This window comes from Burkholderia sp. AW33-5 (assembly GCF_053427615.1).
Genome location: NZ_JBSAXA010000021.1, coordinates 1 through 57,671 on the forward strand (window position 1 = coordinate 1; position 57,671 = coordinate 57,671).

General features: G+C 65.8%; 48 protein-coding genes and 1 pseudogene (1 of these 49 running past the window's edge). 23 read left to right on the plus strand and 26 right to left on the minus strand.

Going from position 1 to position 57,671, the window contains the following annotated elements:
* The 3 genes from ACV22V_RS25680 to shiA all read right to left on the minus strand — a co-directional run.
* Positions 1-769: IclR family transcriptional regulator domain-containing protein (locus ACV22V_RS25680; protein WP_059525428.1), on the minus strand; the 769-nt coding region annotated here is incomplete at its 3' end.
* 250 nt (positions 770-1,019) lie between these two features.
* Complete coding sequence (locus ACV22V_RS25685) at positions 1,020-2,321, minus strand: UDP-N-acetylglucosamine 1-carboxyvinyltransferase (RefSeq protein WP_059525430.1); 1,302 nt, start codon at positions 2,319-2,321, stop codon at positions 1,020-1,022.
* 210 nt (positions 2,322-2,531) lie between these two features.
* A complete protein-coding gene (gene shiA / locus ACV22V_RS25690) occupies positions 2,532-3,839 on the minus strand; it encodes a shikimate transporter (RefSeq protein ID WP_059525432.1) in 1,308 nt (435 codons plus the stop codon).
* Positions 3,840-4,196: 357 nt separating this feature from the next.
* Here shiA and ACV22V_RS25695 point away from each other — a divergent pair, with 357 nt between their 5' ends.
* A complete protein-coding gene (locus ACV22V_RS25695; RefSeq protein WP_059525434.1) occupies positions 4,197-5,324 on the plus strand; it encodes a 4-hydroxyphenylpyruvate dioxygenase family protein in 1,128 nt (375 codons plus the stop codon).
* A gap of 46 nt (positions 5,325-5,370) precedes the next feature.
* Here ACV22V_RS25695 and ACV22V_RS25700 read toward each other — a convergent pair whose 3' ends face one another.
* The 5 genes from ACV22V_RS25700 to ACV22V_RS25720 all read right to left on the minus strand — a co-directional run bounded on the left by ACV22V_RS25700 (position 5,371) and on the right by ACV22V_RS25720 (position 10,695).
* Positions 5,371-6,606, minus strand: a complete 1,236-nt coding sequence (locus ACV22V_RS25700) for an NADH:flavin oxidoreductase (RefSeq protein WP_448015877.1) — start codon at positions 6,604-6,606, stop codon at positions 5,371-5,373.
* Positions 6,607-6,710: 104 nt separating this feature from the next.
* Positions 6,711-8,045, minus strand: coding sequence for a type II toxin-antitoxin system HipA family toxin (locus tag ACV22V_RS25705; protein ID WP_059525723.1), 1,335 nt, complete (start codon positions 8,043-8,045; stop codon positions 6,711-6,713).
* Between the two features lie 2 nt (positions 8,046-8,047).
* On the minus strand, positions 8,048-8,470 hold the full coding sequence (locus tag ACV22V_RS25710; RefSeq protein ID WP_448015878.1) for a helix-turn-helix domain-containing protein: 423 nt from the start codon (positions 8,468-8,470) through the stop codon (positions 8,048-8,050).
* Positions 8,471-8,635: 165 nt separating this feature from the next.
* Complete coding sequence (gene ribBA, locus ACV22V_RS25715; RefSeq protein WP_448015879.1) at positions 8,636-9,760, minus strand: bifunctional 3,4-dihydroxy-2-butanone-4-phosphate synthase/GTP cyclohydrolase II; 1,125 nt, start codon at positions 9,758-9,760, stop codon at positions 8,636-8,638.
* Entirely contained in the window at positions 9,757-10,695 is a 939-nt protein-coding gene (locus ACV22V_RS25720; RefSeq protein ID WP_448015880.1) for an alpha/beta hydrolase, read from the minus strand. The genes ribBA and ACV22V_RS25720 overlap by 4 nt, the downstream gene beginning before the upstream one ends.
* A gap of 281 nt (positions 10,696-10,976) precedes the next feature.
* Here ACV22V_RS25720 and ACV22V_RS25725 point away from each other — a divergent pair, with 281 nt between their 5' ends.
* Positions 10,977-12,167 (plus strand): helix-turn-helix transcriptional regulator, encoded by a 1,191-nt coding sequence (locus tag ACV22V_RS25725; RefSeq protein WP_059525725.1) that lies wholly within the window; start codon positions 10,977-10,979, stop codon positions 12,165-12,167.
* A gap of 170 nt (positions 12,168-12,337) precedes the next feature.
* On the opposite strand, the gene ACV22V_RS25730 is transcribed toward ACV22V_RS25725, so the two are convergent.
* The 7 genes from ACV22V_RS25730 to ACV22V_RS25760 all read right to left on the minus strand — a co-directional run bounded on the left by ACV22V_RS25730 (position 12,338) and on the right by ACV22V_RS25760 (position 21,557).
* Entirely contained in the window at positions 12,338-13,207 is an 870-nt protein-coding gene (locus ACV22V_RS25730) for a 4Fe-4S dicluster domain-containing protein (RefSeq protein ID WP_448015881.1), read from the minus strand.
* Between the two features lie 10 nt (positions 13,208-13,217).
* On the minus strand, positions 13,218-16,196 hold the full coding sequence (locus ACV22V_RS25735) for a molybdopterin-dependent oxidoreductase (protein WP_448015882.1): 2,979 nt from the start codon (positions 16,194-16,196) through the stop codon (positions 13,218-13,220).
* 54 nt (positions 16,197-16,250) lie between these two features.
* A complete protein-coding gene (locus ACV22V_RS25740) occupies positions 16,251-16,988 on the minus strand; it encodes an OmpW/AlkL family protein (RefSeq protein ID WP_448015943.1) in 738 nt (245 codons plus the stop codon).
* Positions 16,989-17,103: 115 nt separating this feature from the next.
* Complete coding sequence (locus ACV22V_RS25745; RefSeq protein ID WP_448015883.1) at positions 17,104-19,098, minus strand: acyl-CoA synthetase; 1,995 nt, start codon at positions 19,096-19,098, stop codon at positions 17,104-17,106.
* Positions 19,095-20,051, minus strand: a complete 957-nt coding sequence (locus ACV22V_RS25750; RefSeq protein ID WP_448015884.1) for a fumarylacetoacetate hydrolase family protein — start codon at positions 20,049-20,051, stop codon at positions 19,095-19,097. Before ACV22V_RS25750 ends, ACV22V_RS25745 begins: the two co-directional genes overlap by 4 nt.
* 36 nt (positions 20,052-20,087) lie before the next feature.
* Entirely contained in the window at positions 20,088-21,158 is a 1,071-nt protein-coding gene (locus ACV22V_RS25755; protein WP_448015885.1) for a VOC family protein, read from the minus strand.
* Positions 21,159-21,170: 12 nt separating this feature from the next.
* Positions 21,171-21,557 carry a hypothetical protein gene (locus ACV22V_RS25760; protein WP_448015886.1) on the minus strand — a complete coding sequence of 129 codons (387 nt, stop codon included), beginning with the start codon at positions 21,555-21,557 and terminating at the stop codon, positions 21,171-21,173.
* 136 nt (positions 21,558-21,693) lie between these two features.
* Between ACV22V_RS25760 and ACV22V_RS25765 the strand changes: the two genes are divergently transcribed.
* On the plus strand, positions 21,694-22,443 hold the full coding sequence (locus ACV22V_RS25765; RefSeq protein ID WP_448015887.1) for a TetR/AcrR family transcriptional regulator: 750 nt from the start codon (positions 21,694-21,696) through the stop codon (positions 22,441-22,443).
* A 144-nt stretch (positions 22,444-22,587) separates the two neighbouring features.
* Here the strand turns inward: ACV22V_RS25765 and ACV22V_RS25770 are convergent, their stop codons facing one another.
* From ACV22V_RS25770 to ACV22V_RS25800, 7 genes are all read right to left on the minus strand, one after another.
* Entirely contained in the window at positions 22,588-23,106 is a 519-nt protein-coding gene (locus ACV22V_RS25770; RefSeq protein WP_448015888.1) for a TetR/AcrR family transcriptional regulator, read from the minus strand.
* 34 nt (positions 23,107-23,140) lie between these two features.
* Positions 23,141-23,746 (minus strand): PqiC family protein, encoded by a 606-nt coding sequence (locus ACV22V_RS25775; protein WP_448015889.1) that lies wholly within the window; start codon positions 23,744-23,746, stop codon positions 23,141-23,143.
* Between the two features lie 26 nt (positions 23,747-23,772).
* Positions 23,773-25,368, minus strand: a complete 1,596-nt coding sequence (locus ACV22V_RS25780) for a PqiB family protein (protein WP_448015890.1) — start codon at positions 25,366-25,368, stop codon at positions 23,773-23,775.
* A 39-nt stretch (positions 25,369-25,407) separates the two neighbouring features.
* Entirely contained in the window at positions 25,408-26,742 is a 1,335-nt protein-coding gene (locus tag ACV22V_RS25785) for a paraquat-inducible protein A (protein WP_448015891.1), read from the minus strand.
* Positions 26,743-26,869: 127 nt separating this feature from the next.
* Positions 26,870-28,336 carry an efflux transporter outer membrane subunit gene (locus ACV22V_RS25790; protein ID WP_448015892.1) on the minus strand — a complete coding sequence of 489 codons (1,467 nt, stop codon included), beginning with the start codon at positions 28,334-28,336 and terminating at the stop codon, positions 26,870-26,872.
* A complete protein-coding gene (locus tag ACV22V_RS25795; RefSeq protein WP_448015893.1) occupies positions 28,336-31,500 on the minus strand; it encodes an efflux RND transporter permease subunit in 3,165 nt (1,054 codons plus the stop codon). Before ACV22V_RS25795 ends, ACV22V_RS25790 begins: the two co-directional genes overlap by 1 nt.
* A complete protein-coding gene (locus ACV22V_RS25800; protein ID WP_448015894.1) occupies positions 31,497-32,663 on the minus strand; it encodes an efflux RND transporter periplasmic adaptor subunit in 1,167 nt (388 codons plus the stop codon). The genes ACV22V_RS25795 and ACV22V_RS25800 overlap by 4 nt, the downstream gene beginning before the upstream one ends.
* Before the next feature lie 370 nt (positions 32,664-33,033).
* Between ACV22V_RS25800 and ACV22V_RS25805 the strand changes: the two genes are divergently transcribed.
* Positions 33,034-33,804, plus strand: a complete 771-nt coding sequence (locus tag ACV22V_RS25805; protein ID WP_448015944.1) for a TetR/AcrR family transcriptional regulator — start codon at positions 33,034-33,036, stop codon at positions 33,802-33,804.
* Between the two features lie 1,074 nt (positions 33,805-34,878).
* Here the strand turns inward: ACV22V_RS25805 and ACV22V_RS25810 are convergent.
* Both ACV22V_RS25810 and ACV22V_RS25815 read right to left on the minus strand, forming a co-directional pair.
* Positions 34,879-35,109: pseudogene (locus tag ACV22V_RS25810) on the minus strand (DUF4148 domain-containing protein); the annotation flags it as partial.
* A gap of 248 nt (positions 35,110-35,357) precedes the next feature.
* Positions 35,358-36,266, minus strand: coding sequence for a LysR family transcriptional regulator (locus ACV22V_RS25815; protein ID WP_448015895.1), 909 nt, complete (start codon positions 36,264-36,266; stop codon positions 35,358-35,360).
* Between the two features lie 327 nt (positions 36,267-36,593).
* Between ACV22V_RS25815 and ACV22V_RS25820 the strand changes: the two genes are divergently transcribed.
* From ACV22V_RS25820 to ACV22V_RS25845, 6 genes are all read left to right on the plus strand, one after another.
* Positions 36,594-36,914 (plus strand): hypothetical protein, encoded by a 321-nt coding sequence (locus ACV22V_RS25820; RefSeq protein ID WP_448015896.1) that lies wholly within the window; start codon positions 36,594-36,596, stop codon positions 36,912-36,914.
* A 258-nt stretch (positions 36,915-37,172) separates the two neighbouring features.
* Positions 37,173-38,087, plus strand: coding sequence for a dioxygenase family protein (locus ACV22V_RS25825; protein ID WP_448015897.1), 915 nt, complete (start codon positions 37,173-37,175; stop codon positions 38,085-38,087).
* A 13-nt stretch (positions 38,088-38,100) separates the two neighbouring features.
* Positions 38,101-38,850: an SDR family NAD(P)-dependent oxidoreductase gene (locus tag ACV22V_RS25830; protein WP_448015898.1), complete on the plus strand. Its 750-nt coding sequence runs from the start codon at positions 38,101-38,103 to the stop codon at positions 38,848-38,850.
* Between the two features lie 18 nt (positions 38,851-38,868).
* A complete protein-coding gene (locus ACV22V_RS25835) occupies positions 38,869-39,750 on the plus strand; it encodes a 3-keto-5-aminohexanoate cleavage protein (protein ID WP_448015899.1) in 882 nt (293 codons plus the stop codon).
* A 105-nt stretch (positions 39,751-39,855) separates the two neighbouring features.
* Complete coding sequence (locus ACV22V_RS25840; RefSeq protein WP_448015900.1) at positions 39,856-40,833, plus strand: quinone oxidoreductase family protein; 978 nt, start codon at positions 39,856-39,858, stop codon at positions 40,831-40,833.
* Positions 40,830-41,180, plus strand: coding sequence for a cupin domain-containing protein (locus ACV22V_RS25845; protein WP_448015901.1), 351 nt, complete (start codon positions 40,830-40,832; stop codon positions 41,178-41,180). Before ACV22V_RS25840 ends, ACV22V_RS25845 begins: the two co-directional genes overlap by 4 nt.
* A 217-nt stretch (positions 41,181-41,397) precedes the next feature.
* Here ACV22V_RS25845 and ACV22V_RS25850 read toward each other — a convergent pair whose 3' ends face one another.
* Positions 41,398-42,462 carry a LacI family DNA-binding transcriptional regulator gene (locus ACV22V_RS25850; RefSeq protein ID WP_448015902.1) on the minus strand — a complete coding sequence of 355 codons (1,065 nt, stop codon included), beginning with the start codon at positions 42,460-42,462 and terminating at the stop codon, positions 41,398-41,400.
* 380 nt (positions 42,463-42,842) lie between these two features.
* On the opposite strand from ACV22V_RS25850, the gene ACV22V_RS25855 reads away from it, so the two are divergent.
* From ACV22V_RS25855 to ACV22V_RS25900, 10 genes are all read left to right on the plus strand, one after another.
* Positions 42,843-43,853, plus strand: a complete 1,011-nt coding sequence (locus ACV22V_RS25855) for a sugar ABC transporter substrate-binding protein (RefSeq protein ID WP_448015903.1) — start codon at positions 42,843-42,845, stop codon at positions 43,851-43,853.
* 91 nt (positions 43,854-43,944) lie between these two features.
* A complete protein-coding gene (locus ACV22V_RS25860; RefSeq protein ID WP_448015904.1) occupies positions 43,945-45,450 on the plus strand; it encodes a sugar ABC transporter ATP-binding protein in 1,506 nt (501 codons plus the stop codon).
* 41 nt (positions 45,451-45,491) lie between these two features.
* Positions 45,492-46,433 (plus strand): ABC transporter permease, encoded by a 942-nt coding sequence (locus ACV22V_RS25865; RefSeq protein ID WP_448015905.1) that lies wholly within the window; start codon positions 45,492-45,494, stop codon positions 46,431-46,433.
* Positions 46,430-47,437 carry an ABC transporter permease gene (locus ACV22V_RS25870; RefSeq protein ID WP_448015906.1) on the plus strand — a complete coding sequence of 336 codons (1,008 nt, stop codon included), beginning with the start codon at positions 46,430-46,432 and terminating at the stop codon, positions 47,435-47,437. Before ACV22V_RS25865 ends, ACV22V_RS25870 begins: the two co-directional genes overlap by 4 nt.
* A gap of 274 nt (positions 47,438-47,711) precedes the next feature.
* Positions 47,712-48,815: a porin gene (locus ACV22V_RS25875; protein ID WP_448015907.1), complete on the plus strand. Its 1,104-nt coding sequence runs from the start codon at positions 47,712-47,714 to the stop codon at positions 48,813-48,815.
* Positions 48,816-48,917: 102 nt separating this feature from the next.
* Positions 48,918-50,042: a YncE family protein gene (locus tag ACV22V_RS25880; protein ID WP_448015908.1), complete on the plus strand. Its 1,125-nt coding sequence runs from the start codon at positions 48,918-48,920 to the stop codon at positions 50,040-50,042.
* A 187-nt stretch (positions 50,043-50,229) separates the two neighbouring features.
* Positions 50,230-50,781, plus strand: a complete 552-nt coding sequence (locus tag ACV22V_RS25885) for a GlcG/HbpS family heme-binding protein (protein ID WP_448015909.1) — start codon at positions 50,230-50,232, stop codon at positions 50,779-50,781.
* 48 nt (positions 50,782-50,829) lie between these two features.
* Complete coding sequence (locus tag ACV22V_RS25890; RefSeq protein ID WP_448015910.1) at positions 50,830-52,017, plus strand: acetamidase/formamidase family protein; 1,188 nt, start codon at positions 50,830-50,832, stop codon at positions 52,015-52,017.
* Between the two features lie 95 nt (positions 52,018-52,112).
* Positions 52,113-53,414 carry an MFS transporter gene (locus tag ACV22V_RS25895; protein WP_448015911.1) on the plus strand — a complete coding sequence of 434 codons (1,302 nt, stop codon included), beginning with the start codon at positions 52,113-52,115 and terminating at the stop codon, positions 53,412-53,414.
* 48 nt (positions 53,415-53,462) lie between these two features.
* On the plus strand, positions 53,463-54,395 hold the full coding sequence (locus ACV22V_RS25900; protein WP_448015912.1) for a fumarylacetoacetate hydrolase family protein: 933 nt from the start codon (positions 53,463-53,465) through the stop codon (positions 54,393-54,395).
* A 51-nt stretch (positions 54,396-54,446) separates the two neighbouring features.
* On the opposite strand, the gene ACV22V_RS25905 is transcribed toward ACV22V_RS25900, so the two are convergent.
* Positions 54,447-55,316: a helix-turn-helix domain-containing protein gene (locus ACV22V_RS25905; RefSeq protein WP_448015913.1), complete on the minus strand. Its 870-nt coding sequence runs from the start codon at positions 55,314-55,316 to the stop codon at positions 54,447-54,449.
* Positions 55,317-55,653: 337 nt separating this feature from the next.
* On the opposite strand from ACV22V_RS25905, the gene ACV22V_RS25910 reads away from it, so the two are divergent.
* The 3 genes from ACV22V_RS25910 to ACV22V_RS25920 all read left to right on the plus strand — a co-directional run.
* Positions 55,654-56,445, plus strand: coding sequence for an alpha/beta fold hydrolase (locus ACV22V_RS25910; RefSeq protein ID WP_448015914.1), 792 nt, complete (start codon positions 55,654-55,656; stop codon positions 56,443-56,445).
* Positions 56,446-56,558: 113 nt separating this feature from the next.
* Entirely contained in the window at positions 56,559-56,840 is a 282-nt protein-coding gene (locus ACV22V_RS25915) for a YciI family protein (protein ID WP_448015915.1), read from the plus strand.
* Positions 56,841-57,131: 291 nt separating this feature from the next.
* On the plus strand, positions 57,132-57,671 hold the 5' portion of the coding sequence (locus ACV22V_RS25920) for an SDR family NAD(P)-dependent oxidoreductase (protein ID WP_448015916.1). 255 nt of this gene lie beyond the right edge of the window; 540 of the gene's 795 nt are visible here — the first part of the coding sequence; the start codon lies at positions 57,132-57,134; its stop codon lies beyond the right edge, outside the window.

Below are 57,671 nucleotides of genomic sequence, written 5' to 3' on the forward strand. Positions count from 1 at the left end.
AAAGCACGTTCAGCATCGCGAGCGCGGCTTCCTGCAGATGCGGCAGCACGCGCCGCACGGCCGCGTCGGTCGACTCCGCACCGATCGGCATGTTCGTGCTCAGCGCGGCGACGACTTCGCCGTGACGGTTCTTCAGCGGCACCGCGATGCCGCGCACGCCGACCTGCAGTTGCTGCTCGATCACCGCGAAGCCCGCGTCGCGCGCGTGGTCGACCTGTTCGAGCAGGCGTGCCTTGTTGGTGATGGTGTGCGGCGTGAACGGCGCGAGCTCGGTGGCGTCGAGCCACGCGCGGACGGCCTCGCGATCCGGATGATGCGCGAGCAGCACGACGCCCGGCGACGTCAGCGGGGCGGGCACGCGCGCGCCGAGCACGAAGCCGGTCGTCATCACGCGCGACACGCCGTTGCGGGCGATGAACACGAGTTCCCAGCCATCGAGCACGCTCACGTACGCCGATTCGTTCAGCGACGCGCTCAGCTGCTGCAGATAGGGCTGGACCGTGCGAGGCAGGCGCGCCGAGTCGAAGTACGACCAGCCGACCCGCAGCACGCGCGGCGTGAGGCCGTACAGCTTGCCGTCGGTGTACACGTAGCCGAGCGATTCGAGCGTCAGCAGGTAGCGTCGCGCGGCCGTGCGCGTGAGACCGGTGCGGGCGGCCGCCTGGGTGGGCGTCATCCGCGCGTGCTGGCTGTCGAATGCTTCGAGGATCATCAGGCCCTTTTCGAGGCCGGCAATCCAGTCGCGTCGGTCGAGGTCGGGCTTTTTCATCGTCGGTGGCGCACGGGTGGGTGCGCGGTGTTCGCGCGGGAATGCGCGATTATCGCGCAGTCCAAAAGCGTGCGAAAGCGATCGACGGACGTGCGACGGGCGACGAAGAGGGGGAATGTGCCGGGCGGCGACGGTACGGCCGGTCAGAACCGGTGGCCGCTGTCCTTGTTGGATTGTCGGGGCGTCCGGTGAATGCGGGGGAGGCAGGAAACGCGGCGCGGACATCGTCCACGCCGCATCCGGATCGACGTTACTCGCTGCTCGTCCACTCGACGTTCGCCCCGACCGAACGCAGGTTTTCGACGAAATGCGGGTGCGCGCGGCGGATCGGCAGCGCGTTCATGATTTCGGAGCGCCCTTCGATGCTGGCGGCCACCATCAGCAGCGCGATCGCGACGCGGATGATGTACGGGCTCTCGACGCGCGCCGGCGTCAGCTGCAGCCCGCCGAACGTGATCAGCCGGTGCGGGTCGGACAGCAGCACGTGCGCGCCGAACTTCGACAGTTCGCCGGACCAGCCGAGCGCGCCGTCGTAGACCTTGTTCCAGAACATCGCGCTGCCTTCCGCGCGCACGCCGAGCGCGATGAAGATCGGCAGCAGGTCGACCGGCAGGTACGGCCACGGCGCGGCTTCGACCTTGGTCAGGATGTTCTGCGTGAACGGCCGCCGCACGCGGAGCGGGCCGTCGCGTTCTGCGCGCGACCAGCCGTCGCGGTGCGTGACGGTCACGCCGAACTTCGCGAATGTGCGGTCGATCAGCGGGAAATGCTCCGGCGACGAGTTGCGCACGGTGATGTCGCCGCCCGTGATCGCGCCGAGCGCGAGGAACGTCGCGATTTCGTGGAAATCCTCGGCGAAGCGGAATTCGCCGCCGCCGAGCTTGCCGCCGCCCGTCACGCACAGGCGCGACGTGCCGATGCCTTCGATCGCGACGCCGATCATCGCGAGGAACTGGCAGAACTCCTGCACGTGCGGCTCGGACGCCGCATTCATCAGCGTGGACGTGCCGCCTGCCGCCGTCGCGCACAGCGCGAAGTTTTCGGTGGTGGTCACCGATGCGTAGTCGAGCCAGTGATCGTTGGCGGTCAGCGGGCCGTCGGCACGGACGATCAGCGAATCGGGCGTGCGCTGGATGTGCGCGCCGAAGCGCTCGAACACTTCGACGTGCGGATCGATTTCGCGCACGCCGAGCGTGCAGCCCTTCACGTCGTTCTCGAGGCGCGCGACGCCGAAGCGCGCGAGCAACGGCGGAATCAGCATGATCGACGAGCGCATCGCCTCGGGCAGGCGGTGCACGGCCGGGTCGAACGTCGTGTTGCGATGGTGGAGATCGAGAATGCCTGTCGCGAAGTCGACCGACACGTCGCTGCCGAGCGTGCGGAAGATGTCGAGGATCTTGCGCACGTCGGTGATGTCAGGCACGCCGACGAGGCGCAGCGGCTGATCGGTCAACAGGGTGGCGCACAGAATCGGCAGGACGGCGTTCTTGTTCGCGGAAGGCTTGATGTCCCCGCGCAGCGGAGTGCCGCCGTGGACGATGAGATTCGACATGATATGGGGGCGTATCTGTGACTGACGTAGGCCCATATGATGCCATTGGTCGGCGGCTGGCGTGGAATGTTCAGAGGGGAAAAGGGGCTTCTGCCCGCGGGATTGACCGTGTTTGACGTTGGGCGAGGCGCGATCCCCTTGCTCGGCCGGGGACGGCAGCCGGTGCGGAAACGGCCGGCGCGTATCGCGGCCGGCCATCCGGTCATGGCCTCACTGCGCCGCCCGCATCCGCGCGGCGACCACCAGCGAGATCAGGCAGCCCACCGCGAGATAGCCGGCGACGAGGTGCCACGATCCTCCGGCCATGCTGACCAGCGCCACCGCGATGAACGGCGTGAACCCGCCGCCGACGACGCTCGCGAACTGATAGCCGACGCCCGCGCCGCTGTAGCGGTATTCCGCGCCGAACAGCTCGGTGAAGAGCGGCTGCTGGACGCTCACGACCATGTCGTGCGCGGCGTTCGCCAGCAGGATCGAGAAGACCACGATCCACGCGATCGAGCGCGATTCCAGCGCGACGAAGAACGGCACCGCCGACGCGAGACCGATCAGCGCGCCGATCAGGTAGATGCGGCGCAGGCCGAAGCGGTCGGCGAGCCACGCGAAGCACGGGATCGTCACGCAGCTCACCGCGCCGACCAGCAGGCCGATGTTCAGGAACAGGTCGCGTGACATCCCGAGGTTCGACGTCGAATAGCTGAGTGCGAACGCGGTGACGATATACATCGTGAACAGCTCGGCGAGCCGCAGCGCGACGATCAGCAGGAACGCCTTCGGATGGCGCGTCAGCGCTTCCAGCACCGGCAGGCGGAGCTTGCGGTTGCCGTGCTCGACCTTCTCGACGAACTCCTGCGACTCGTCCATGCTCTTGCGGACCCACAGCCCGATCAGCACCAGCACGATGCTGAACACGAACGGCAGGCGCCAGCCCCACGACTTGAACGCGGCCTCGCCGAGCGTATGGCTCAGGATCGACACGATCCCCGTCGCCAGCACGAGGCCGACTCCGTAGCCGACCTGCACGCCGCTGCTGTAGAACGCCTTCTTCTGCTTCGGCGCGCTCTCGACGGCCATCAGCGCCGCGCCGCCCCATTCGCCGCCGACGGCGAAGCCCTGGATCGCACGCATCAGCACCAGCAACACGGGCGCCCACCAGCCGATCGTCGCGAAGCTCGGCAGCAGGCCGATCGCGACGGTCGACAGCCCCATCAGCATGACGGTCAGCACGAGCATCCGCTTGCGGCCGAGCCGGTCGCCGTAATGGCCGAACACGACGCCGCCGAGCGGGCGGAACAGGAAGCCGACGCCGAAGGTCGCGAACGCCGCGAGCGTGCCCATGGTCGGACTGACCTTCGGGAAGAATTCGGAATTGAAGACGAGTGCGGCGACGATCCCGTACAGCAGGAAGTCGTACCAGTCGACGACGGCGCCGACAAAGCTGCCGATCGCGGCCTTGCGCGCCTGGCTGCGCGCGCGGGCGCCGGCAGCGGCGTCGAGGGTGTCGAAGGTTGGGGTCATGGCAATGTCTCCTGGCACGGCGCATCGTGGAATCGTGGCGGCGCCGCGTCCGATGCTGCATTGAAGTCGATGAGTGAACGGAGAATAGGGCGCACGCCGCACGGCGGCAATTGGCCGATCGGCCAAAATGCGCGATTATCGTTCAGTCGTGTGCGATTATCGAACGCTTTCCGGGTTTGCACTAGGCGCGACACCCATATCCCGTTCAGCCAGGGTGTGCCGCCGTGAACGATCTGGTTAAAATCGGGACCATCAAAACCTCGCTCGAATCGGGTGGATGTCCGGCCGTCACATCGGCCGGGCGTGCCGCGCGAGCCGGGCGTCATCCCCATCGACCGCATGCCTCCGGAGACTGGAATGCCCGGCAATTCCCACCCCCTGTCCAGCGATACGCCGCCCGTTGCCGATCCGGCCGCCAATCCGCTCGGGATGGCCGGACTCGAATTCGTCGAGTTCGCGGCGCCGGTGCCGGACGCGCTCGCGCAACGTTTCGAGCAGCTCGGGTTCAAGGCGATCGCGCGCCATGTGAGCAAGAACGTCACGCTGTACCGGCAGGGACAGATGCAGTTCCTGATCAATGCCGAACCCGATTCGTTCGCCGCGCGCTATGCGGAGGAATACGGGATGGGCGTCTGCGCGATCGGGCTGCGCGTGGCGAGCGCGCGCCGCGCGTTCGAGCGTGCGATCGAGCTCGGCGCGTGGGCGTTCGAGGGCGAGCGGATCGGGGTCGGCGAGCTGAAGATTCCCGCGATCCAGGGGATCGGCGATTCGCACCTTTATTTCGTCGACCGCTGGCGCGGGCGGGACGGCCAGCGCGGCGGCGTCGGCGATATCTCGATCTTCGACATCGATTTCCGGCCGATCGACATCGCGACGGCCCATACCGATGTCGAGTGCGTCGGCACGGGCCTGCAGCAGGTCGATCATTTCACGCAGACGGTCGGCGCGGGGCGCATGCGCGAGTGGCTGGACTTCTATCACGACCTGCTGCACTTCCGCGAAATCCATGAAATCGACGCGCACTGGCATGTGTCGGAAGAATCGCGCGTGATGGTGTCGCCGTGCGGCGCGGTGCGGATTCCGGTCTACGAGGAAGGCACGCGGCGCACCGAGCTGATGCACGCGTATCTGCCCGACCACCCGGGCGAAGGCGTCCAGCACGTTGCGCTCGCGACCGACGACATCCTGGCGAGCGTCGATGCGCTGCGCGCGAACGGCGTCGAATTCATCGAGCCGCCTGCGCGCTATTACGACGAAGTCGATGCGCGGCTGCCGGGGCACGGCGTCGATCTCGATGCGCTGCGCCGCCGCGCGGTGCTGGTCGACGGCGAGATCGGCAGCGACGGCGTGCCGCGCCTGTTCTTCCAGACTTTCGTGAAGCGCCGGCCCGGCGAGATATTCTTCGAGATCGTGCAGCGGCAGGGGCATCACGGATTCGGGGAAGGGAACCTCGCGGCGCTGGCCCGCGCCCGCGACGCCGGCTGAGCGGCAGGCGCACGATCGTGACTGCGGAATCAACCGCCGCGTAACCTCAAGCGCCCACGGCCGGCACGCGGTTCGGCGCCGGGTCGTTCGGCGCCTTGAGCGCGCACGCGGTGCCGCCCGGCGTGTACATCGACACGACGCAGCGGTTGCATGACGTGCAGCCCGACTGCGCGAGCCGGCCGTCGTGCAGGCCGTTCACGAAATCCGGCTCGAACACGAGCGCGCGGGCAAGCGCCACCGCGTCGAATCCTTCGCGCATCGCCAGCGCGACGTTCTCGCGGGAACGCACGCCGCCGAGATACGCGAGCGGCATCCGGACGGCCGCGCGCACCTGCTTCGAATGCTCGAGGAAATACATCTCCCGAAACGCGCCCATCTTCGGCTCGGTGAGCTTCTGCAGCGCCATCGCGGCGCGCACGATCGCGTTGTCGGCGTTCGCGCGCGCATCGCCGGGCAGCGGGCTGCCGAACAGTTGCCATACCGACTCGACGTTCATCCCGCCGCTCAGCACGAGCAGATGCGCGCCCTCGGCCTCGAGCCGCCGCGCGATCTCGCACGCGTCGTCGGCGGTTCCGCCGCCGCGCACGCCTTCGGTCACGCCGATCTTGCAGACCACGGCAAGATCGCGGCCGACCGCGTCGAGCACGCGGCCCAGCACCTCGACGGGAAACGCCGCGCGGCGCGCCGCATCGCCGCCGTACGCGTCGCGACGACGGTTGTACAGCGGAGACAGGAACTGGCTCAGCAGATAACCGTGCCCCATGTGGATCTCGACCGCGTCGAAGCCCGCGTCGCGCGCATGTCGCGCCGCCCGGGCGAATTCGTCGGCGATCGCGGTCATCTGGTCGCGCGTCATCGCCTGCTTCAGGAAACGGCCGCTCATCACGCCGACCTTGTTGAAGCCGCCCGATGCGCTCAACGGCCGTTTCGTCGACAGCGACGGCAGGAACGTGAAGCAGCCGCCATGCGTGATCTGCGCGGACGCCGCCGCGCCGTGACGATGGACCGCGTCGGTCAGCGCGCGGAATTGCCGGACCGTCGGCGCATCGAGCCGCGCCTGGTCGACGAACGTGCGGCCGTCGTCGCTGACCGCACAGTACGCGACGGTCGTCAGCGCGGCGCCGCCTGCGGCGATGCGCTCGTGAAACCCGACGAGCGCGCGCGACGGCACGCCGTTCGGCGTCATCCCTTCGTTGGTCGCGGATTTGATCAGGCGGTTGCGCAGCGTCAGCGGGCCGATCTGCAGCGGGCTGAATGCGGTATCGAGCGTGACGGGTTCCATGTCGGGCGGGCGTCGGGAATGGGCACGGCGACCATTGTGCTGAGTCGGTGCGGGGCTGCATCGTCCACGTGGACGACCCGCCGCCGGGGCCGTGCCCGCACCGCCTATTCGGCCGTACCCAGCTTGCGCGCCTGACGACGCATCCCGTCGAAGATCGCATCGGCCACGTCCGCCGGGAAATCCGCCGGAATCCGCGACGCGACGGCGGCGATCGCCGGTTCGGTGCGCGCGGCCACGTCGGCCATGGCCGCGCGTACGTCGTGTTCGGTCAGACCGACGCGCGCGCCTTGCGCGATCCAGTGACGCGGCTGGATGTCGCCGATCACGTAATGGCGATTCTTCCCGCACACGGCCATCGCGAGCCGTGCGCGTCGCGGCGGCAGCTGGTTGCGTCGCGTGCCGATGATCGGATGCGCGGACAGCACGTCGTACAGCGGCGTGCTGCGATACGTATTGCCCGGCAGGTGCGCGATGCTGAAATTCTTCGCGTGGCCGTCGATGGCCGCGAGCACCCAGAACACGAGCTGCGTGACGAAGAAATTCCTCCTGTCCTGCGCGGCATCGGCGGAATTCGCAAGGATGCCCATGATCGTCGCGATGCCCGGGCCGCCGTCGGATTCGTATTTGGCGCCCGACGGCGTGCCGGTCGCCTGGCACATGTCCTCCTGCGGCAGTCGCAAGATCCACGTGCCGTCGCGGGACGGGCGGCGGTCGAAGCGCTCGACGATCAGCGCCTTCTGGTCGTCGAACCGGCCGATGTCGCACGCGGCGACGGGCAGGCCGTACGCGGCGACGATCTTCGAGCACAGCCATTCGTTTTCGACCGACGTGCGCATGTCGGCCTGCATGTTTCCGACACGCCCCAGCGGCAGCTTGAAGATATGCGTGGTCGGCGTGCTGCCCGCCGGCAGCAGCCAGCGCTTGCCGTCGCGCAAGAGCGCGGTCTTTTCCTGCGCGCCGGCGATCGAGAGGCGCAGCTCGCCGTCCGGCTCCGCGTGGCCGGGCAGCGGCGCGGCGGTCGCGTGGCGCAGCACGTCGGCCACGGCCGCGTCGTCGAGCGCGGTGCCGTCGATCGATTCGAGGTCGACCGGGGTTTCGTCGGGTGGCAGCAACTGCAGCGCCCCGACGCAATCGCGGCCGATCGACGCGAGCAGTTCGAACGGCGCCGTCGACCCGAGCCGGTAACGCTGCGCGATGCGACGGCGGATCGGCTGGCTGTCCGGCAGCAGGTTGTCGAAGTAATCGGCGACGATCGCGCCCTGATGCGGCTGGTTGCCCGGCGTGAACGGCAACGAGAGCGACAGCGGACGCCCTTGCGGATCGTCGACCCACGCCGGCAGATAGACGAGGCGCTCGACGCCGCGCCGGACTTCCCAGTATCCGACCGGGATGCCGTTCATCCAGAGGTCGAGGCGGTCATGGCGGGGGCGGCGGGCCATCGTCACCAGTCCTCCCGCGTGGGGTTCCGGGACTTGCCCGGTGTCGCCGCGGCAGGCCGTTTCCGCGCGGCGGCGGATGGAGCCTTCGCGGCAGCTGGCGGGCGGGCCGGCACATCCGACGAACCGGACGAGCCGGACGACCGGCCGCGCGCGGCCGGTGCGCGCTTGAGCGCAGGCTTGGTGTCGTCGGGCGCCGCTGTGTCGTCCGGCGTGCCCGGCACGAGCGTCAGGCGAACGCCGAGCACGTTCAGCACCTTGAAAAGCCGTTCGATGCTGACCGCGGACGGATTGGCTTCGAGCTGCGCGTACGACTGTTGCGTCACGCCGAGGCGGGCGGCGAGTTGCGCCTGCGTGAGCCCCGCCGACTTCCGGAAGCCGACGAGGATCGGGCGCAACTGGCTCAAGGTCTGGACTGGGAATGCCATGGGCTCTCCGCGAAATGACAGGCGATCGCTTGTAATCGAAAAATACAGTCTATGGTATGTATCGTCAAAATACAAACTTGAGACTGTAATTCATAAAAACAAACGATAGCCTGTCAGGCGGAAACCCGGGGTCGATGAAAGGCCAGCGCGCTCGTCCGCCCGGTATCACGCCGCTCGCAGCGGGCTGGCGTGGGCGGCGCGCGCGCTTTCCGGATCGTCGTCGCCGAGCGGGATGAACGCCATGATTTCCAGGTCGTGCCCCGACAGCGCCGGCAGCCGGAACGGGCTCGACAGCACGTTCAACCGCCGTACGCCGAGGTCGCGCAGGATCTGCGATCCGATCCCCGTCACGCGGCCGTCGCGGCGTGCGTGGCCGGCGGGCGTTCGCATCGCGTCGCCGCGCATGTCGCAGTCGAGCAGCACCGCGACGCCGCAGCCAGCCGCATCGATCCGCTGCAGCGCCGCGTGCAGCGGCCACGAATGCGCGGACGGCTCCGCGTCGAGCAGGTCGAGCAACGAGTGGCATTCGTGCACGCGCGTCAGCACGGGCGTCGACGGATCGGGCTCGCCTCGCACCAGCGCGAGATGCGGCGCGCCGTGCACGGTGTCGCGATATTCGATCGCGCGGAATCGGCCCCACGGCGTATGCAGCGGCCGTTCGCCGACACGCTCGACGAGCGACTCGTGCTCGCGGCGGTAATGGATCAGGTCCGCGATCGTGCCGATCTTCAGCCCGTGATGCGCGGCGAACGTCTTCAGCTCGGGCAGCCGCGCCATCGTGCCGTCGTCGTTCATCACCTCGCAGATCACCGACGCGGGCGTGAGCCCGGCAAGCGCCGCGAGATCGCAGCCGGCCTCGGTGTGCCCCGCGCGCACCAGCACGCCGCCCGGGCGCGCGGCGATCGGAAACACGTGGCCGGGCTGCACGAGATCGTCGGGGCGCGCGCCTGCGCGGACCGCCGCGCGGATCGTCCGCGCGCGATCGGCCGCGGAAATCCCGGTCGTCACGCCTTCGGCCGCCTCGATGCTGACGGTGAACGCGGTGCCGAACGGCGTGCCGTTGTGATCGGCCATCGGCGGCAGGCGCAGTTGCTCGCAGCGCTCGGCGGTCAGCGTCAGGCAGATCAGCCCGCGCCCGAAGCGCGCCATGAAGTTGATCGCGTCGGGCGTCACGTGATCGGCAGCGATCACGAGGTCGCCTTCGTTTTCGCGATCCTCTTCGTCGACGAGCAGGACCATCCGTCCCGCGCGCAGCTCGTCGACGATTTCCAACGTGCTGGCGAGCGTCATTGCACCTCCGTCGCGTCGAATGCGCGGCGCAGCGCATCGGCGCCGAAGGTCAGCGCGCGATCGGCCGCGTCGACCGCGCCGAGCATGCTCGCGAAGCCGTGCAGCTGGCCCGGCCAGCGCACGAGCGAGACCGGCGTGCCGGCCTGCGCGAGACGCAATGCGTACGCTTCGGCCTCGTCGCGCAACGGATCGAATTCCGCGCTCACGATCGTGGCCGGCGCCGCGCCCGACAGATCCGCCACGACGAGCGGGCTCGCGAGCGGCGATGCGCGGTCGGCGCCGTCGTCGAAATACTGGCGCTTGAACCAGCGCATCGCGTCCGCCGTCAGGAAATAGCCTTCGCCGAGCGATTCGTATGACGGATGCTCGGTCGTGCAATCGACGACCGGATACAGCAGCAACTGGTGCGCGATCGCGATGCCCGAGCCGCGCAGCTGCAATGCGGCGACCGCGGCGAGGTTGCCGCCGGCGCTATCGCCGGCCACGGCGATCGCCCCGGCGCGCGCACCGAGATCGCGCGCACTGGCGGCGGCCCAGCGCACGGCATCGCATGCGTCCTGCGCGGCCGCCGGGAAGCGCGCTTCGGGCGCGAGCCGGTAATCGACCGACAGCACGAGCGTGCGCGCCCGTGCGGCAAGACTGCGGCACAGGTTCGCGTGCGAGTCGATACCGCACGCGACGAAGCCGCCGCCGTGGAAAAACACGGTCAGCGGCAACGGCCCGTCGGCATCGGGCCGATACAGCCGAGCGGACAACTGACGACCCGGTGCCGGGATCTGCCAGTCCTCTTCGGCGGCAATCGCGTCGCCGGGCGCGAACGCGCTGCCGCCAGCGAGGCTCGCGCGGTACGCGGGCACGGTCAGTTGATCGAAATCGATCGCGGGCGCTTGGGCGAGCGCGGCGAGCAGCGCCTGCGCCTGAGGGTCGAGCGGCATTGGAACTCCTGTCTGAATCGGATGCGGTCTGAATCAGGTAAACCCGCATCGCGGTTTTCCCTGAGCCCGCGCCGGACGCTTGTCGGCACGGCCTGACGGGCATTCCAGCGCAGCGGGCAGGGCGCCACATCATCCGATCGGACGATGGTTCGCGCGTCCGATTGGCCAAAGCTCACCATTCAGTGAATGTCCCGATGACGCCGGAATTAAGACGCGTCTTAATCATGGCGGCGCGGATGAATCGCACCGACCACAAGTTGCATGGAGGATGGAGCGTGCTGATGGAGACGAGATGGGCTCCGCAAGAGAGCCAGTCAACAAGCGAGGAGGCCGACATCGGCGTCGCGGATTTCAGCGAGCTGATGGCGCGCATCTACCAGGGACCGTTGGAAACGCCGCCGTGGGCGGGGGCGCTCGAGCTGGTTCGCCGGTTGCTGCAGGCCAACTACGTGACGCTGATCCTGCGCGCGGCCGCGAGCGACCGCCGCGCGCCGCTGTCCGTGCACGCTTCGGAATACGGCCCGGTCGTGCCGGGTGACGGCGAGGCGTCGTACAACAACTACTACTATTCGCTCGACCCGTTCGTCGGCCTGCCGGCCGATCGCGTGGTCACGGTCGACGACGTGTTCGGCGACACGGGCTGGCTGTCGAGCGAGCTGTACAAGCAGTTCCTGAAGCCGCAGGACGTGCGCTACATCCTCGGCGCGGACCTGCGCACGCCGTCGGGCGTCGAGTGCCGGTTCCGCGTGTGCCGCAACCATGCGTCGAAGCAGTTCTCAGCGCGCGACAAGGCGATCTGCGCGCTGCTGCTGCCGCATCTGAAGCGCGCGGTCGAGCTCCATTCGCGGCTCGACACGGCCGAGGTCGAGCGGTCGATCTACGCGAACGCGATCAACCGGATGCAGATCGGCACGATCACGCTCGACGAGAACGGCACGATCATCGACATGAACAGCGTCGCCGATGAGATCCTGAAGCAGAACAACGGTCTGACGATTGCGCGCGGCACGATCGAGGCGACCGATGCGCAGGAGAACCGCACGCTCAAGCGGCTGATCCGCCACGCGGTGATGGGACATCACGGCACGGCGGCGGCGACCGTCGAGGCGATGCCGATCACGCGCAGTTTCGACAAGCCGCGTCTCGGGCTGCTGGTGCGCACCGTGCTGCTGTCCGACTGGTCGGAGGACAACAAGCGCCGGCCGGCCGTCACGCTGTTCCTGCGCGACCCCGACCGCAAGCCGCAGGGCGCGCAGGAAATCATCCGCAAGCTGTTCGACCTGACGCCGGCCGAGACGTCGCTCGCGCTACTGCTGACGAACGGGCTGACGCTCGAGGAGGCGGCGGAGGAGTCGGGGATCAGCAAGAACACGGCACGCACGCACCTGCGCGCGATCTTCTCGAAGACGGGCGTGACGCGCCAGGCGACGCTCGTGCGGATCCTGCTCGGGAGCGTGGTGCCGCTCGGTTGATCGGAGCGGTACTTCGTCCACGCCGGATGCATCCGACACCCGTCCGGCTCACGATCGCACCGATCGCGAGCGCGGCCGGCCGCGCGCATGCCAGCCGCGCGCTTCGAGCCGTGTCGAGCCGGTTTCGCGCGCCATGTGCGGCACGATGACGGCGGCCAGCCTTGGTCGGCTCATGAGCACTCGACCGCCACGGCGTTTGTCGATTGACTGAGCCTGATCTCGCCCAGGTAGGCGCTTTCGCCCAATTCGCACTCGCGCCAAGCGATGCCGAGGGCATGTCGGATCTTGACTCGGTAGAGGCCGCTACCCTTGGCGAGGCCGTCGAACCGGAAATCGCCGAAGGCGTCCGAGACGGTTTCGGCCACCAGCCGTTTGCCTCCATATAAGGCGACGACCGCACCCGCGACACACTCGACCACGTCCCCTGCCTGGGCGCTGACACTTCCGCCGACGAAGCACGTTTCCCAGCGCTCAAGGCCGCTGTACCACACGCGGGGCTTTGTGCTCAGGTTGGGCCGCAATACCTTGAGTCCCTCGCGCCGGGCCTTTTGGGCCATCGCCGCGTCATCGAGCTTGACCGTCTCGAAAACATCGGTGGGGCACGACTGCTGGCAACGCGGACGGGACCACCCCTGGTCGAGCAAATGCGCATCGAAGATCCAGATCTGAGGCAGTTGCAGTTCTTCGTTCCAGACGATCGCCTTGTAGGGGCACGCCTTCACGATGTCTTTTCGGCCTCGTGCCTTGTCCGGATCGATGATGACAATGCCATCGGCGCGCTTGCGAATGGCGCTGCCGCCCACACGCATGCAGGGCGCGTCGTCGCAGTGGTTGCACATGACCGGCAGATAAGTGGTCTCGATCATGTGCGAAGCACCCTGTACACGCCGCAGGATGCGGATCGGGCTTTCGGCGCTGGCCGCAGCGGGTGCAGCGTAACCGGGGAAGTCGTTGCCGACGTGCTCGTCCCGCGCGGCGATCACGCAGTTCTGGCAGTTCTCGCAACGGCCGACGTTGATAATCAGGTTCCACTTGCTCATTTGAAATTCCTCACGCTGCGCGACCGAGCATGAAAGCCTCGGCACCGCGCCATTTCTCCACCTGCACCAGGCAGGAATTCGGGCTCATGCTGCTGGTGCCGGAGGTCTGCGGCCGGTCGGGAGTAAGCATGTTCATGCAACCGCCGATCTCGACTTGCTCGCCATCGATTTCGATCAGCTGAAATTCAGCGCTCGCCTCGTACGATTTCACCACTCCGGCGTTCACCAAGGGCGAGACATCGGCCGCACAGATCACAGCACCGCGGTCGTTGTGTACTTTGACGAGATCGCGATGGGCAATGCGTCGAACAGCGGCGTCAGCCGGATTGAGTCTCAGGAGCCAGAATCGGTGTCCCGCGATCAGCGCGCGATGATCCTCGATGCCATTAACGGCGGAATTCTTTCCGTCACAATAGGTATGAAAGCTGTAGCGGCTGTGGGTGGCGATCAATTGAAGCGGGTAACGCCGGGCCAGGTCCGAGCGTAGCCCCTCCCAGGAGGGGATATATCGGTTGAGCGGTGGTCGCTCCGGATTGTCCGCAGTGTGTCGCTTCAGCAACTCGGGCACGAACTCCAGTTTGCCGCTCGGCGTCTGCAGGCCCTTGCCGAACCGTTCCGAGAACTGTGACGGCAGCGGATGAGGTTCCGGCAGGTCCTTCTTCCTGCCTTCCGCAAACCAACGCATGTCGACGGGATGGCGCAGCTCGGGCTTTTCGGGCGGCACGACGAAGTAGCCCTTGCGGCAAAATGCGCGCCACGAAATGTGATCGGGCAAATCCGACGAATCGAAGACGCGCTTGACCCAGTCGAGATCGCCACACCCTTCGGTGAAAATGCCACCCAGACCCAGTCGAGTCAGGATCGCGGTGAAAATGTCGTAGTCGGAGCGGGACTCGCCCAAGGGCTCGATGCATTTGTGCTGCAGCGTCAGCATGCGATGGTTGACCGTCCCATACCCGTGGAGGGCGTAGCCACCCGAATTCGCCCATTCCCCGATGTCCCAGCGCTCAAGCGACGTGCACGCGGGCAGGATGATGTCCGCGAACTGGGCTTCGCCTTCCATCCAGATGGACTGATTGACGACGAACTCGATGCTCGAGTGCCGGTAGGCCTCCGTCCAGCGTCCGGCATTCGTCACGGTACTGAACGCGGATCCGCCGTAGCGATAGATCATGTGTATCGGCGAATAACCGGGCATCGGGTAGGTGAATGGCGCGAACTGGGCTTCCTGGGACATGCCGTCCCAGAGATAACCGGTGGCGTGACCGTTGAGAATCGCATCGGGCATCTGCTGTCGCGGCACCATCTGCTTGACGGGATTCATGGTCAGGATGTGTGGCATGCGCTGGTAGTTGTCCACCGCATTAGCGGTCCACGCCAGATCGCCTGAAATTCCGCCGTCCGCGTAGCCGGGGAAGTAGAACTGGAGGTCGTGCGGAACACCGATTTCCAGGCAGCCGAAATTCACTCCCGGCTTGCCCCAGCCCTGCATGGACATCATCATGATCATGCAGCGCGCCCATTGCGCCCCGGTCGCCCCGCGGCCGGCGCCACCGAATCCCGCGCCGGTCATTCCGACGGCGAGATGCACCTTCTTCTTGCCCCACAGGCGCGCAAGCGCACGAACGTCCTTGGCCGGCACGCCGGTCTCGCTCTCCTGCCACTCGGGAGTCTTCGGGGTACCGTCGGTCTCGCCCAGAAGATAGGCTTTCCAATCGTCGAAGCCGGTCGTGCGCGTCGCGACGTAATCCTTGTCGTACAGGCCCTCCACGGTCCAGACGTACATGATGGCGGTAGCCAGGGCGGCATCGGTTTGCGGCCGGATCGGGATCCAGCGGCCGCCCAGCAGCTGGGCGGTCGGATTGCAGTGCGGGTCGATGTGAACGAACTCGATGCCGAGCTCCTTGGCCCACAGGCGGCGCGGCGTTCCTTCGAATCCGGCATAGGCCCCGTTGGTACTTTCGGGGTCGCAGGACCAGAAGACGATCATTTCGGCCTCCTTGAGACCATCCTCGAGGCCGCCATAGCCGGAGGGCACGCCGACGCGCATCGAGTTGCCGAAATGATGCATGGCGCCCCAGTACCAGCCTTCCCAACTGTCCGGATTCGCGGCGACCCGGGTGAAGCCGATCAGGTTGGCGAAGCGCGTCAGCGCGCTGAGGTAGTAGCCGACGTTACCCCACTGATGGTGGGACGACATCGGGAACGTGATGGAGCCGGGACCGTGAACACGTTTCTGCCGGTTGATTTCCTTGGCGACGATGTCCAGGGTCTCGTCCCAGCTGATGCGCACATAGCCGGACTTGCCGCGGTTCTGCGGATTGCGCTCGCCGTCAGGGTCGAAGTCGACGCGTTTCATCGGGTGAAGGATGCGCTTGTCCGAGTAGACGAGCGACTTGAGGGTCAACGCGTGGGGTGCGACCAAACCACGCCGTGGCGGGCTGAAGCGTCGTCCACGTGCCTCGATCACCCAGCTTGACGCGTCCGTATCGTCCAGCTCGATGGGGGTCACGCGGACGATGCGGCCATCCTTGACATAGACGAACAGGGGCCCGCCATTGGTACAGGTGGTGTAGCGCCGCGTGCCGTCGCGCATGGGCGTGCCCATTGGCAGGCCGACGGTGCGCATCATGCTCAGGGTTTGCATGAGCCACACCAGCAGTTCGTCCTCGCCCTCGGTGACCACCTTGAAATTCTTGGCGGCGTGGACGATCTCGCCCTGGTCCGGGTTCGGGGAAAGGAACTTCAGGGCGGTGGCGACGTCCTTGAAGGCCATGCGTACATCGGGCCGCGCATGCTTGCCGGCGCGCGACCGAATGCGGCCATTCCTGAACTCGATGGCGCGACCGATGCTTTGATCCATGAGCCCGATCCACGCGACGAGATTGCGCTCCTTGAGGCGATCGCGATAGGCGGGGAAGCGGCGCGCCGTCAGGTCCAGAACCTTGGGCAATGCAAAAAGAATGGTCTTGAGAGCCTGTCGTTTCATCGTTCGATCCAAAGTGTTGCTTCCATGCAAGGGGCTGGCATCGGGTCGCACGCGCTAGAACGTATAAGCGACGTTCAGGAACACGTTGACGGGATTGAGTCGGAGCGTCGATGTGGAAACGATCTGCGTCCCGGTCGCGGTCTGTCCGTATAACGTGAGGTGGGTCTTCACCGGCATGTAGCCGACGGAAGCACCGACCGACCAGTGTTTGGTCATCGCGTAACTCGCCCCGAGCTCGAACACCGGGTTCCACGATGAACTGAGTGTCGCGCGCGCTGAGCCGCCCGGCCCGAAGCTGTCGGAGACGAACTGGCGATTGGTCGCCCGAACCTGGGTGAACCACGTGTAGTTGACACCAAGTCCTACGTACGGACGGAATTTCGATTCAGCTGAAAACAGGTGATATCGAAGTTCGATGGCGGGCGGCATCGGCCTTGTCGTGCCGAGGGTTCCGTATTTCTGCAACGTCCCGTCACCGACCAGATTGACTGTCAGTGGCAGTCCAAACAGCATGGCGACACCAATGTTGTCGGTGACGTAGTACTCGGTGGTGATTCCCATCGTATCCGTCGAGCTGGCATGCGCCCCGGTACCCGCCATTTGCTGATTCACCGTTACACCACCGACACTTTCCACCGTCAGCGGGGTTGCGTTGCCCTGTGGCGATATGTGTAGCCATCCAACCGATGTGGTGATGCTTCCGACCGTCTGTGCATCCGCATTGTCGACAAGTGCAGTTGTGCAGACAAAAGCCGCCACGCCTGCGAAATTCGTCATTCGCCTGAAATTCATCATGTGTCTCCTCTGTCTCGATCCGATTCATGAATAAAAACTAATTTGGATAACTGATTGATAATGACAAGCCGCTTTATGAATTCGTGTTATCGCGGCTAGTGGCGCTCCTGCGTCACCGCAGATCTGTCGCCTTCGATCCAGCCGACCGTATCGGCCGCGCGGCGATCGAAATCGAGAACGCAAACGGAAATCGGCCCAGTACAAAGCGTGCCGGGGCCTCGTGCGCCGGATCGTTCAGCTCGACCGAGACCGACATTCCGCCGGACTCGTTGGTCGTGACGTCGACCGATGCGCCCGGGGCTCCGCCTTGGTCCAATGCGGCGCGTATCGCGTCACCCGTCTCGCGGCGCTTGAGTTCCGGCTTGAATATCTTGCCAACGCCTGTGAGCGGGATCGATTCGACGATTCGGACATGCTTGGGCAGGGCGGCGCGTTCAGCGATCTCCCGCTGCATGAACACCTCCAGATCGTGCTCGGTAGCGGTCATGCCCGGCTTGAGTTGAACGTAGGCGACCGGCAATTCACCGGCATACGCATCGGGGCGCCCGATTGCCGCGGCGATCTGGACCGCCGGGTGTCGATGCAGCGGCTCCTCGATCGTCGCCGGGTCGATATTGTGTCCGCCGCGGATGATCAAATCCTTCTTGCGGCCGGTCAGCCAAAAGTACCCGTCGAAGTCGCAACGGCCGAGGTCGCCGGTGTTGAGCCAGCGCTTGCCATCGCCGAGATCAAGCCAGAGGGCCTTGTTCTGGTCGGGATGTGTGTAGCCCGTGAAGACGTTCGGCCCGGAGATGACCAGCAGCCCCTCTTCGTTGGCCGCGCAGTCGCGCAGATACCGTCCTGCGTCGTCCACGACGACAGCTTTCATCGCCTGGAAGGGAATGCGCAGCCCGATCGATCCCAGCCGGCGCTCGCCGGTCGTCGGGTTGACGCTGCTCACGCACGTTCCTTCGGTCAGGCCGTAGCCTTCGAGAATCCGGATGCCCGTCTTTTCCTGGAAGGCCCTGAAGACGCCGACCGGCATCGGCGCGGCACCGCACAGGCCGTATTCGAGCGAGTCGATAACATGATCGTCGACAGGAATGTCGAGCAGCGAAGCATAAAGTGTCGGGACGCCGCTGAAGAAATTGATGTGATGATGTTCGACGATTTCCCAGAAACGTTTGACGACGCCGTCGCCCCGGTAACCCTGCGGTGTGCCGAGCACGACATGGGCGCCGCGCGAGAAAGGCAGCAGGCCGGTCACCATCGCAGCATTGACGTGAAAGAGCGGCAAGCCGCAGAAAGTCGTTTTGCCGGGGCCGATACTGTCGCCGAAGAACCGCGCGGCGCTCCACGCGTTCGCCACTTCGTTGCCGTGACTGCGCATCGCGATTTTCGGCAACCCGGTGGTTCCACCGGTACAGAAGTAAGAGGACATGTCGCCAGGTTGAATGCGGCGCGCATTGTCGAGCGCTGCACTGGATTCCCGCGCGATTGCCGTACCGAAGTCGTGGATCTGGATGTGTGCAGGCACGGCGCTGCGCAAACCGCCATCGCCGTAAAGTTGCATACATGCGTCATGCTGGAGCGTGCGTACCGCCGACTGCGCCGTGCCCCGCACGCGATCGGCCAGATTGACCAGCACGAGATGCCGCAGCGGTTCGACATCCTGAAGAATATCCGCGACTTTTTTCCAGAGATCGATCCCGGGAAACGGCGCGAGCGTGACGAGCACGCTGGCACCGGCCGCTTTGAGCAGATTGGCAATCGCTTCGCGTTCAAGCAGCGGATTGATCGCGCATACGATGCCGGTCGCCTGTCCGCCCCAGATCACGAAATGCGTTTCGGGCAGATTGGGCAACAAATAGGCGATCACCGACTGCGAATTCACGCCGATGCGCGCGAACATGTTGGCCGTGCGCGTGATGTCACGCACCAGCTCGCGATAGGTCCAGCACTCCGCGTCGCGGTGCGCGTCGGCAGTCATGAAAAAAGAGAGGGCAGGGGCGGACGGATCGATGGCCGCACCGGCGCAGATCATCTCGTACGTGCTGGTCGGAAGGTCGCGCGGAAGGCCCTGCGCTTCGATCGCCAGTACGTCGTCCCGGGTCGCGATGCCGTTCATGCTGCTTCGTCCACGATTTCGTTACGTTGTACGCCCAGATCGATCGTTCCGTCGCGGCTCGCGATCCGGGCTTCGACGATATCTCCGGCTTTCAGATACTGCGCGCGTCCTGCCTGCACCTTCATGAACATCTTCCACTTGACGGATTCGGGGAAAAGCGCGACAGCGCGCTGCTTGAGCGGCGATGGGATGCTGAGTGCGCAGCCAGCCGGCGTGCCGGTCGCGAGCAGGTCGCCGGCGTGAAGATCGTGCACGCCCGACAACTCGGTCAACGTTTCCGCCGGGCCATAGACGAGGTTCGATGTCGAGTCCTGCTGACGCACCGCGCCGTTGACGGTCAGCGTCAGGTCGAGCGCCTTCAGCTTCGGGAAGTCACGCCGTTCGAGCAGGCACAGATAGGGGCCGACCGGGCCAAACGTCCGGAAGCTCTTGCCCTTGTAGAACTGCATTTGCGGGATCTGGACATCGCGCGCGGAATAGTCGTTGACGATCACGGTGCCGGCGACATAGTCGTGGAGGTTCGCGTCCGTGATCTGCTGGTGAGATGTGATGTCGCGTTTGAGGATGAGGCCGAGCTCGATTTCGTAGTCGAGAAACCGGACGTGCCGCGGTTTCACGACCCGTGAATCGGCAGCGACGATGCAACTCGTCGCCTTCGTGAAGATCATGTTGAATTTTTTCGCGTCCGGATCCATGCCCGATTCGATCATGTGCCGACGATAGTTCGCGCCCTGGCAAACGAATTGCTGGTTGGCGGTCACCGGCGGCAGCCACTCCACGTTCGACTCGGGAATAGGCGATCCGTCGAGCGTGATGAGTCGCTCGACCGGATTCGCCGCGAGAAAGCTCGCGGTCGTTTCGAAGTCGCCGGGAATCGGCGTGATGGCGCCGTTGGCGACCACACCCCATTGGGCGCGGCCGTTATGCCGGAAGTGCAGGACAAGCAGTGACATGAATGTGTCTCTCGTGAGTCGAACAGGCGGATGGGGTCAGGCGAACAGCTTCGCCAGGGTCAGCAGCTTGCGGATCGTCAGATCGGGACTGCGGCGCAGGTTGCGAAACAGCGCCGCGAGGCTCGACGGCGTGAACCGGGGCTTCGTGAAGCTGCGCGGCATCGTCGGGCCCCACTGCGCCATCGCTTCGCGGCTGACCGCATGCACGCCCGTCGGCTCGTCGGCCGTGAAAAGGTCGCCGTCGCAATAGTGTTCGTGCTTGTCGCCCCATGGGTCTTGCCAATAGTCGAAGATCTGGCTGCCGAGAATGTGCCGGCCGATACCCCACGCGTGCGCCCACCCGTTGTCGCGAAGCACGCGCTGGCCCATGCCGACGGCATCGGCGTCGACCAGTTCGTACGCGCTATGGCTATAAGTCGGCACGAACCCTTGGGCGAGCGCGAGCGTATGGTGATCGGCCGGCCTGTCGCCGAGGTCGAGCCGCATGAACGCAACGGCAGGGGAGCCGTCCGGCAGCACCTGGACGTCGCTGGGGATGAACCCGAAATGTCGCGTGTACCACGCGCAGGTTTCCTGGAAGTCGGCCAGCTCGAGTACGACGTGCCCAAGACAAATGATCTCGGGTGCGTTTGCGGGTGGCCGCTGCGTCTCGTTGATCCGGACGGGCGCGTCGACCGAGTTGAATGGGAGCGGAGCACGATGCGGCAACGTGTCTGCCCGTGTCTGGCCAGCAATCGCATCGACCCGAAAACCCGACGGATCGGCGAGCCGCACCCGAAGGCCGCCGCCTGGCCAATCCGACGCCTCGATCTCCGACGCGCCAGGGACTTTGGCGAGCGCCTCCAGGTCGGCACGACTGTCGACCCGCAATCCGAAGCCTACGAAGCGGGCTTTCGGCGCGTGGCGAACGACATAACAGAAGTGTGCGTCGCCCGTTCCGCGCAGCAGCAATTGCGTGTCGTCCCGCAGAACCGTTCGGAGACCGAAGTCATTGAGAAAATGCTCTGCCTCGCCGAGATCGGGGCGATCGAAGATCAAATAGGCGAGCGCCGATGCCTTCGTTGTCGGATGAGGGTGGCGAGCCGGTTGTGTCGTGGTCAGTTTCATGGCGGATGACAATCAGGCAGATCGAATGACGCTCGCGAAGGCACACGCCGTCGCACCGAGGGGCCTGCCGCGCGACGGCAGGCATGCAACTGAATCGCGGCACGGCGTGACTGGCCGGCCCGTGAATATGGCGAAGTCGATCGTCGATTTCGCATGGAGGCGGGGCGCCTCGTCGCAGATGCCGGGAGTCCGCAGCGCTTCGTCGCCGCGTGCGACCGCGCGTGGGGCGACGATCGAGACGTCGACGTCGTGACGGGGCTGCCGATTGGCCACTGCGGCGCCGACTGCCTCGAATCCTGCGATCAGTATGTCGAGCGCCAACGGCAGCGCATGCTCCGTTGAGGCGCGCGAGTTGTTGTCAATGGACGCGCGGGCGCCCGTGTGCAGTTGTGTCTCCACCGTATCTCCATTCGTCGTTCGATCGGTTCGTGAGGGTTTGTCAGCCACCTTTTGTGACATTAAAGTCATAGATGATAATTTTGTCAATGTAGACATTTGAATCTATACTTGGGCACGAACAAGCATCGGAAACGTCATGACGAATACACCGAGTCGCCGGACTTCAAAGCGCTCCGCTCCGGAAACATCCAGTCCAGCGGTCGCCGAAGAGCGTGAGCCACGTGGCGCGCGCCGCAAGCGGGAGACCCGCGCCCGCCTGCTGGACGCCGCGCTCAGACTGATGGCGGAGAAGGGCATGGAAGGCGTCGCCATCAATGAAATCACCGAGGCCGCCGACGTCGGCTTTGGCTCGTTCTACAACCACTTCGAATCGAAGGAGGCGATCTACGCGACCCTCGTGGAATCGGTATTCGAGGAGTTCGCGGATTCGCTCGATCGCCTGGCCAGCGGCTTGTCCGACCCGGCGGAAATCATTTCCGTCTCGGTGCGACATACGCTGATACGCGCGCGGCGTGAGCCGGTATGGGGACACTTCCTGATACGCGAGGGCTTTTCGGCGCGCGTCCTGACGCTTGGCCTGGGTCAACGCCTGCTGCGGGACATGGAGCGCGGTATCGCCGAGAAGCGCTTCGTGGTCGCCGACCCATTCATCGGCTTCCTTTCGGTTGGCGGTACGGTGCTGACCGCGATTGCCGCCGAGCTTAATTTCGTCGCTCCCGGCGCGCCGGCGGCCGGTGTCCTCAAGGAACTCGGCTTCAGCGGAGAGCATTTCCCGGAGCGCACGGCTGCGATGCTCCTGCATACGCTGGGGCTCAAGCGTGCAGAAGCCGAGAAGATCGCAAGCCGGCCGCTGCCGATCGTGGAAGCGGCCGAAACTGCACAGTGACGCAACGGGGTGGCGCAGGCGGTGCCCACGCCACCCCGAGTGCTCGTGCGGTACCCATCAGTTGACCGGGTCGGTTAGCCAGTCGGGCACCGCCCAGCCGGCGCGCGTCAAAGACGGGCAGCAGGGCATGCGCATCGCGGCGCACTACGTCGGCTCGTGGCGCCGGGCGCCTGTACGCAACAGCGTGACGCCGAGCACCGCCGCCAGTTCGTCCGACGATGACATGCGGTCGGAGGGGCCCGCCGCGCCGCTTGCCGCGTTCGGTGGCGCGACCCGTTCGGCGTGCATGCTGTCCATGATCTGCCGGAATCCGGCATCGCGCAGGGCGTACAGATACACCTCGACCCACAGCGGGAAACATTCCCAGCCGGCGGCGATATCCGCGGCGGCGGTGACGGTGCAGTAACCATCGCCTTCCGGCGCCGCCAGCCGAAGCCTCTTGATCATTCGATCATGGTCACGGCGAAGGATCTCGATCAGCGGTTCGCGCTTGTGTTCGAAGTGAGCATAGAACGTGCCGCGCGTGTAGCCGGCGCCCTCTGCGATATGTTCGACACTCGTATCGGCAAAGCCTTTCGCGATGAACAGTGCGCGAGCGGTGGCGATGAGCCGTTCGCGGGTGTCGAGCCTGCGTTGCTCGCGAGTGAGGCGCGTGCGTTTCATCCTGCGTTGTCCATGTTGACGGAAATTCGAGTGTTCACGTGCGGCATCCGGCAGGCGGCGCAACGTGCAAGACTTCCGCACGGATCCCCGCGGCGATCCGGAGCGCGAGCGAATCGAGCGCGCGGCGATACGCATCGACGAGTGCATCGTAGCCCGCCGACGTATCGGCCCGAACGATGCTGCGGCACGTCAGCGCCGGCTGTCCGGCCGCGGAATTCACGCTCCAGGTCGCATCGAGCAACACGTGCGACGCCGGCCACGACTCGACATGCTGCATGTCCACCGCGACCCGGTAGACGGGCGTGCCGTCCGGGTGGGCGACGCGGTGAACATCGATCGTGCCGAGCGCGGACGCGATGCGTGTCGACAGTCCGCCGCGTATCTCGTCGCCGAGCGGCGCGCCCCAGCGCTCCTGCTCCAGGATGTCGGCCCGCTGGGGGCCGCGCTGCACGACGAGCCGGTTGCCGTCCGCCGGCGCCGCGACGTGCACGGCCTGAATGTCGATCAGCCATGCGGGATGTGCGGCGGTGGCCTCGACACCCGCATCGTCTGCCACCGCGAGGGTATGGAAATGCACCGGCGGCGAACCGCACGAACTCAGCGCCGCGAGTGCGACGCACGTCGCGATGCGCGCCGACATGCGAAGCCGATCAAAAGAGCGCGCTTTCATTGATGGTCCCCCTTGTTACCGAACAGCAGCGATTCGGGATGACGTTCCAGATAGTCCGCGAGCGCGTTCAACGACTGCAGCGTATGCGTGAGCGACTGCATCGCCTCATGCACGTCCGACTGCATCGGCGAATCCTGCCGCAAAGTCGAATCCGCCGCGTTGAATGTGCGTTGCGCGGCGGCGAGCGTGTCACGCGCCTGCGGCACGACCTGCTCGTCGAGGTGGCCGAACAACTGGTTCGCATGCGCCAGCGCGCCGTTCAGATTGTTGCCGATCCGGTCGAACGGAACCTGATCGAGCTTGCGCGCGATGTCGGCGATCTGCACCTGCAGTTCGTCGAGCGTATTGGGCACGGTCGGTAGCTCGACCGGCGTACGGCGCGCGTCAACGGTCGCGCGCGGCGCCTTCGGGAACATGTCGAGCGCTACGTAGAGCTGACCGGTCAGCAGGCTGCCCGTGCGTAACTGCCCGCGCAGCCCCTGGACCACGAGGTGCTCGATCAGTTCGTGGCCGCCGGCCGTATCGGGCGCGGGAAGCGCCGTATCGCTGTGCCGGCTCAGGCGCGACGGATACAGCGCCATCGTGACCTTCATGCTGAAGTTGCGTGAGTGTTCGTTGTACTCGATGCCGATGTTCGTAACCTGACCGAGCACGATGCCCCGCAGATCGACCGGCGCGCCGACCGACAGCCCGCGCAGCGACTGGTCGAAGCGCATGACGACCATCAGCGGCGTGCCGTCGGGGTCGCGCATCGCGTCGGCTTCGTCCGGGGCGAGCCGGAACGGTGCATTGTCGGCGGCCTGCGGCGCGTCCGCTTGTCCAGGCGGAGACTGAAACGCGAGACCGCCGACGATCACCGTCGCCAGCGACTGCGTGTTGAGTTTCAGGCCGCTCGAATCGAGCCGCAGATCCACGCCGCTTGCGTGCCACCAGCGCGTATTGACGCCGACGTACTTGTCGTAGGGCGCCTTCACGAACGCCTGCACGTCGACGCCGGTACCGTCCTTGTCGAGCGAGAAGCCGACGACCTGACCGACCTGCAGATGCCGATAGAACACCGGTGAGCCAATGTCGATCGAGCCCAGCGAGTCGCCGTGCAGCACGTAGCGTCGGCCCTGCTGGTCCGCGGTGACGGCAGGCGGCGTCTCGAGGCCGGTGAACTCTGTCTGCTTCTGCGGCGAGCGGCCGAGATCCGCGCCGATGAATGCGCCGGACAGCAGCGTGCCGAGGCCGGAAATGCCGGTGGCACCGACGCGCGGTCGGACGACCCAGAAGCGCGTGTCGCGGTTCGCGAAGCGTGCGGCATCGCGCGTCAGTTGAATGCTGACGATCACGCGCTTGAAGTCGGGCGTGAGCGTAATGGTCTGTACGGAGCCGATATCGACGTCCTTGTAGCGGACCTTGGTCTTGCCGGCTTCGAGGCCTTCGGCGTTGGCGAACATGACCGTGATCGTCGGGCCGGTCGCGGCAACGGTCCGGATCACGAGCGACAGCCCGATCAGCGCGCACACGAGCGGCACGATCCAGACGAGAGACGGAATCCAGCGGCTGCGCGGCCGGATCTCAGGAGGAGGAAAATCGAACGGAAACATCGTGTTGGAATTCGCGAGAAAGCGGGCGCTTGAGCCGGTTCAGGGTTGGGGGTGGGCGGCGGCCGCGCGCGGCGCACCGTCCCAGATGAGCCGCGGATCGAACTGCATCGACGCACACATGGTCAGCACGACCACGGCGCCGAACGCGAGCGCGCCGGGGCCGGGTGTGATGTCGGCGAACGAGCCGAAATGCACGAGTGCGATCGTGAGCGCGACGACGAATACGTCGAGCATCGACCAGCGGCCCACGCGCTCGACCAGGCGATGCAGCCGCGCTCGTTCGAGCGGCCGCCATTGCACGCCGCGATGGGCGGCGACCGCCTGAAATGCGAGGATCGCGAGCTTGAGCATCGGCACGAGCACACTCGCGATGAACACGATCGCGGCGAGCAGCCAGTCGCCGGACGTCCAGAAGTACGCGACGCCGCCAAGGATCGTGTCGTCCTCGGCTCGGCCGAGCGAGGTCGCGTGCATGACCGGCAACAGGTTCGCCGGGATGTAAAGCAGGGCGGCGGCGGCGACGAGCGCGCCGGTGCGGGCGGCACTGCGCGGGCGGCGTGCGTGCAGCGGCGAACCGCAGCGCGTGCAGCGCTGGCCGCACGCGTGGACCGGCTGCACGCGCGCGCAGTGGTGACAGGCGATCAATCCCGCGGTGCGCGCCGTCATGCCCGCCGATCCGCTGCTTTCGGTTGTCCGGGGCGACGCATGCCGCGTCACGTCGGGGCGGGGCGGCTTCGTATGGTCGGCGTCGCCCGGCTGCAGAGCGGCGAGTTCGTCGTGCGCTTCCCACAGTCGGGCCGGTTCGATCGTCGATAGCACGCAGAGCATCACGGTAAGCCCGGCGAACGCGAATAGCGCAGGCCCGGCAAGTACGTGTGCGAGGCTCATCAGTTTGACGATCGTGATCAGCACGCCGAGCATCAGCACCTCGACCATGCTCCACGGCCGCAATCGGTGAATGCCGCGCAGCACCGGCGCGAACTGGCGCGGTACGCGGCCCGCACGCAACGGCACGAGCAGGTACAGCCATGCGGCCAGCTCGAGTATCGGAAACAGCATCGTCGTGCAGAACACGAGCGCAGCCACCAGCCGTTGATCGTTCGACCATAGCGCGCGAACCGCGTCGGCGAGCGTCGCGTGCGACGCAATGCCGGCAGCATCGAGCGCGACGATCGGGAAGGCCTGCGCGATGCAACACGTCGCCAGCGCGGCAACCGTCAGCGCGCACATCCGGTCGAGGGTGCGGCGGCCGTGCGCCGCACCGCTCACGCGCGCGCGGCATCTCGGGCAGTGTGCCGTCAGTGCGCGCAGGCGCGGCGGACGCTGAAGCAGCAGGTCGCATTCGTGGCAGGCGACCAGGTTGTCGGATTTCATCGGGAATCAATCATGCGGGTAACGAAGGCCGGCACCGCGCGATGCACGGTGCGCCGGGCTTCGGGCTTCGGGATTGCGGACCGGTGCGGCCCGAAGGCGCGGGCCGGTCCGCGGACGCAATCAGCGGCTACTGCCGGGCCGCGACCGTCGTGCCGGCGCCGGGCGGCAGTTCGCCCATTGCCTGCAGCAGCGCCGCCGTATCGGTCATCCGGCGGCTCGCGGCACGCACCGCATCGAGCTCCGCGTTCAAATAGGTCTGCTCGCTCGACCGTTGCGCGGACATCGGAACGGCACCCAGCGTGCGGCGTTGCGCCGTTTCTTGGAACGCCTCGCCTGCGGCGCGCGCCGCGAGTTCGTTCGCGGCCAGCGCTTGCGCGTCGTTGTCCAGCGCGGCGAGCGAATCCGCGACGTCACCGAATGCGGACAGCACCGCCGCCTTGTACTGCAGCACTGCGGCGTCGTACGCATCGCGCGACGCCCGCCGGTGCGCCAGCAATGCGCCGCCGTGGAAGATCGGCTGCGACAGCCCTGCGCCGACGGCCCACAGCCCGCCCGCCCCCGACAACAGCGCCGGCCAGCTGAAGCCGCCGCGCCCCATCGTCGCGGTGAGCGACAGGCTTGGGAACAACTGGGCGGTCGCCTCGCCGACGTCCGCCGATGCCGCCTTCACGGCTGCCGCAGCCGCGCGGATGTCCGGACGTGCCTTCAGCAGGTCGGACGGCACCGCCACGGGCACATGTTCCGGCAGCGTCAGCCCGGTGAAGGACGGGACCGGTGGCGGCGCGTCGGGCGTGCGGCCCAGCAGGATCGCCAGCGCGTGAACCGCGCTCGCGCGTTGCTGGCGCAGCGGCGGCAGCGTCGCGGCAAGCGACGCCGCGCCCTGCGTCGACGCCAGCGCCTGCACGTGGGATACCGACCCGAACGCGTAACGCTGCTGGTCTTCGAGTGCGGATGCCTCGGCGACTGCGACGAGGCGCTCCGTCAGCAGGATCTGGCGGTCGAGCGTCGCGGCGCGGATGGCGGTGCCGACGATGTTGGCCGCCAGCGCACGCCTTGCCGCTTCGAGCTCGCAACCGCGCACGTCGACGCGCGCGGCGCTCGCTTCGTTCGCGTATCGCGTGGCGCCGAACAGGTCGAAGGTGTAATGCGCCTGCAGTTGTCCGACGAATACGTTGTAGCGCAGGCTTTGCGCGCCTGCGCCGGAGATGTCCGGCGTGCGCGTGCGGGCTACCTGCGCGTTCGCGTCGATCGACGGCAGCGTCGACGCGCCGATCTGCGCGCGCAGTTCCTCTTGCGCGGCGGCGAGCGTCTTTTCCGTCGCGGCCAGCGTCGGGTTCGCGCGCAAGCCTTCATCGACCAGCGCGTCGAGCACGCTGGAGCGATACAGGCGCCACCATTGCGGGACGGGCGCGGCGCCGACGTCGAATTGCTGCGCGACGCCCGCCGCCTCGGCGGTGCGCGGCGCCTGAGGCGTCGCACCGTAGTGTGCCGGCGACGGCATCGCGGGCGGCGTACTGTCCGGGGCCATCGCACAGCCGCCCAGGCCAAGCGCCGCGCTGGCGGCCAGCACCGATGTGATACGAGAGAGTTTCATCAGCATGTCTCCGAGGACGCGACGTCCATTGCGCGCGACTCGCGTTCGTCGGCGCGCACCTTGAAGCAGGTCGCGTAGAGCGCCGGCAGGAAGAAGATGGTCAGCACCGTCGCGATCGTGATGCCGCCCATCAGCGCGGTGGCCATCGGGCCGAAGAAGCCGGAACGCAACAGCGGAATCAGCGCGAACACGGCGGCGGCGGCGGTCAGCATGATCGGCCGGAAGCGGCGCACGGTCGCACCCACGATCGCGGCGAAGCGTGGCTGCCCGGCTGCGATGTCCTGGTCGATCTGATCGATCAGGATCACTGAGTTGCGCATGATGATCCCGAACATCGCGATCACGCCGAGCAGCGCGACGAAGCCGAACGGCTTGCCGAACAGCAGCAGTGCGGCCACGACGCCGATCAGGCCGAGCGGTGCCGTCAGCACGACGATGAAGGTGCGCGAGAAGCGCTTGAGCTGGATCATCAGCAGCGTCAGCACCGCGACGATCATGAGCGGCATCTGCGCATTGATCGACGTCTGGCCCTTCATGCTTTCCTCTGCCGCGCCGCCGACCTCGATCCGGTAACCGGCCGGCAGCGTGGCGCGCAGCGTCGCCAGCGCGGCGTCGAGGTCGCGCGTCACACCGATGCTCGGCGCTTCGCCGCGCACGTCAGCTTGCACGGTGACCGTCGGCTGACGGTCGCGCTCCCAGATCACGCCATATTCGAGCGTGTCGCGCACATGGCCGATCGTGCCGAGCGGCACCGGACCGTGCGGCGTCGGGATCGCCAGGCCGGCGAGCCTCGACGGATCGATGCGTTCGCTCCTCGGCGCGCGCAGATCGACGTCGATGAGCTTGTCGCGCTCGCGATACTGCGTGACGGTGTAGCCGGACAGCGTCATCGCAAGGAAACCCGACACGTCCTCCGACGTCACGCCGAGCTGGCGTGCCTTGAGCTGGTCGATCTCGAACGAGACCGACCGCTCGGCCGGTTCGTCCCAGTCGAATTGCACGTTGCGTGTGCGGGCGTCGGCGCGGACCTTGTCCGCCACTTTTTCGGCGATGCCGCGGACGGTGGCGATGTCGTCGCCACTCACCCGGAACTTGATCGGGAAGCCGACGGGCGGCCCGTTCTCGAGCCGCGCGACGCGCGTGCGCACGGTCGGGAAGCGGCTTGCGAGCGTCGTTTCGAGCCAGTGCGACAGCCGCTCGCGCGCCTCGACATCCTTGGCCGTGATCACGAATTGCGCGAAGTTCGGCTGCTGGAGCTGTTGATCGAGCGGCAGATAGAAGCGCGGCGCACCGGTGCCGACGAAGTCGACGACACGGCCGATTTCAGGCCGGCCGTCGAGCACCTTTTCGAGCCGCTTTGCTTCACGTAGCGTCGCATCGAACGACGCGCCTTCCGGCAAGCGCATGTCGACGAGCAGTTCGGGCCGCTCGGAATTCGGGAAGAACTGTTGCGGCACGCGCGTGAACGCGGCCATCGCGATCGCGAACAGCACGGCGGTGACGCCGAGCACCACCCAGCGGCGCTCGATGCAGACCGAGATCCAGCCGGACAGCCGGCGGTAGAAGCCCGTGTCGTACACCTCGTCGCCATGCGCGTGACCGTCGCGATGCGCGTGCTCGGGCAGCATGTGGTAGCCGAGCAGCGGCACCAGCACGACGGCCGCGAACCAGGACACGATCAGCGAGATCGCCGATACCTCGAAGATCGAGCGCGTGTATTCGCCGGTGCTCGATTTCGCGAGTGCGATCGGCAGGAAGCCCGACACGGTGACGAGCGTCCCCGTGAGCATCGGGAACGCCGTGCTCGTGTACGCGAATGCCGCGGCGCGTGCACGGCTCCAGCCCTGCTCGAGTTTCACCGCCATCATCTCGACGGCGATGATCGCATCGTCCACGAGCAGCCCGAGCGCGAGGACCAGCGTGCCGAGCGACACCTTGTCGAGGCCGATGCCGAACGCGTGCATGCACAGCGCCGTCACGGCAAGCACGATCGGAATCGTGATGACGACGACCATGCCGGTGCGCAAGCCGAGCGACACGAGGCTGACGACGAGCACGATCGCGACGGCTTCGCCGACCGCTTCGACGAAGTCGTCCACCGAATGCTTGACCGCATGCGGCATGCTCGACACCGCGGTCAGCTTCAGACCGGCCGGCAAGCCGGCCTGCAACTCGGCCGCCTTCGCATCGAGCGCCTTGCCGAGGTCGATCACGTCACCGCCTTTCTGCATCGTCACACCGATGCCGAGCACCGCGTGACCGTTCGTACGCATCTGCGTGACGGGCGGATCGTCGTAACCGCGCGTGACCTTTGCGACGTCGCCGAGCCGGAAGGTCCGGCCGTTCACCGTGACGAGCATGTCGGCGAGCGCCTGCGTGTCCTTGAATGCACCGCTCGGTCGTACGAACACGCGATCGTCGGCCGTCGTGATCGTGCCGACCGGGGCGACGGTGTTTTGCGCGTCGATGGCCTGCGCGAGCTGCTGCGGTGTGATGGCGAGGCGTGTCAGCTGCGCATTCGAGATTTCGACGAACACGTGCTGGGCGGGATCGCCGAAGTAGTCGACCTTCGCGACGCCCGGCACGCGCAGCAGCACGGTGCGCAGCTTGTCCGCGTAGTCGTGCAGTTGCGCGGGCGAGTAGCCGTCGCCTTCGAGCGCATAGATGTTGGTGTAGACGTCACCGAATTCGTCGTTGAAGAACGGGCCGACGACGCCCTTGGGCAGCGTCGCACGGATGTCGCCGACTTTCTTGCGCACCTGGTACCAGGTTTCCGGCACCTGGTCGACCGGCGCCGAATCCTTCATCGCGAAGAAGATCATCGACTCGCCGGGCCGCGAATAACTCTTGATGTTGTCGACGTACGGCGCGGCCTGAAGCTGGCGGCCGATCCGGTCGGTGACCTGTTCCTGCACCTCGCGCGCCGTGGCGCCGGGCCAGTAGGTCTGGATCACCATGGTGCGGAACGTGAACGGCGGGTCCTCCGATTGTGCGAGGCGCGTATAGCCGATCACGCCGAAGATCGTCGCGAGGCCGATGAGGAAGATCACCAGTTGCTGATGCTTCAGCGCCCATGCGGAGAGGTTGAAACGGCCGTCGTCGTGCGATGCCGCGCCGGTTCCGAGCGCGCCGTCAGTCGACGGCCGGTGTTCTGGAGCATTCATGACGCGAAGTCCTCCGCATGCAGCGGCGGCACGACGCGGACGTGCTGGCCGGTACTGACCGTATGAACGCCTTGCATCACGACGCGTTCGTTGTCCGCGAGCCCCGACGTGACGGTGATCGTGCGTTCGTCGTAGCGTCCGACCGACACCGGCCGCAGCTCCAGCGTGTCGCTGCCCTTGCGGACGACCCAGACGGCCGGCGCGTCGCCGCGATGAAAGAGCGCGGTGGCCGGCAGCGTGATCGCGTGGTCGGCGGCGATGTCGGCGGCGCCGTCGAACGTGATGCTGGCGGTCATCCCGGAGCGCACGTCCGGCCCCGGTGCGAGCAGCGTCAGCTTCACGCGCCAGGTGCGGCTTTGCGGATCGGCGGCCGCCGCGACTTCGCGCACGCGCGCGTCCAGCACCTTGCCCGGCAATGCCGTCAGGCTGACGTGTGCGGTGCGGCCGACCGCGAGATCGCGCAGGTCGCGCTCAGAGACGTCACAGACGATGTCGAGGTCCCCGCTCCAGTCCAGGTGAAACACCGCCTGGCCGGGTTCGACGTTCTGCCCGGTATCCGCGTCTTCCGACGTGATGACGCCGTCGTGATCCGCAATCAGCGTCGCGTAGCGCAGGTGATCGCCCGCGAGCGCCATTTGCGCAAGGGCGGAATCGCGTTGCGCGACCGCCGACGCATACGCGTCCTGCGTCGTCTCGAGTTGCGCGGGTGCGATCAGGTTGGCCTGAGCCTGGGCGCGGTCGCGATCCAGCTGCTGCTTCGCATAGGTAACGCGATGCTCGGCGGCATCGAGCTGGGCGCGTGCGTTCAGCAGCGTGTGGTGCAGATCCGCCGGATCGAGCATCGCAAGGGTCTGGCCGGCCTTGACGGTGTCGCCGATGCGCACGCGCCGCTCGACGAGCTTGCCGCCGACCCGAAACGACAACGGCGTCGAATATCGCGCCTGAACCTGTGCGGGTAGCGCACGCTGCACCGCGCCGTCGTCCGAATGAACCGGCAGCGCGACCACCGGCTGCAGTTCGGGCGCGGGGGCCTCGTGCGAATGGCAGGCCGTGAGGAGAATCGCACAGCACGCGAACGCGATTGGGGCTCGCCGAACCGGCGATGCGATGCGTGTCAGAAACGGGCGCGTTGATGTCCGCGCGTCAGGACCGGGTGATTTCACGATGTTTCCAAGACAAGTGAGGGTCAACTAAGAAGCGTTCGGCGACCACGACGGGTCGCCCTGGTTTATGCAGACGTACGCGAGCGTCTCCGCGGCGGTACGCCGGACGATCAATCAGGACTCCAATGTTCTGGGTGCAGACCATTCCATTTGCCGACATGACGCGGCACCGCCTGGCGATAGACGCGCTTACGCCGACGTGGCCATACCCGTCGCCAACGCTCGCTAGCGAGGGTCGGACGGCGTCTGGGCCGGAACCGGTTCTGCGATTTCCGAGATTAGACTCATAACTGATAATGTTGTCAAGTATGAGAGAAAAATCTAGAATTGCGCCATGCAAAAAGATCTTTCGAAAAAGGGAGGCGCGCTCATGGACGACGCACCGGTCCGGCACCGCTGCTCGAACGCATCAGCGGGCGAAGCGGAACATCGCCAGCCGCGCGGCGCCCGGCGCAAGCAGGAGACGCGCATGCGCTTGCTGCAGGCGGCGTTCAGCCTGATGGCGGAAAAGGGCAGGGACAATGTGGCGATCAGCGAGATCACCGAGGCGGCGGATGTGGGGTTCGGCTCGTTTTACTACCACTTCGAATCGAAGGACGGCATCTTCGCCGCGCTGACGGAGTGGGTGTTCGACGATTTCGCGGACGGGCTCGAGCGTCTGACGAGTGGATTGTCGGATCCTGCCGAGGTCGTTTCCGTCTGCGTGCGTCACACGCTGATGCGCGCGCGCCGCGAGCGGCTCTGGGCGCGGTTCCTGATGCGGGAAGGATTTTCGGCGCGCGCGCTTGGCCAGGGGCTGGGCCAGCGTTTGCGGCGGGACGGCGAGCGAGGAATCTCGGCACGCCGCTTTGTCGTCGGCGATCCGTTCATGAGCGTGCTTGCGACGATGGGAACGATCCTGGCGGTGATCGCGGCGGAGTCCTACGCGGCCGACGCGGCTGCGGGCGCGGCGCGAAAGCCGGTGGCGGACGAGGGCAGGTTCCCCGAGCGAGCCGCGGCGATGGTATTGCAGACGTTCGGCCTGACGTGCGCCGAGGCACTTGACGTGGCGAACCGACCATTGCCGCCCGGCGACTTCGCCCATCAGACAAGAGAATCCGCCTCGCCTGAAAGCTCAACCTTGCCGTCGCAGCAACGATAGATGTTTGTCGCGTTCCGCACGATACCGCTCGCGCGTGCGTCATGGAGTGCGTGATGTCATCCGCCGTGTTCGCGGTAATGCGCTTCCATTTTGTGGTGATCTCACGACGCTTCTCCAAGATGGCAAGCCTGCCACCCAATCGGTACATCGGTGAGCAGGTCGACCAGTAGCTCCCCAGTCCCCGCCGTAATCAAAGCAGAGCATCCGCGGCTCAGGCTCGCCAGAAAATTGATGGCGCCATCCAGGCGACCGTCTGGTTGCAGAATTTGTTCACGAACACGATGTTTCCTCGCTGATTTCCCTCGCTTATGGTGCACAAGCGGCTGATCGCTGCGGATCCGGCGTCGCTACGAAAACGTAAAATGATGGCACGTAAACTCTTTCCCCACCATGTTCGAAATCACGCCCGAGCACATTGCCCAACTCAACGACGTCGACCGTTGGGGCAAACTGAGGTTTTGTACAGCGCGTGCCAACGTGATCCAGCGTGTGGCCGCTGGCCGACAGAAAGACCAGTTGAACGGCAGCACCCGCGACGATCGCGCCGGAAACGTTCGTTGATCGCAGCTACGTCGCTGTCGTTCAGCGCCTCGTAGCGTTCGACGTCGAACTCGGACAGTCACGCGAGTAAGCGATCTTGCCCCACATACCGAAATTCCTGGCCTGGCATCTGCTGCCTCCCGTCACGGTCGCAATTGAAAACCGCGGGCAGGTAGCTTGCCGCAGACCCCGGCCGTGACTAGCGACGATAGCCAGAATCGACCGCAAGGCCTTGCTACAGAAGGCCTGGCGGCGAAACCGCCAGATTTTGCACGAAGCGGACGATTACCCCGACAGGGGCGCGTGGCCGTTTTGCGTCACGGTCGGTGTGTAGCCCGCGACGTGCGATCGATGTGTGTACGGATGATTGTCCGGACGGCGCTTTGCATTCGGCCGCAGGACGCTGACGAATGGGTCGATGGCGAAAATGTCAGCGCCCGCGCGGCAAGCCGGCGGCCCGAAAAGTCTGACTATGGCGCAGCCGGCGGCGGGGGGCGACCCCGCCCGACTACGACGAGCCGCTTACTGCCGGCCCGCGCCCGCGTTCTGGGCGTTCATGGCTGCCACGCGCGCCTGGGCAGCTTGCAAGTTTTCCGGGTACTGCGTATTCCTGGCCATGGATGGTTTGTAGCCGGCCTTTTGGAGTTGCACGAGTTCCTTCCGGACCTCCGCACGGGTCATAGTCGACGGTTCGGATTGCGCGAACGATACGACCGGGACGACGAGCATCGCGCCAATGGCAAAAGCTTTAAGCAAGGATTCCATAATGATTAACCTCGGACACTGAGTATGCGCGGCGCTGTCAATCTTCTTGTCAGCTGCCGGTAAGAACAGTGTAGCCGAGGCAGCGCTCCAGTGCTGGTAAAACATTATTGCTTAAAACCGTAATTTCGGATTTATAAACGTCATTTCGAAAAAATCGAATTGGCGATTCGAAATATTCGATTGATTCAATAAAAAACGACTCGGCGGGAAGCGTGTGCTGAAAACCGCGTGCAGCTGCGTACTCACCGTCACGGCTGCGCGGTGAATCGCTCGAGCAGATCAGTGTGGTCGAACTTGTCTCGCCACCATTGCATCGCGCGGCCGGCTTCGTCGTCGCGCCATGCGAGGTAACACTCGACCGTTTCGCGCATTCCGGCCACGCGACGCGTCACGAGCCTGCCTTCCGCGATTGCGCGGGCGGCGATACTTGCGGGAAGCGTGCCGACGGCAAGTCCTTCGCATTGCGCCGCCAGCTTGGTCTCGAGGTTCGGTACAGTGAGATACGGTTGAGACGGATGGAACGCGGACGAGCGCAGGGGCGATTCGCGCGAGGGACCGCTGACCACCGCGCAACGATACTGAGTAACGGTTTGGAGCGTGATCGGTTCCGGCATCTTCGCGAGCGGGTGATGCGGCGCGAGCGCGAAGACATAACGCATCGTGCCGATCGGACGCGCGACGATGTCCGTCAGCGCGGGCGGCTCCCCCGTTGCGCCGACCACGAGATCCGCGCGTCGCGACACGAGCGCATCCCAGGTGCCGCCAAGCACGTTGGTCGACAGACACACCCGCGTGTCCATCCGGAGCGCGTCGAATTCGCGCAGATATGGCCAGAAGCGTGCCAGTGGCACAATTTCGTCGACGCACAAGCGCAGCTCGGTCTCCCAGCCATCCTGGATCCGCTGCGCTTTCCGCTCAAGTTGCTCGGCCGCGACGAGTAGCCGGCGGCCTTCCTCGATGACGACTCGTCCCGCGCGGGTCAGCTTTGCGCGGCGGCCGCTGCGATCGAACAGGGTGACGCCGAGATCGCTCTCGATCTTCTGCACGAGATAGCTGAGCGTCGACGGGACGCGATGCAGCATCGCGGCAGCCTCGGAGAACGTGCTGCTCCGGTCGATCGCATCCAGTGCCTCGAAGGCTTCGAATGACAGCTTCACGGTTGTTTTCCTCTGTGCAATGACGGGCGAATGCCCGACAGGCTTGCGTGTCTCATGGTGTTTCGCGTGCAGTTCAGTTCGATCGTCGCATCGACGCGCGGGCGGGCACGATGTCGCGCGTCACCCGCAGCGCGCAGTCCGGCAGACGGGTGTCGGCTCCCGCTTGATTTTTCTATCAGGAAAATTCAGGTGTCTTAATAAAAATCATCTTGCCATCGTGTAACTTGTGGAGACGTGAATCGGACGAAGCCAAGATCGATCTCGGTCGAACCGCCGCCGGCACGTAGAACCTTGTCATTCGATCATCGACGAAAAAAGGAGAATCACATGAAAAAGTTCAGGCTGGCGCCGCTCGCGCTCGCAGTCCTGACCGGCGTCGTGCTGCTGGGTGCACCGGTCGCGAACGCGCAGGATACGGGCGGGACATCGGCCACACCCGACGCCCCGACGTCGAAGCAGGAGCTGAAAGCGCAACGCAAGGCGCAGCGCAAGGCAGCCCGGCAGAAGCGGAACCAGGAACTGAGTGCGCTCGAGAAGAATGGCTATCGCGTGAGCAAGGACGATCACTATCCTCAAAGCCTCCAAAGGGCGGAGCACAAGGCGGCAGCCCAGAAAAGCACCGCTGACACGCCCGCTCCCGGACAATAACGATCCGGCGCTGCGACCCGCGCCGCTGCGCCGGCGCAGGTCGAATCACGGCGTCCCGCCGCATGGCCGGGTACGCTCCTCGTGCGATCGTCGGCAACGCCCGGCTCTCCGAGTCCGATTTATGCAAACGGTTGCGTTCGCGATGATACCAATGGCCGTCGTAAATTTCGCGTGATTCAGGGTTAACGCTCTATCCTTCGGCATCGATCGACGAGTACGATTGCACAATCGTATGCAAACGGTTGCATGGAGAAAATCATGACGGAAGAGACGGTTGCAAGTGCGATTACCGACGATCCCGCGTCCGTTACCGCGATCGTCAAGGCGGCGATGGCGGGAACCCGGGACGCCCGATTGAGGGAGATCGTCGATGCGCTGGTTGATCACGGACATGCGTTCCTGAAGCAGGTGAAGCTGACCGACGAGGAGTTCGAGCGCGGTCTCGCCTTCATCCGTGCTGCCGGGCACGCATGCAACGAACGGCACAACGAGGTGGTGCTCCTGGCCGACGTGCTCGGCTTTTCGACGCTCGTCGCGTTGCTGAACAATTCAGATTCGTCGGAGCGCACGCCAGGCGCGTTGCTCGGGCCGTTCTACCGCGGCGGTTCGCCGGTCTACGAGCACGGCCAGTCGATTGCAAGCCCGGGGTCACCCGGCTCGCCGCTGTTCATGCACGGCCGTGTGCTTGACGTGTCGGGCCGGCCAGTCACGAGCGCGACCGTCGACGTCTGGCAGGCATCGCCCGTCGGTCTCTACGAAAACCAGGACCCGAGCCAGCCCGAGCGCAATTTGCGCGGCCGCTTTCATACCGATGCGCAAGGGCGGTTCAACTTTCGTACCGTCCGTCCGGCCGGATACCCGGTGCCCGTCGACGGCCCCGTCGGCGCGCTTCTCGACGCACAGAACCGACATCCGTACCGGCCCGCGCACATCCATTTCGTGATCGTCGCGCAAGGCCATGCGACGTTGGTGTCGCAGGTGTTCGCCGACGATTCGGAGCATCTCGACTCGGACGTCGTATTCGGCGTGAATCGTCGCCTCGTCGGCAATTTCGGACGTCATGAGCCGCGGACGGGGCCGCACGCCGAGACGGACGAGGTGTACTACACGCTCGATTTCGAGTTCGTCATGGCCGACGGTACGCCGACGTACCCGACGCCGCCGATCGACTGAACAGGAGGCGACAGTGTCACGCAATCTGAAGGATAAAGTCGCTGTCGTTCTCGGCGGCACGGGCGGGATCGGCGTCACGACCGCGGCGCGTTTCGCCGAAGCGGGCGCGCGCGTGGTCGTGGTCGGACGCAGCGATCTGGCCGTGGCGCAGCATCTCGCCGACACGCTGCCCGGCGACGGGCATTCCGCCGCGATCGCCACGATCACCGAGAGCGCGACGCTCGCCGCGCTCGCCGGCGATGTGCGTGCGCGTTACGGGCGCGCGGACATCCTGGTGAACGCCGCCGGCTTCACGAAGCCGGTTCGTCACGCGGATCTCGACGCACTGACGGACGATCTGATCGACGAGATCATGAAAGTCAACTGGCGCGGCCAGTTCGCGGCGATCCGCGCATTTCGTGCGCTGCTCGACGAATCCGGCGACGGGCTCGTCGTCAACGTATCGTCGATCGCGGGCACGACCGGCAACGGCAGCAACGTCGCCTATTGCGCGGCCAAGGCGGGCATCGACGTGATGGCGCTGTCGCTCGGCCGCGCGCTTGCGCCGCGCATTCGGGTGGTGAACGTAGCGCCCGGCGTCGTGGATACGCAGTTCGTTCCCGGGCGCGGCGACGATTTCAACGAAAAGGCTGCCGCGACGACGCCGCTTCGCCGGATCGGCGCGCCGGACGACGTCGCGACCGCCATCGTCGCCTGCGCGACGACGCTGACGTTCACGACCGGCGCAACGATCGTCGTCGACGGCGGCCGCCGGCTGAACTGATTGCCTGGAGACCTATCGATGCATGCTCGCAAGACCATCATTACCTGCGCCGTCACGGGCAACATCACGCGACCCGACCAGCATCCGGGCCTGCCGGTCACGCCCGAGCAGATCGCGAACGCTTCGCTCGAAGCCGCGCAGGCCGGCGCCGCCGTCGTGCATATCCATGTCCGCGATCCCGCCACGGGCAGACCCTCGATGGACGTCGATCTCTATCGCGACGTCATGGCGCGGATTCGCGCAGTCGATCGCGAGCTGATCATCAACCTGACGACCGGCCCGGGCGGACGTTTCATTCCGAGCGACGACGATCCGAAGGTGGCTGCCCCGGGCACCACGCTTCTGCCGCCCGATAAGCGCGTGGAACACATACTCGCGCTCAGGCCCGACATCTGCAGCCTCGACCTGAACACGATGAACTCGGGCGGCGAGGTCGTGATCAACACGCCGAAGAACGTCACGCGGATGGCCGAGATAATCCGCCGGGCCGGCGTTAAACCTGAGCTCGAGATCTTCGACTCCGGCGATATTCACCTGGCGCGGGACCTCATCGCGAGCGGCGTGCTCGACGGCCCCGGGCTCTGGACCTTCGTCAGCGGGGTCAAGTATGGCTTCGCGGCGTCGCCGGAAACGCTGCTCTATGCGCGCGGACTGTTACCGCCGGGCGCGATATGGTCCGCGTTCGGGATCGGGCGTTTCGAGTTTCCGATCGTCGCGCAGGCGTGGCTCGCGGGCGGGCACGTGCGCGTCGGCCTCGAGGACAACATCTACATTGAGAAAGGCGTGCTCGCCGAAAGCAACGCGGCGCTCGTCGCGCGGGCGCGCGAAATCGTCACGCTGCTCGGCGGCGAGATCGCGACGAGCAGCGACGCACGCGAATGCCTCGGCCTCGCGTCCTGAGCGCAGGGCGGCGCACGATATTCAAGCGCGACGCGTGAACGCGCGGCGGGCCGACGGCCACCGCGCCATGCGTCGGAATCGACATTTTCCGGGAAACCATCGAGCATGAAATGTATTCGCGTCCAGCAGAAAAGTGCTGATATCAGCGCGCTCGCACTGAGCATCGACACGCAACCCGTCCCGGCGATCGATACGACCGACTGTTTGGTCGAGATCGAGAGTGCGGGCGTCAACCCGAGCGACGTGAAGGCCGTGCTTGGCTTCATGCCGCACGCGGTGTGGCCGCGCACGCCGGGGCGAGACTATGCGGGGCGCGTGATCGATGGGCCGCCGGCGCTGATCGGCAAGGAAGTCTGGGGCAGCAGCGGCGAGCTCGGCATCCGTCGCGACGGCACCCACGCCAGCCATCTCGTCGTGCCGGCGCACAGCGTGCGCGAGAAACCGGCAAACCTGACGATGGACGAGGCCGGCTCGATCGGCGTACCGTTCGTCACCGCGTTCGAGGGCTTGCACCGTGCCGGCGGCGTGCGGCGCGGCGACGTCGTGCTCGTCCTGGGCGCCAACGGCAAGGTCGGGCAAGCGGCCGTCCAGCTGGCGACCATGGCGGGGGCGGAGGTGATCGGCGTCGTGCGCGACGATCCGTCGTATATCGGGCACGCAAACGGCGATGTCACGATGATCAACGCGTCCGCAGAACCGTTCGACGAGCTCGTGCTCGAGATGACGGCCGGCCGTGGCGCGAACATCGTCTATAACACGGTCGGGAGTCCATACTTCGAGCGTGCGAATCGCGCGATGGCCGTGGGGGGCACGCAGATCCTGATCTCGACGATCGAGCGCGCGGTACCGTTCGACATCTTCGCGTTCTATCGCGGGCAGCATACCTACGTCGGCATCGATACGCTCGCGCTCGATACGCGGCACTGCGCCGACATCCTCGATGCGTTGCTGCCGTCGTTCGAACAGGGCTCGCTGCGGCCGTTCCCGATCGATGCCGGTTCTGTATTCGATCTTGCCGATGCCGCCCACGCGTATCGGGCGGTATTCGGCGGCACCGCGAACCGGGTGCTGCTCAAGCCATGAACGTCACGCGCTTTCGCGACGCGCCCGGCTATTTCCCGCCGAATCACTTCGGGATGCAATGCGTCCGCCTGCAAGGACGCGAGGCGGGCCCGGCCGAATCGCTGTGGCTCGGCGTATCGACGATCGAACCGGGCGGGCACACGACGATGGACGGGTCGGATGTCGAGAAGCACTACGTCGTGCTGGAAGGCCGGGTGTGCATAGACGCGGACGGCGTCGAAGTCGAATTGCAGGCGTTCGATTCGTGCCGTCTCGCGCCGGGCGAGCGGCGTGCGCTGCACAACCGGTCGGACCACCGCGCCAGGATCCTGCTCGCGATGCCGTTCGCGCGTCCTGCGCGCGGCTAGCTGCGGACGCAGGCCGCTCGGCACACCACGGCCCGCCGCTGCTCGCCGTGCGCGCAACCGGCCGGGCCAGCCGCGAAGATCGGACGATCCGGCAAACCGCCGGCCATTCCGGTCAGGTTTCCGGACACCCGCCACCTTATATTTGTCTCACCGGATTCGCACTCGCACGCCGGGGTGGCGGCGTGCGTTTCGCCAGTCGGCCGATCGGCGCGGCGCGTCAGTTCGCCCGCGCCCGGTTGCCTGCCACCCGCGGTGCGCAGGTCGACCCGCGCACGATCAGTTCGGGCGGCAGCGTGATGCGCAGCGGCGCCTTGCCCGGCGTCGCAATCATGCCGAGCAGCAGGCGCGCGGCCTGCCGGCCCATCTCGCGATGCTGGATGCGCAGGGTAGTCAGTGACGGATTCAGCATGTCGAGCAGCGGCATGTCGTTGTGCCCGATCAGCGAAATGTCCTTCGGGCACACGATCCGCCGCTCGGCAAACACGTCGTAGCAGCCGAGCGCGATCAGATCGTTCGCCGCGATGATGGCGGTCACGCTGCGATGCGTGTCGAGCAGCTGCGCGCAGGCGAGGCGCCCGGCTTCGCGCGTGAACTCGGTCGCTTCCACGACGACGTTGGCCGCAAGATCGTGCTGCTGGGTGGCGATTTGGAAACCCTGCAGCCGAGAGAGGCCGGTCGCGAGCCGCTCCGGCCCGGACAGGTGCGCGATGCGCGTATGCCCGAGCCCGACCAGGTGCTCGACTGCGAGCCGCATCGACAGGAAATCGTCGTTGACGACTTCGGGCACGTGGCCGCCGTCCTCGCCGCGATTGACGAGCACGACCGGCACGCCGTCGAGGGTGCAGCGCCGCACGAGCGGATCGTGCCGCGCGGCGGTGGCGAGGATCAGGCCGTCCACCTGGCGCTCGAGCATCTGCTCGAGCATCCGTTCCTGGTTCTTCGGCTTGCCGACGATGTTCGCGATCAGCACGCCATAACCTTCGGCCGCGAGTTCTTCCTCGATGCCGCAGACCATCGGCGGGAACACCGGGTTCGAGATGTCGGGCAGGCATACGCCGATCACCTTCGATTGCCCGCCACGCAGCGCAGCGGCCAGCCGGTTCTGCCGATAGCCGAGCGACTTGGCTGCGGCGAGCACGCGACGCACGACCTCGTCACCGATCAGGTGACGTGTGGCCGGATTGAGCACGCGCGACACCGTCGATGCATTGACGGACGCCGCGGCGGCGACTTCGCGAATCGTGACACGGCCGGTGCCGCGCACTTCGGAGGATTGGCTCATGGAACCCGCTGGAGAATAGGCATCCGATTGTATCGATGCAATGGGTTGCGATCAATGTTGCAGGATAAACCCTAATGTTTACCGTGCTAAACCTCATTGACAGCCCATTTTCATCGGATAGGATATGCATACGTTTGCATAAAGTAAATCACACATCCGATGCAATCGGTCGAGCCGTGGCCGAAGTCGAAGATGCCATCGACAACCGAGCACGCCGAAACCTGGAAAAATTCCGATCGATTCAACGATGCGACGGAGCACGTCGATGCGTTGTCCAGGCATTCTTCGCGTGAACATATGCAAACGGTTGCACACTGTTACCCATGATTTCACGCCGTCAAGCGGTGTGGCCAATGTGAACGACGTACAGGAGCCAGTGGATGGAGACGAACCTTAAAACCGCGCGCCTGCCGGCGCGCAAGCGGGCCGCAATGTGCATCGTCGCCGCGTCCGCCGCGACGATCGGCATTTTCCACGGCGCGAGCGCGCTCGCGGCAAGCGAGACGATCGCCGCTTTCTACAAGAATCAGGTCGATCCGCATTTCGCGCTCGTTCGTGCCGGCGTCAACGCCGAGGCGAAGCAGCTCGGCGTGTCGGTCACGAACTATGCGCCGACGCGGCCGAACGATCTCGGCGAGCAGTTGAGCGAGCTGGAAGATGTCGGCGTGAAGAAACCGAACGCCGTGCTGTTCATGGGCGTGAACCCGCACGGTGTCGTTCCTGCGATCCAGAAGATCAACGCGATCGGCATTCCGGTCGTCAACTACAACGATCGCGTGGCGGGCGGCAAGTTTTCTTCGGTCGTCGTCGCGGACGACTACAACCTCGGTCTCGATGTCGCGCGCTACCTGTTCAAGAGCCTCGGGGGCAGGGGCGCCGTCGTGATTCTCGAAGGCGTGAAGGGTTCGACGACGAGCGACGAACGCGAACGCGGGTTCAGGAAGGCCCTTCAGGAATTCCCGGAGGTTCACCTGCTGGCGGCGCAGCCGGCGAACTATCAGCGGCTGCAGGCGCTTCAGGTGATGGAGAACCTGATCCAGTCGAATCCGAAGATCGACGGCGTGCTGGCGGCCGCCGACGTGATGGCGATGGGCGCGATCGAAGCCCTCGAAGCCGCGGGCCAGAAGCAGGTGAAGGTCGTCGGCATCGGCGGCGTGCCCGAGTCGGTCAAGGCGATCAAGGAAGGGCGGTTGCTGGCAACGGCCGAATTCAACGGCTTCAAGATGGGCTGCATCGCGACGATGGCCGCGGTCCGCACGCTGCGCAAGGAACCCGTGCCCGACACGGTGCTGATCAAGGGCATCGTGATCGACAAGACGAACTATGCGCCGTTCGAGCTGCCGGGCGATCAACGTCAATGCCCGGCCTGGAGCGACGTGGCCAGCAAGTGACGCGCGCGGCCGAGCGGGCCGTATCGCAGGACGGCGCCCCGGCTGTCGCATGACGCCCGGCCGTGTGCCGAACTGCACCGTGGAGATGAGCATGGAAACTTCTACCGGGCGCGTTCCGCGTCTCGAATTACGCAAGATCTGCAAGCATTTTCCTGGCGTGGCGGCGCTGACCGACGTCGACCTGACGCTGTACGCGGGCGAGGTGCACATGCTGCTCGGCGAGAACGGCGCCGGGAAGTCGTCGCTGATGAAGGTGTTGTTCGGCGCCTATCGTGCCGATGGCGGCGAGATCCGTTACGACGGCGTGCCGGTCGCGATCGAATCGCCCGCCGACGCGAAACGCCTGGGCATCGCAGTGATTTTCCAGGAATTCTCGCTCGTGCCGCATCTGTCGATCGCGCAGAACATCTATCTTGGCCGCGAGCCGCGCAACCGCTTCGGCCTCGTCGATCACCGGCGCATGCATTCGGACGCCGCCGCCGTGCTGGCGCAGCTCGGCCTCGCGTACGACACGCGAACCCATGCGGCAGACCTGGGTGTTGCGCAGCAGCAGATGGTCGAGATTGCGAAAGCGCTGTCGCACGACGCGCGCGTGCTCGTGATGGACGAGCCGACCGCAGCCATCTCGGACCGGGAGGCCGATGCGTTGTTCGCGATCGTGCAACGGTTGCGCGACGCTGGCGTGGCGATCGTCTACATCTCGCACCGGATGAAGGAGGTGTTCGATCTCGGCGATCGCGTGACCGTTCTGCGCGACGGCCGGCTGGTGACCTCGATGCCGGCCGGCAAGGCGACCCCCGATCAGTTGATTGCGCTGATGGTCGGACGCAAGGTCGGCGCGGTCTACGAGCGCCGGTATTTCGGTGCATGCGGGGAAATCGCGCTCGACGTGCGCGAACTGACGACATCGACCGGCGTGAACGGAGTCGACCTGCAGGTGCGCTGCGGCGAGATCGTCGGATTGTCGGGCCTGGTCGGCGCCGGGCGGACCGAGGTCGCGCGCGCGGTAATCGGCGCCGACCCGATCCAGGGCGGTCGCGTCGAGATTTTCGGCAAAGCGGTATCGGGCGGCCCGCACGAGGTCGTCAGGCGCGGCGTCGGCCTGATTCCGGAAAACCGCAAGCAGGAGGGTCTCGCACTGCGCCGCTCGGTACACGAGAACCTGCTCGTGTCGAGCCTGTGGCATCTGTTCCCGAAGGGCTGGTACCGCCCGGCCCGCGCAACCCGAGCGACGCGCGAGCTGATCGACATGCTGCGGATCGCCCCGGGCGACCCGGCCAAGCGGGCGCACAACCTGAGCGGCGGCAACCAGCAAAAGATCGTGATCGGCAAGTGGCTCAGTGCCGAGTGTCGCCTGTACATCTTCGACGAGCCGACGCGTGGCATCGATATTGGTGCGAAGACCGAGATCTTCAATCTGATCGAGCGGCTGGTCGAGGAGGGGGCGGCCGTCCTGCTGATCAGTTCGGAGCTGTCGGAGATCGTGCACGTTTGCGACCGCGCATACGTGATGCGCGGCGGCGCGATCGCGGGTGAACTGCAGCGCGAACAATTGAGCGAGCAAAGCATTCTCGGTTTGGCCATGCACGGAGGTTGACGATGTCGATTGAAACGAAATGGAATGACAGGGATCCGGGGGTGCGACCCAAACGGCCGCTGCCTTCGATCGTGTGGGCCAGCGCCGCGCTGGTCGCTGCGGCGGCTTTTGGCGTACCGGGCTTCGCGTCGCGCGCGAATCTGGTCGACATCGGCCTCCAGGTCTCGATCCTCGTGATGATCGCGATGCCGATGACCCTGGTGATCCTGAGCGAGGGGCTCGACCTGTCGGTCGGCGCGTTGCTGAGCCTGTGCGGCGTCGTGTTCGCGCAATCGCTCGGCACCGGCGCCGGCATCGTTACCGCGCTCGCCGCGGCGGCGGCGGTCGGTGTCGCGATCGGCTTCCTGAACGGCACGCTCGTCGCGCGTCTGGGGCTGCCGCCGTTCGTCGTGACCCTCGGCGCGCTCGGCGTCACGCATGGTGTCGCGCTCGTGATGACCGACGGCAATGCGGTGGTCGTCGCGAATCCCGTCGTCGCCACGCTTTACGGTTCGTCGGTACTCGGCGTGCCGTTCCCGGTTGCCTGCGCGCTCGCGGCATACTCGGTCACGCATCTGCTGCTCTACCACACGCGGTTCGGCGCGTATGTGTTCGCGATCGGCGGCAACCGGGACGCACTGACCCTGGCGGGTGTCCGCGTCCGTGTCTATCACGTCGCGATCTACGTGATGAGCGGCCTGTTCGCGGGCCTTGCGGCGCTGCTGCTCGTCGGCCGCATGAACGCGGCGGAGCCGAACGCCGCGATCGGCATGGAGTTCGACGCAATCGCGGCGGTCGTCCTGGGCGGCACGTCGTTCGAGCGCGGGGAAGGGTGGTTGCCCGGTACGGCGATCGGTGTGTTGACGATCGGAGTGCTGCGCAATGCGCTCAACCTGATCGGCATCGAATCGTCGCTGCAGGTCGTGACGATCGGCTTGCTGGTTCTGGCGGTCGTCGTCGCCGATAGTGTCCGCAAATCCCGCGTCGCAGGAGCACAAGCATGAGTATCCAGAATCCATCCCCGCTTGCGGCGATGCGCGTCATCGGCACCGCACGTCGTGGCCGGCTGTCCGAAGACGCGACCGCGCTGATCTACCGCGCCGTGTTCGTCGCTGTCCTTGCCATCGTGCTCGCGTTCGCGTCGGACGGTTTCGCCACGTCCGGCAACCTGCTGAACGTGCTGCGGCAGGCCAGCCTGATGTTCCTGCTCGCCTCCGGCCTTACGATCGTGATCCTGTCGGGCGGCTTCGACCTGTCGATTGCCGCGAACCTCACGCTGTCCGCCTGTCTGGCGGCAGGCGCGATGAAGGCCGGGGTTTCCCCGTGGTTCGCCGTCGCGATATCGATGTCGTGCGGCGCGTCGATCGGGCTCCTGAACGGCCTGGCGGTCACGTTCCTGCGGCTGCCGCCGTTCCTCGCGACCTACGGAATGCTCTGGGTCGTTCAGGGGCTTGCCTTCCATTACATGGGCGGCAACGAGATCTTCGGCTTCCCGGCCGGCTTTCGCGCGCTCGGCACCGGCTTCTGGTGGGGCGTGCCGATTCCCGTCTACATGATGCTGCTCGTGCTGGTCGTCGGATCGGTCGTCACGGCGCGCCTGAACATCGGCCGCGAGATATACGCGATCGGCGCCAATCCGGAAGTGGCTCGGCTGTCCGGGATTCCGGTACGCCGCCGCCGGATCGCGGTATACACGATCAGCGGGCTGATGGCAGGGATCGCCGCGGTCGTGTATCTCGCGCGCGTGAATGCTGCCGATTCGGCGATGGGCGATCCGATCCTGCTGCCCGCGATCGCGGCGATCCTGATCGGCGGGGCGTCGCTTTTCGGTGGAACCGGAACCCTGCTCGGCACGCTGCTCGGTTGTCTGACCCTGGCGCTCGTCATCGACGGGATGAACCTCCTGAACCTCAGTGCAAACCTGCAGCCGCTGGTCGTCGGCGTAGTGCTGCTGGTGGCGGTGCTCATCGACGCGCTCGGCCGCCGGAATGCCGGACGCGCCGGCTGACGGTCCGCAGGCAAGACCGTCCCGACGAAAACAAAGAGACGATTTGACAAGCGACGGGACTCTTCGGCGACGGTCGCCGGCCGAAGTGTCCTTAACATGAAGTCCAGGTGATCGGCATCGCACGATCCGGTTCTGGAAAAAATCGGATCGTCTCACGTGACCTTTCGCTTCCGTAGTGGCTGATTAGATGATTAGTTATCCAGATAAAAAAGACATTCCATCCGTGGGCATCCGGTATCGAAAGACTGAAATGGAGGGGTAGACAGTGGTGGAGATGAAAAGAACAGCGATCGCGGCACTGATCGGCGTGGCATTGAGCGGATCGGCCTTCGCGCAGAGCAGCATCACGCTCTCTGGGAAGATCGACAACGGCCTGACTTACGCGACGAACGAAGGCGGGCATCACAACTTCAAGATGGACAGCGGCGTGCTGTTCCCGAACCTGTGGATCATGTCGGGTGCGGAAGAGCTGGGCGGCGGCTACCGGGCGATATTCAAACTGTCATCGCTGTACAACCTGAACAACGGGCAGCTGAACCAGCCCAACACGTTGTTCGGGCAACAGGCGTATGTCGGCGTGCAGACGCCCTACGGGATGATCACGCTGGGCAAGCAGTTCGACTTCACCGCCGAATTCCTCGCGCCGCTCAACGTCAGTTCGGCCGGCAGCGGCTATGCGATTCACCTGGGCGATTTCGACCGCACGAACAACGACCGGCTGACGAACTCGATCAAGTACATGAGCCCGACGTGGGGCGGTTTCCAGTTCGGTGCGATGTACGGGTTCAGCAATACCCCCGGCAGCTTCCACGACGGCAGCGGCTGGAGCGCGGGCGTGCAGTACACGAACGGGCCGCTGACGCTCGCGACGATGTACACGTTCGTCGCCACGCCGACGATCGACCCGTACGCGCAGATCGGCGTGCATTCGTTCTTCGGCCTCCCGGTCGCGACCGGTTCGGGCGACAGCGTCACAGACACCGCGCCGTCCTTCCAGATCCGCTCGCTCGGCACGCTCGGCGTCGGTGGTTCGTACGCGATCGGCAACGTCACGCTGTACGCGGACTACACCAACACGGTGCTGAAGTTCCAGGACGCGAAGTCGGTCATGAACGTCTACGAGGGCGGCGCGACGTGGCAGGTGACACCCGCGTTCCAGCTCGTCGGCGGCTACCAGCACACCAGCTTCGAAGCGCACGCGTGGAACCAGGTCACGGCCGCAGCGCTGTATTCGCTGTCGAAGCGCACGACGGTCTACCTGTCGTCCGATTACTTGAAGGCATCCGCGGGCGTGGATGCGGTGATCGGCGCGAGTTTCGCCCCGGCGCCGACCGGCCATCAGGCGGACGTCCGGGTCGGCTTCGCACACACGTTCTGACCATATCGGTCGACGGTCCGCCGACAGGGTGTCGGCGGACCGTGCAAGCCACGCATTCCGGGTCGAACCGGGTCTATCGATGAGTACCAGGAGGAGTCAAAGATGAAAAAAGCCTATGTCGCATTTGCCATGATGAGCCTGACGGCGGCCGCTGCCGTTGCGTGGGGAGCCGATGCCGGCGGCCCGAAGCTGATCACGACCATTCCGGTCACGAGCGAAAAGTCGTTCGGTTTCGATATCAGCGCCGTGTCGGACGGAAACTATTACCTCGCCGACGGTGCGAACGGGACGCTCGACGTTTTCGACGCGAAGACGATGCAGCTGCGCGACCGGATCAAGGCCGACTTCGCGGGTATCGGTCCGTCGCACGAAAAGTCGGGCCCGTCGGGCGTGCTGCCGATTCCCGGCACGTCGCTGGTGTATGTGGGTGACGTGAATTCCGTCAAGGTGATCGACGTCGCATCGAAGCAGCTCGTCAAGCGCATCGACGTCAGCTCGTCGGGCATTCGCGCGGACGAAGGCTGTCTCGCCCCCAAGCATCACGTCGCGATGTTCGCGAGTGGCGCCGAGCAGCCGCCGTTCGTGACCTTTTTCAATACCGACACGCATACGGTGATCGCGAAGATGCCGCTCGCGGATTCGACCGGCCTCGAGGCGTGCGAATTCGACGCGAAGAACGACAACTTCGTGCTGAACAACGACGGGACCAAGGCCAACCCGAAGGGTGAGGTCGACCTAATTCCGGTGAAGTCGGTGCTCGAAGGCAAGCCGGTCGTCCAGGCCGCGCTGAAGCTGAAGGGCTGCGACAGTCCGAGCGGTCTTGCGCTCGGGCCGGGCAACGATGCACTGATCGGCTGCGATCCCGATGAGGGCGGCAAGCAGACGACGCTGATCATCGACCGGACGAACGGCACGCCGCTCGCGCAATTGCCGTTCGGCGGCGCCGACGAAGTGGCGTACGACCCGGTCTCGAATCGCTACTTCCTGGCCGGCGGCCATCACTCGGCCGACAACATCTCGCGGGTCGGCGCGAAGGACGCGAAGTTCGACCCCGCGCTCGGGATCATCGACGCAAGCACCCGCAGCCTCGTCGCGATCGTGCCGACCGGCAAGTTCTCGCATTCGGTCGCGGTCGACGGTGAGTCGCATCACGTGTTCGTTCCGTACGGCGCCGGCTCGTCCGCGCAGTTCCCGGGAACCGGCGTCGCGGTGTTCGCGACGGAGTAAGGGCTCCAGTGTGGTGACTTCCCGCGGGAGATGGGCTCCCGCGGATTTTTTTGAGCATCACGCCCTGCCGCCGCATGACATCGAAGATCGGAGGGGAAGGTAAATCGCGAGGCTGGATGGTCAAGTCGTACGGCGTGGCCGGACGTACGCTGGAACTCGGGCGTACAGGGCGAAGTGGAGTCAGGAAATGGAAGTGAAATTCAGGTTACGGGTTCGGCGGTGGCTGAAACTGGCGGGCCTCTGGGCCGGACTCGCAGGTGCGACGCATGCTTCGTTCGCCGAAGACACGCACGGCAACGTCGCGGTAACGACCTATGCGCTGAGCTATGCGCAGACGCAGACGCTGCTTTCGCTCGCGGTCGCCGAGGCGAACGCGCGACACCTCGCGATGGGCTTCGCCGTCGTCGATCCCGGCGGCCATCTGCTCGCCGCGGTGCGAATGGACGGTGCATCGTTCTCCAGTGTCGACTTCGCGCGCGGCAAGGCATTCGCGTCCGTCGCGCTCGGTGGCCAGTCCGGTGTCACGCTCGAACATCGCTATCGCGACGATCCGTCCGAGTACAGCAACATGTCCGGCGCCGGGTATTACGCGCCGTTCCTGCCCGGCCGCGGCACGTTCCCCGTGTTCATGAACGGCCATCTGCTCGGCGCGCTCGGTGCGGCCGGTGCGCCATCCGAGACCGACGATCAGGTGGTGCTGAAGGCGATCGCCGGGCTGGGCGCTCAATCCGCGCGTTGAACGCGCGTTGTCCTTAGAACCAGGTCTGGAAGACGTATGAGACACAACATGGAAATGGAACACCCGGGCGACGTCCCGGCAAGCGACGCGGAGACGCGTGGAGCGGTGACGATGGACGGGACCGCGCAATGCCGCCGCACGATGCTCAAGCTCGGCTTCGGCGCGATTGCGGCAGGTTTCGCCGGCGTCGCACGCGCGCAAGCGGCCGCTCCCAAGGCGCACGCCGCCACGATGCGCGCGGTGCCGGGTGGCAAGACGGTGAAGCTGGTGCCGTCGTGGAAAACGGTGCAGGTCGGCCAGATGACACCCGATGCGGTGGCGGCGGCATCGATCCGGTCCGGCGATACGGTGTGGTACGACGGCACGTGGACCAACTGGGGCAATGAAGCGAAGTACGGGATGGGATTCAAGGAGCGCGAGCCCATACGCAAGAAATATCCGAACGGCGCGTTCTCGTTGATTGGGCCGGTGGAAATCGAAGGCGCGGAACCCGGCGATGTCGTCGAATGCCGCATGCTGAAGATGCGGCCGATCGACTGGGGCTGGAATTCCGCGCCTCCTGGCGTCGGAGCGCTGCCGGGCGATTTTGGTCCGTATCTCCGTTACCTGAAGTTCGACGATGCGCGCACCTACGCGTCGTATGTGCCGGGTGTGCAGATACCGCTGAAACCGTTCCAGGCCTATCTCGGCACCCAGCCGCCCGGTGACCGCGTGACGAGCGCGAACTTCGCCGGTAGCTACGGCGGCAATCTCGACTGCGCGGTGCTCGGCGTCGGGACGTCGATCTTTCTTCCCGTGCAGGTCGCCGGCGCACGCGTCTGGACAGGCGGGTCGATGGGGGCGTCGGGCGAGGGCAACATCGACCAGACGTCGATCGAATCCGCTTTCGAGGAGATGCGCATCCAGTTCCTGCTCCACAAGCGTTCTTCGCTTAACGGCCCGCTGGCCGAGACCCCGGAGCACTGGATCGGCTTCGGCTTCGCCGACAGCCTCGACGACGCGCTCGTGGCGTGCATTCGTCAAACGATCGGCTGGATGGCATCGGCCACCGGCATTGCGGCGGTCGATTGCTACGGCATCCTGAGCGTATCCGGGAGCTTCCGGATCACGCAGTACGCGCACCAGACCGGTACCGTCTACAAGACGGAACCGCCGAAAGGCGTGCATTGCATGGTGCCGAAGAATATTTTCTCTGCGGAGATGCTGCGGCGCCTGTCGGACTACGTGCGCGCGTGAGCGCACTTTCTTCATGGCTTCGGAACGAGCGGCCGACCGGGGCCGGGTCGCGCTTCACGGCGAACCGGCCCTGGCGCGCCGCGGGAGGTTAGGTAGTGAAACAGAATGATCAACAGACCGCAGTCGACACCGGCATGTCCGAGGTCGGCGGCATGAGCCGGGCAGTCGCGCTGCTCGTCTGCTTTCTCGTCGTCGTGCTCGATGGCTTCAACACGACGTCGATCTCGTTCGTCGTTCCGACGCTGGCGCGGGACTGGCATCTCGCGCCGGCTGCATTCACGCCGGTATTCGTCGCGACCAATGTCGGCGCGGCAATCGGCTTCATCGTCACGGGCTCGCTCGCAAACCGCTTCGGCCTTCGCGCGGTCGGGCTGGCCAGCGTCGCGCTGTTCGGCGGCTGCACGCTGCTGACGATGTCCGCGAGCAGCGTGGCGCTGCTGTCGGTGCTGCGGGTCCTGGCGGCGATCGGCCTCGGCGCGGCGCTGCCGATCGCGATCACCGCGTCGGCGACGATCATCGGCACCCGGCACAAGGTTGCCGCGTCGGTGCTGGTGACGACCGGAATGTCCGTAGGAGCGGTGATCGGCGGGCTGATCGGCGGTCCGCTGATGCATCGTTTCGGCTGGCAATCGGTGTTCCTGGTCGGCGGCGTACTGCCGTTTGCGGTCGCGCCGGCGTTCTTCCGGATCCTGCCTTCGGCAGCCTCGCCGGCGGGTGGCGCGCAGCATCCGGCGCGGCCGGTGGCGAGCCCGGTGCGTGCGCTGTTCGACGACGGCCGCGCGGGTTATACCGCCGTGCTGTGGCTGTTCTCGTTCCTGATCTTCATGGACGTCTATGCGTTGCTGTTCTGGCTTCCGACCATGCTCCTGTCATTCGGCTTCTCGCTCGATCGGGCGCCGGCCGGCATGGCCGCGTTCAGCGTCGGCGGATTGAGCGGCAACCTGTTGATGACGGCCGCGGTCACCGCGATGACGGTGTCGGGGCGGTTGCGCGTGAAGTCGGCGCTGGCGGTGGGGATCGTCTGCGTGATCGCCGGCATCGCGGCGCTGAGCCAGGCCGCGTTGTCGCCGTTGGCCGTGCTGCTGTCGATCGGCGTGATCGGCGCGGGGCTCGTCAACGGGATCATGGGGCAGACCGCGCTGGCGGTCGCGGTGTATCCGCCTAGCATCCGCGCAACAGGCGTCGGCTGGGGGCATGCAATCGGGCGGATTGGTTCGTTCGTCGGCCCGGCGATCGGCGGGGCGCTGCTCGCGACCGGCTGGGATCCGCGCAACATCGTCCTCGTCGCCGTGGTGCCGGCGATCGCCGCGATTGCCGCGCTCGGCGCGCTGGCGATCATCGGCCGCCGTGCGGCCGGTCGCGAATCGGCCGCGGGCGGCGCGCCGGCGGGGCACTGAACCGTTTTCGACACGTCTTCCTGAAAACTTGCGGAATTTCGCTCAATCATGAAAATCATTGCTTACTCGGACGCGGGCCATCACGCGCTCGGCGTCGTCACCAGCGACACCCATTTCATCCCGGTGGCGGAGATCGCACCGGATCTGCCCGCGAATCTGATCGCGGTCCTCGAGATGGACGACGGGCTCGACCGCCTGCGCGAATCGGCCGCCGGCAAGACCGGCACCCGGTTTCTCTCGTCCGTGACGCTGAAGCCGTTCCTCGACCGGCCGAACGCAATGTGGGCGCTCGCGCTGAACTTCAAGAGCCACATCGCCGAGACAGGACTGCAAACGAATCCCGACTATCCGCACCTCTTCCTGCGCACGGCGGCTTCTTACGTCGGCGCGGGCGAGCCGATCGTCGCACCGCCGGAAGCGGTCGCCCGCGCGTTCGACTACGAGGGCGAGCTCGGCGTGATCATCGGCAAGCCGGGGCGCTACGTCCCCGTCGAGCGCGCGCTGGAATACGTCGCGGGCTACACGTGCCTGAACGAGGGCTCGGTGCGCGAATACCAGGTGCACAACCGGCAATTCGGCCTCGGGAAATGTTTCGAAGCATCGGGGTCCTACGGACCGTGGCTGATGACGTCGGATGAGTTCGGCGACCCGGCGAAACGCACGGTGCTCACGCGCATCAACGGTGTCGTCCGACAGCGCGCACCGCTCGACGACATGCTGATCGACGTCGCGCGCACGGTCAGCTATCTGAGCCGCGGCTACCGACTGCGGCCTGGCGACCTGATCGCGATGGGAACGCCGGGCGCGCTGAAGCCGGAGCCCGACGACGTGGAAGGGAACGACCTGTCGCGTCAGTACGGACCGTTTCCGACGCCGGGGCTCGTGCATATGCGTCCGGGCGACTGGGTCGAGATCGAGATCGACGGACTGGGCGTGCTGGCCAATCCGGTCGTTGCCGATCCGTCGGAACTGCTGGCCTGACCTGAGCCGCATGCGCGCATTCGCGCGCCTGCGGCAGACCGGCCGCGTCGGTCAGTCGAGCCGTTCGAGATCGAGCTTGACCGAATGCCGACGAAAATCGCTCGGCGGCACGCCCATGTGCTGCGCAAAGAAGCGCGTGAAGTGGCTATGTTCCTCGAAGCCGAGCTCGTCCGCGATGTCGGCGAGCGGCCGGTCGCTCTGCGCAAGCAGCCGGATCGCGTGCGACATGCGAACCCAGTCGATGAAGTGCTGCGGCGAGACGCCCATGCAGCGCCGGAATTGCTCGAAGAAGCGCGATCTCGACAGCCCGACTTCGGACGCGACCTGCGTGACCGTCATGTTCGCGGACGGCGCGCGCTTGATGAAGTCGAGCGCTTTCCGGATTCTGAAGTCGACCGGACGGGTCGACGGCGCGATGCGCGTGGTCAGATCGGGATCGGCAAAGTCGCGCCCGAGCGCCGTGACGAGATCCTCGAGAATCGGCAGGCAGCCCGCGTCCTGCGCAACCAGATGATTCGTGATGGCGGCTGCCAGGCGATCGACGTGATGCTGCACGTCCGGGGTCACGACGACCAGCTTGCGCGGGAAGATATCGGCCGGGCCTCCGTCCGCCAGGCCGAGCCGTTTGCGCAGCCAGGGCGTTTCGATCACGAGCGACAGGATCAGCGACGGCGTGTCCTTGTTCGCGCACTTTGCGTGTTCGACCCAGGGATTCAGGCAGATCGCGGCGTCAGCGCTGAGCGTGCATTCCTCGGTACCTATCCGGAAATCGCAGTCGCTCCCGCCGAGCTTGAACAGGAACTGGTACTGCGAGTGCGCATGGGCGACCAGCGGCCGGCTGATGAAGTTCACCGTGGCACGACCGAACTCGCCTTGCAGAATCCAGACGGGCTTTTCCGATTCCATTGCTGCTTGCACCATTTCAACCTTCTCCGGTATCGCCGCGGCTGGAGCGCCGTCGCAGGTTTCGCTCGTTCCGCTTCGATGCAAACGGCTGGCACCGTTGCGATAAAGCGGCGGCGTCTGAACGCCCGCACAAGCCATCTACTAAATCAAATGCGCGGCGGCCCGTCAATCCGGGGAAGATCGCAGATGCGCGTTGCGCAACGCATCGATATGCCTCGCGATAAAAAATCCGGACGATCCGGTAAGCCGTCGCTTCAATCGACCATCGCCCCAGCCGCCCGAAAGATAGAGTGTGAAGCGAGCGGGCCGCACGGCGCTGCCCCGACTGGTCCGAGTTGACGAGAGGCTGAGGATGAAAGCATGGTTTGAACGCGAGGGTATCCGTTTCGCATATGAAGAGTCCGGCCCGAAGGAAGCGCCGGTGGTCGTTTTCAGTCACGGTTTCCTGATGGACGGTGACATGTTTCGCCCGAACGTCGACGCACTGGACGACACGTTCCGGTGTGTCGTCTGGGATCAGCGCGGCTTCGGCGCGACCGGGCCGATCGACCGCGCGTTCAGCTATTGGGATTCGGCCCGCGACCTGATCGCGCTGCTCGATCACCTAGAAATCGCGACGGCTTCGCTGGTCGGGATGTCGCAGGGCGGGTTCGTGTCGATGCGTGCGGCGCTGCTCGAACCGGCCAGGTTCCGCGCGCTCGCGCTGATCGCGACGCGCAGCGATCTCGACGACGCACGGGTGATCGCGTCGTTCGAGGAACTCAAGGCGGAGTGGGCGCGAAATGGTGCGGTGAACGTCGCCGAGCACCTCGCCGGGTTCCTGCTCGGCGCCGGCTTTCCCGCGTCGGCGTGGATCGAGAAATGGCTGAAGATTCCGCGCGACCACTTCGAATACCCGGTCGATGCGCTGACGTCGCGCGACGACATCACACCGCGGCTCGCCGAGATCACGCATGCGTCGATCGTCGTTCACGGCATGGCCGATGCGGCCATTCCGCTGCGTTGCGGCGAGGCGCTTGCCGAAGGGCTGCCGAACTCGAAGGGCATGGTCGGCGTGGCCGGGGCGGGACACACGCCGAATCTGACCCATGCTCGCGACGTCAATCCGAAACTGCGGGAATTCCTGCTTCGCTACGGTCGCTGATCTCGTCGATGCGCGCGCTCTGACGGAGCGGCTCCGTTCATGATTTCATCGGATGTTTGATTTAAATAAAGGAATCCGAAGCAAATATAGGATTCTGAAAATAAGGAAAGAACATGCTTTTTGTCGTCTACTGCATCGATCATCCGGGTATGGCGGAGCGTCGTCAGACCCACTTTGCCGCGCACAAGGCGCGGTTGCTCGCTTCGCCGTTGAAGGCCCGGATTGCCGGGCCGCTCATCGATCCGGACGGCTCGGTGGGTGGGAGTCTGTTCCTCTATGACGCAGACGACATCGAAGCCGTGCGGCGACTCGTGCTAGACGATCCGTTCCACACGGAAGGCATCTGGAAGACGGTAGATATCCGGTTTTTCCTGAACCGGGCAGATGAGCACTGAGGCACCTTTGCACGATTCGTCGGCCCCGGGGCGCACGTTCGTGAGCGGGGACCAGGAAACGCGGCGAGCGGGGGCGTAGCTTCACCCGTCGGCGTGCGTCGGGCGTGGATTCGCCCGGGCAGTCCGCGGTTGCCTCGATCGACGGGATGACGCGTGTGCCACCGGCGCAGTGGCGACGTTTAAGAACGTTTCAAGCCGCCCGCGGCGCCGGTGCGTCTAACATCGGATCAGATGCGTCGGCGAACCGCGCATGCGCCCCCGGCCGCGTGCGATACGAACGAGAGTCACATCATGCATATCGATCTTTCCGGCAAGCTCGCCGTCGTCAGCGGCTCGACCGCCGGCATCGGGCTTGCGATAGCGATGGGGCTGGCCGCGTCGGGGGCGAAGATGATCGTCAACGGCCGGACGCCGGCAAGTGTCGATGCGGCGCTTGCCGCGATCCGCGCGAGCGTCGCGGACGCGCAGGTCGACGGCCACGTCGGCGATCTCGGCACGCGCGCCGCGTGCGATGCTCTCGTCGCGGCGTTTCCCGCGGCCGACATCCTGGTCAACAACGTCGGTTTCTATGCGCCGGGCACGATCTTCAGCACCGACGACGACGCATGGGAGCGGTACTTTCTCGTCAACGTGATGTCCGGCGTGCGGCTCACGCGCGGTTACCTGAAGGGCATGATGGCGCGCGGCTGGGGGCGCGTGGTTTTCGTGTCGTCGGAGTCCGCATTGAACGTTCCCCCGGACATGCTCGCCTACGGCTTCTCGAAGACCGCCCAACTGAGCATCGCTCGCGGCATTGCGAAGCAGGCGGCCGGCAGCGGCGTAACCGTGAAT

Coding starts and splice junctions, on each gene's coding strand:
- ACV22V_RS25890 (WP_448015910.1), top strand. CDS start 50,830: ATGGAAATGGAACACCCGGGCGACGTCCCGGCAAGCGACGCGGAGACG.
- ACV22V_RS25915 (WP_448015915.1), top strand. CDS start 56,559: ATGCTTTTTGTCGTCTACTGCATCGATCATCCGGGTATGGCGGAGCGT.
- ACV22V_RS25705 (WP_059525723.1), bottom strand. CDS start 8,045: ATGGCCCGCCGCCCCCGCCATGACCGCCTCGACCTCTGGATGAACGGC.
- ACV22V_RS25855 (WP_448015903.1), top strand. CDS start 42,843: ATGGAGACGAACCTTAAAACCGCGCGCCTGCCGGCGCGCAAGCGGGCC.
- ACV22V_RS25840 (WP_448015900.1), top strand. CDS start 39,856: ATGAAATGTATTCGCGTCCAGCAGAAAAGTGCTGATATCAGCGCGCTC.
- ACV22V_RS25910 (WP_448015914.1), top strand. CDS start 55,654: ATGAAAGCATGGTTTGAACGCGAGGGTATCCGTTTCGCATATGAAGAG.
- ACV22V_RS25685 (WP_059525430.1), bottom strand. CDS start 2,321: ATGTCGAATCTCATCGTCCACGGCGGCACTCCGCTGCGCGGGGACATC.
- ACV22V_RS25880 (WP_448015908.1), top strand. CDS start 48,918: ATGAAAAAAGCCTATGTCGCATTTGCCATGATGAGCCTGACGGCGGCC.
- ACV22V_RS25825 (WP_448015897.1), top strand. CDS start 37,173: ATGACGGAAGAGACGGTTGCAAGTGCGATTACCGACGATCCCGCGTCC.
- shiA (WP_059525432.1), bottom strand. CDS start 3,839: ATGACCCCAACCTTCGACACCCTCGACGCCGCTGCCGGCGCCCGCGCG.
- ACV22V_RS25905 (WP_448015913.1), bottom strand. CDS start 55,316: ATGGTGCAAGCAGCAATGGAATCGGAAAAGCCCGTCTGGATTCTGCAA.
- ACV22V_RS25765 (WP_448015887.1), top strand. CDS start 21,694: ATGACGAATACACCGAGTCGCCGGACTTCAAAGCGCTCCGCTCCGGAA.
- ACV22V_RS25870 (WP_448015906.1), top strand. CDS start 46,430: ATGAGTATCCAGAATCCATCCCCGCTTGCGGCGATGCGCGTCATCGGC.
- ACV22V_RS25850 (WP_448015902.1), bottom strand. CDS start 42,462: ATGAGCCAATCCTCCGAAGTGCGCGGCACCGGCCGTGTCACGATTCGC.
- ACV22V_RS25845 (WP_448015901.1), top strand. CDS start 40,830: ATGAACGTCACGCGCTTTCGCGACGCGCCCGGCTATTTCCCGCCGAAT.
- ACV22V_RS25710 (WP_448015878.1), bottom strand. CDS start 8,470: ATGGCATTCCCAGTCCAGACCTTGAGCCAGTTGCGCCCGATCCTCGTC.
- ACV22V_RS25720 (WP_448015880.1), bottom strand. CDS start 10,695: ATGCCGCTCGACCCTCAGGCGCAGGCGCTGCTCGCCGCGCTCGCCCAA.
- ACV22V_RS25885 (WP_448015909.1), top strand. CDS start 50,230: ATGGAAGTGAAATTCAGGTTACGGGTTCGGCGGTGGCTGAAACTGGCG.
- ACV22V_RS25730 (WP_448015881.1), bottom strand. CDS start 13,207: ATGAGCAAGTGGAACCTGATTATCAACGTCGGCCGTTGCGAGAACTGC.
- ACV22V_RS25775 (WP_448015889.1), bottom strand. CDS start 23,746: ATGTCGGCGCGCATCGCGACGTGCGTCGCACTCGCGGCGCTGAGTTCG.
- ACV22V_RS25755 (WP_448015885.1), bottom strand. CDS start 21,158: ATGAAACTGACCACGACACAACCGGCTCGCCACCCTCATCCGACAACG.
- ACV22V_RS25790 (WP_448015892.1), bottom strand. CDS start 28,336: ATGAAACTCTCTCGTATCACATCGGTGCTGGCCGCCAGCGCGGCGCTT.
- ACV22V_RS25750 (WP_448015884.1), bottom strand. CDS start 20,051: ATGTCACTGCTTGTCCTGCACTTCCGGCATAACGGCCGCGCCCAATGG.
- ACV22V_RS25780 (WP_448015890.1), bottom strand. CDS start 25,368: ATGTTTCCGTTCGATTTTCCTCCTCCTGAGATCCGGCCGCGCAGCCGC.
- ACV22V_RS25820 (WP_448015896.1), top strand. CDS start 36,594: ATGAAAAAGTTCAGGCTGGCGCCGCTCGCGCTCGCAGTCCTGACCGGC.
- ACV22V_RS25900 (WP_448015912.1), top strand. CDS start 53,463: ATGAAAATCATTGCTTACTCGGACGCGGGCCATCACGCGCTCGGCGTC.
- ACV22V_RS25725 (WP_059525725.1), top strand. CDS start 10,977: ATGGAGACGAGATGGGCTCCGCAAGAGAGCCAGTCAACAAGCGAGGAG.
- ACV22V_RS25805 (WP_448015944.1), top strand. CDS start 33,034: ATGGACGACGCACCGGTCCGGCACCGCTGCTCGAACGCATCAGCGGGC.
- ACV22V_RS25695 (WP_059525434.1), top strand. CDS start 4,197: ATGCCCGGCAATTCCCACCCCCTGTCCAGCGATACGCCGCCCGTTGCC.
- ACV22V_RS25795 (WP_448015893.1), bottom strand. CDS start 31,500: ATGAATGCTCCAGAACACCGGCCGTCGACTGACGGCGCGCTCGGAACC.
- ribBA (WP_448015879.1), bottom strand. CDS start 9,760: ATGACGCTCGCCAGCACGTTGGAAATCGTCGACGAGCTGCGCGCGGGA.
- ACV22V_RS25700 (WP_448015877.1), bottom strand. CDS start 6,606: ATGGAACCCGTCACGCTCGATACCGCATTCAGCCCGCTGCAGATCGGC.
- ACV22V_RS25735 (WP_448015882.1), bottom strand. CDS start 16,196: ATGAAACGACAGGCTCTCAAGACCATTCTTTTTGCATTGCCCAAGGTT.
- ACV22V_RS25835 (WP_448015899.1), top strand. CDS start 38,869: ATGCATGCTCGCAAGACCATCATTACCTGCGCCGTCACGGGCAACATC.
- ACV22V_RS25740 (WP_448015943.1), bottom strand. CDS start 16,988: ATGAATTTCAGGCGAATGACGAATTTCGCAGGCGTGGCGGCTTTTGTC.
- ACV22V_RS25745 (WP_448015883.1), bottom strand. CDS start 19,098: ATGAACGGCATCGCGACCCGGGACGACGTACTGGCGATCGAAGCGCAG.
- ACV22V_RS25785 (WP_448015891.1), bottom strand. CDS start 26,742: ATGAAATCCGACAACCTGGTCGCCTGCCACGAATGCGACCTGCTGCTT.
- ACV22V_RS25875 (WP_448015907.1), top strand. CDS start 47,712: ATGAAAAGAACAGCGATCGCGGCACTGATCGGCGTGGCATTGAGCGGA.
- ACV22V_RS25860 (WP_448015904.1), top strand. CDS start 43,945: ATGGAAACTTCTACCGGGCGCGTTCCGCGTCTCGAATTACGCAAGATC.
- ACV22V_RS25770 (WP_448015888.1), bottom strand. CDS start 23,106: ATGAAACGCACGCGCCTCACTCGCGAGCAACGCAGGCTCGACACCCGC.